This is a genomic window from Massilia orientalis (genome assembly GCF_030411975.2).
In the GTDB taxonomy this organism is placed as follows: domain Bacteria; phylum Pseudomonadota; class Gammaproteobacteria; order Burkholderiales; family Burkholderiaceae_D; genus Telluria; species Telluria orientalis.
In genome coordinates, this window is sequence record NZ_JASNRB020000013.1 from 161,763 (window position 1) to 219,433 (window position 57,671).

Sequence of the window (57,671 nt, forward strand, 5' to 3'; positions counted from 1 at the left end):
TCATGTCGTCCAGCGTGCGCAGGCCTTCGACGATCGCTTCACGCTCCGCTTCCGATGCCATGAACTGGGAATCCAGCACGTTACCCTCGATTCGGTTGCCGTCGGCATCGACATGGGTCATGCGCACCACAGTGTCGTACATCGCGCGGAGCGTCAGCTTGAGGGTCTGCGGGCGGATCCTGTAGGTGCCGTCGGCATTCTTCACCGTGTCCGGATCATCGAGCGCTTCCTTGATGCGCTGCTCGAAGGTCTGCTCCAGGAATATGATCGGCTTCTTCCCTTCCTGGATTTTCGCTACCGCGCGCTCGCCAGCATAACGGGCCTGCAGAGCGACGTTGAGGGTGCGCTGGGTGGTAAATAGCAGACTGCCGAAGCTGGTGGTCTGCGTCTTGACGCCGTCGATCATGCGCTTGATCCGGCGCATCTCGCCCTGCAGGCGGCGCAGAGCGTCGCCGTCCTCGCCCAGCATGCCGATGTCGGCCGAAAGCTTGGTCACCATCTCGGCGGTGAGGTCCAAGTCCTCGATACGAAGGTCCAGCAGGTTCGTCAGCGTGCCCTCGATCGGGTGTGCGCCGTCGAGCAACGCCTCGGCCGCATCGACCGCCAACGACTGCGCGTCGATGACGTGGGCCGCATGCCCAGCTGCGAGAAATTCTTCATTTTCCGGCTCCGCCTGGTTGGCGATCGCCTCTTCGTTGGCTAGCTGCACGGCGTAGGTATTGGCCACCAGCGCCGCGGCATGGCGAGCTGCTTCGTTGATGGTGTCGTCGTTACCGCCATCCGCCTCGCCGTCCGGAGCGTTGGCATCTTGGGCGGCGCGGGCGCGCAAGGCCTCGATAGCCTGGCGGGACGACAGATTCGCGCGTTCGAGGGTTGCGGCGATGAAGCGCTGCGCGGTGTCCAGCTTCTGCACCTGGGCGCGGGTGAGGCGGCGCCCCACCTGGTCCGTCACGCCACACAGGCGCTGGAGGCCCTGCAAGATGACCGCGACCTGATCGGAGATCTTCTCGTTGCCCGCCAGGCGCGCGTCATCGACAGCCATCGTGATGTCCAGCTGGGATGCGTCGCGCTCGCGGCGGATGAACAGGCCGTCTTCGGCTAGCATCGCCGTGAACACTTCCTGGATGCTCTCGCCGCCGGCCTGCATCGCTTCGGACACCATCGACGTGTCGATCGATGCGGGCAGCATGCGGCTGTAAAAGCTCATCTGGCGCGCGTCCTTCAGCCAGGTTGCCGACGAATAGACGACCGCTTTCGCGTTAGCGGCTACCGAAGTGCACACAGAGCCCAGCTGGGAGGTATCGCCGGCGGCGATGTGCGCTTCGTCGAAGATCACGATGCATTTCGGCGCGATAGACTTGATCCACTCGCTCTTGTCCGAGTCCTCACCCTTGCTGAATTGCGAGTAGGTGCAGAAAACCAAGTTCGGGTTGTCGAAGCCTTCGAGTCCGAATTGGAAGTTCTCGGTGAATTTCTTGCGCGAGACGCCGCTGGCGATCTTGTCCAGGTTCTCTGAGAACTGGTCGACCACCTGAGCGGAGTGGTTCAGCACCATCGGGCGCAGCTGGGTGTGCAGGCCAGTTTTCTTTAGGTCGCGATAGAAGTCCGAGAACAGGCTATCCTGCTTGGTCACGAAGATGACAGCCAGTCCGCGCTGCCACGCATACGAAACGGCCGTCGCGATGGTGGCGCCCTTGCCGGCGCCAGTCTGGTCGCCCAGCACGAAGCCCTTGTCGCGGTCCAGTGCGCTGACCATCAGGGCCGAGGCATCGACCTGCTCTGGCGCCAGGTAGGCGAACTGCTCGTCGGTGAAGCCGATCGCGTTACGCACGTATTCGTCGATGTTGCCGCTGCGGTCCTGAAGGTTCTGCAGCGCCTTGTAGGTCGGGCCGGCCAGGTTGCGGGGGATCATCAGCTGGATGTCGCCGTTCTTCGAGAAAGCGTCGTACGGCAGCTGGTAGCTGTTTTCGGCGTTCTCGTTGGCGCGCAGGGCCGCTTCTTCCTCCGCCGTCATCTTGTGTCCGGCCGACTCGTGCACGCGCACCAGCACATCGTTGGTGAAGGTGCGCAGCGCATCCCAGTCGTACATCGTGTCCTGGCGGCGCGGCACCCAGTCTTCGCCGCGCAGCTCGCGCTCCTTGGCGCTGAACTTGCGGCCGACGGTGACCATCAACAGGCCGGACTGCAGGTTCATCTTGCGACGCATGACCGGCGACAGCAGACCGATACCGAGGACGTCGTAATCCGCTTGCAAAGCGCGCAGCAAGCCGTTGACACGCTCCTTCTCGGCCTGGCGGTCGACCTCGACAGCACTGGAGTACTCCGGGAAGGTCAGGATGGTCAGGCCGTTAGCGTGGCGGCGCGCCATCGCGGCGCGCATCTCCGCAAAGGATTCGGCCGTGACGTCGTCGCGGCTGATCAGCGACTGGCGGTGCGGCGGCACGGATTCAGCGAACGAGCGCTCGACGAAGCTGACCGAGGTGGGCACGAAGGCGCGCAGGCGCGCTTCGCTCGATTCAGGGTCGACAGGATCGGTCAGGGTCACATACGACGCGCCCAGCAGCGAGGCGACGGTACCATCGTTCAGCTGCGGAATGTAGATGGGGATCTGCCCTTCGCCACCGAAAGCCCGGACCAGCTCTTGGGCAGCGACCGCCGCCGGCAGCGGGATCGCGCCGGCGCCCTTCTGCGGGCCGGCGTATGAAGGCGAGTTCTCGTACAGCAGCTGCGCCTCGCGGTAGGCAGCGTCGCCGGCCAACTCGTGGCGCTCGAGGACACGATTGGCCATCTCCACCTCGATGGTCTGGGCGACTTCCTCGACCTTCAGGCGATCGAGCGAGGCGCCGCGTCCGTACAGCACGTCCACGAAGCGGTTGACGTCGGCAACGTCGGCATGCGAGCCAGCCATCAGACCAGCGATAAAGCCGCGCACGCAGCTCACCAGGTTGGTTTCGTCAGCGCGCAGCAGGAAGGCCGCCGGCATGGCACCCTCCTCGACACGCTGCCCTTCCGCATCGACCAGGAACCGACTGCCTTCCGGACGCTCGAACACGCGGTTACCCATCAGGTTCATCCCGATCGGCGCGGCGACGCGCATGGCGGCCGTGATCGCGATCTCCTGCGGCGAGAGCTTGGCGCCACCCTGCAGGCGCAGGCGCACGTCCTGCGCGCTGCCGATCTGCACTTGGCGCGCCAGTGGGAAGACAGTCCGGAATTCGGAGAGCATGGGGGTCTTCGTCGGCGAGAACGGACGAATCAGGAACGGCTTGCCAGTGGGGACGGGCTTGAAGTTCAGTGGAGCGCGCTGGCATGCCTCCCACTCGGGCGAGCCCATCGTGAGGCCCACGAGAATCAACAGGTTCTCCTTGAAGCCTTCTTCCTTGATGAAGCGCAGCTTCACTGCTTCCGTACCGAGATCGAACCAACTTGGCATATCTACTCCTGTTTGTGAATTCTGGGTTGCGTCTGACCGATGGCTCTACGGTAAATGAACTCGTGAGGCGTGGTTGCGCCGTGGTGTGTAAAAACAAAAAAGCCCCGCACGGTGGCGGGGCTTCTTGCAGCTCCCCCTTTTGCGGGGACCGGCTGCTCAGGCGTTTTGGGCAAAGGCCGCGGCATCAGCCTCGCCACCGTCGTCGGTACCGAGGATGTCCGAGGCGCTCAGCTGGGCGTCGTCAGCGGTGGATGCCGGGGCCGGCTGGGCTTGTGGTGCAACTGGCGCCGGCTGCGAGGTCGTGGCCGCCTTCACCTTTTCGTTCACAGCATGCGCCAGGGCGATCGTGAATTCGTGCTGCGCGCTGAAGTCGGTAACCGTGCTCAGCACCTTGCCGGAAGTCGGGTGCTTCACCTCGATCTTCTCGCCACGCGGAATCACGACGTCGCCTTCGCCGTATTTGTTGGTCAGCTTCTGGTCGCCCTGGTAACCCACCAGGCGCACTTCATCTTTCTGGCGGATGACTTCGTTCTGATCCTTATCCTTGCCTTTGCTGCCGGCCGGGAACAGGTAGTTTTTCAGGGTGATCGGCTGGGTCAGGTCAGCCGCGTTGATGGCGCCCAGCACCTGCAGCGCGCCGCTGCCCATGCTGAACTTCACCACGGCGTCCTTGCCGTCCGGGCTGCGCAGCGACACCAGAATCTTGTGCTCCTTCTCGCCCGGTTTCTGGTACACGTCCTCTTCTTTGACGAGGATACGGCGCACGTAGGCCGAGAGCAGGTCCGGGTATTCTTCCTTGTAGACGGTGCGGCCGGTAGTGGTCGTATGCTCGCGGAAGGTGCCCTCCGCATTCTGGGCATTGTGGTCGATGACGAACAGGCCGACTTTGCCGTTGTAGTTGACGAAGGTGGTGCTGCTGTTACCGCGGCCGGAGATGGTACCGAACATGATGTGTCCCTTTTCAGAAAATTGGCCCAGATCTGGTAGACAACGTCTGGGCCTTCGACGATGCCATTCGCTAAAAAACCAGTACTTCCTTAACTGCTTCAGCTGGTCGCCCATTGCGATCGCTGATGGACCCATCATAGAAATTTCGGTCAGGCGTGGTTGCAAAAAAGGCCTTGCACTCACCGGCGCGACGAATTAGGCCGTGCGGAGCGCTTGCACGGGCACCAGGAGCATTCGGCCTGCTGCGGCCGCCTGCACACGGCGGCGCACGGCTGCACCGAGCTCTGCCTGGAACTGGTTCTCGTAGCCGAAGCTCGGGGCCGCGAGGAGAGCGTACACGCCCATCGGAACCGCAACGATCGCCACCAGGCTGCGTACGATAGGACCGAATGCGGAAATGATCTCGGTGGACGGGGTGGTTCGCACGGCATCGATGACGGCAACCGCGCTGTGTGGGTCGAACGCGACTACCGCAATCCCCAGCCAGAACAGCGTCACGGGCACGGCAAAAAGAAATTTTCCGCCGGCGCGGCTGCACACCTCGGCAAAATTCCGTGCTTGAGCAAGGTAAAGGCGCCAGTCGTCGAGGACGGCCGTTTCGAGCGCCGCGTAATGCGCGTCGGCGAGCGTTCCGACTAGAACGTCGTTGACCACAACTTCCCAGTGCAGGGCGGCCGGGTTGTCGATGCGAGCCTGCAAGGCGGCTCGCTGGCGCTGGTGCCCGGTCATCGTCAAGAATGCGACAACGCAGCCCAGCGCACCGGCAGCCAGATCGCTAACCATCGCGCCGGTGATACACGCGACCAGGACGCCGGACACGACGGCAACGGCAATATCGATACGGGCGATCTTGGGGATGCTTTTCACGGATGAGGTCCTTTCGAAGTGACGCAGCGGCGATCTTGCCTCTGCTCAATTTTTAGCATCCCCGATGGAGGGCGCATGGATGCTGGGTTTGGATAAAAAAATGCCCGACTTATCCACATTTCTGTGCATAACATCGGGCGTCATTCAGGCGGCCTGCAGCTCGCGGGAGAACTCGTGGTACTTCTCGGCCAGTTCTTTCGCAATGATCGAAGTGACGGTCGTCGATTTGTCGCCCACGCGCTCGGTACCCATCATGCGGTTGCGCTGCTCGATATAGGAGCCTGCAGAACCCTTCGGGAACTCGCGCGCCAGGAACTTCACAGCTTCGGTCTCGCCAATCAGAAGCTCGAGCTCGTTGCGCAGCGGGGCGTCGGTGTCATCGGTCGTATAGCACCAGGTTTCGATCGGGCCCACTTCGTTGTCGAACACCGCCGTGACCAGGCCATCGCGCAGACGGAACCACGACCAGATGCGGCCTTGGCGATCCAGTCCATTGCGGAGGATGTCGAGGTCGGTATTCGACAGGTTCAGCTTCTCGTGCGCATACAGGTTCTGCGCCTCCGACTGCTGGCCGGCGACCATCAGCGTCGTCATGCCGTCTAGGATCTCTTGCGGATAGTCGGTGACGTACTGCGTCACGAAGTTCAGGTACACCTTGAACTTTCGAGTCTCGCGCGTCTCTTTGATGTTTAGGTTCAGGAGCCCCTGCACCGCATTCACGTTGTGCCATTCCTCGTAGGTGAGGACTTTAGGGGTCTGCTGGATCTCGCGCACGCGGCGCAATTGGTAGTCCTTGTACTCAGGACGTACCAGTGTTTCCATCTCATCGACGTCAAGGAAGAAGTTGCGGGCGCCAAGGTGGCGAGCATACAGGTACATCATCCCGGCAAATTCCTTGCCGCTGGACGAGGAGCCGCCCAGCACGTTCTGCAGGTCGGCCACGATGATGCGCGCGTTATCGACATTTACGCGGGTGACGCCCGACAGGACGGCGAATTCGTTCGTCGCATTCAGCAGCGCGCGCGACGCACGCTCAATCAGCGGCTCGTCGCGTACTCGCGCGGTGCCGTACACCTGTCGCACGCGGTCGCTCTGCAGCACCTTCGTCATGTCTTCCATGCGTGGTACGGCGTAGCGCTGCGCGATCCGGGCCGACTCGATACGTCCGGCGGCGAACAGCGCATCGACCACGCGGTAGACCGTCGGCGGCCGGACGTCGTCCATCTGGAAACCTATCTCATCCAGCTCGCGGCTGATCTCATCGCTATTCGCCCGTTGCCAGATCCGCGCGTCAGTGGAATCTGGTGCGTACATCCGGTACGCTTCGTTGATCATCGCCTTGATGAATGCACCAGTCTCGTCACCCAGACCCTTGAAGATGATCTCGTACACGGCCACCTGGAAGTCCATCTCGCCGCCCGTCGGCCGGGTGCAGCCAAGCTGGAGGTCGTGCGGGTTCGCGCAGTACATCGCGTCGTTGATGACCTTGAAATACAGCAGCTGATCGTGCAGCGAGCGAGGCAGCACAGTACGGAGGTGGCGCAGGAATCCTTTCGCCGAGGCACCCACGTCCGCCACGAGGCCATACGGAAGCTGCTGCGCACCTGGTGAAAGCGACAGGCAGTACATCACGCGGTTCACCAGAAATGACTTTCCGGAGCCCGACGGCGCGGCCCAGCCGGACACGAAGGACGCATGCTTCCGCGAGCCGATCTGGACAGGGTAGATCACGCCATCGCTGGTCTTGAACTGGAGCTGGCCGAATTCCCAGGGCGACGCCGGCCGCATCAACGGTGACATGTAGATCGCATCGGACAGTGGCGCCGGCACTACTGGCGCGCAGCTGGCGCTGGTGTATTCCGGGATAGACGACAGGCGGGCGACGTCCGGTTCACCGGTTTCGTGGCTTGCCTGCATACCGCCCCAGCTCTTCACCGCCAGGTCGAGCTCGAGCAGAGCACTCTCAGCCGTCTCCTGCGACCTGGCCCAGGTCGAGAACGACACGCGCAGCCCGATAATCGGATCGGTAGCCGCGTAGCGCTCTTGATGCTCACGCAGCTCGTCGTAGGCATCACGGATCTGACGATTTGTCGCGTTGAGCGGAGCCAGGAACGAGTTGAGGACTTGGTTCAGCTTGTTGTAATCGAGGCCGTTCGGGAGGATCTCGTAGGAGATGCTCATCGGGATACCGACGGCACGAACCTTTTGCATGAGCGCCGAGAAGATCGTCTGCGATGGGAGGTTTCGCGGCGAGACCGGACCGACCTCCATAACTGCGGTACCGTACCAGGTATGGCCAAGGGTGGCGGTCTCGTAATTATTGATGTGGCCGATCACTTTACGGGTCAGGACCTGCATCCCCAACGACAGCGGCGCGGGCGACGCCTTGTTTGCAGTGGCCGAATAGATGGCGCCCTCCTGCCCCATGAGGCGCGCCGTCCAGCCAGGCTGAAACGGGATCTCGCGGTCGGCAAAGCGACGCACTCGCTCGAAGGCCTCGCGCACCGCGAGAAGCTGCATCGACAGGCCGATCGCGCGGCTGTTGAAATCGTTCAGCAGGCTCTTGACCAGGCCTTCGTGACGCTGCAGGATCGCCGGACTGCGGCTGAGCAGAGCCTGCCCAAATGGGGAGATGACGCCGAGCGGCACGCTCTTCACACCCTTCCCCGCCGCCATGACCTTCTTCACCATGTCCTGGTACTGCTCGGTCGCGCGCTTCATCTCGTCCGGACGCAATGCCTTCATATGCGTGCGCACCGTCAGCAACGTCATCTCTTCGGCCGCACCATTGGCCAATCGCGACGCCAGGTCACGACGATACGATTCTGCGTCGCCGCCCAGGCGCTTGGCCGTGGCGAGCATCGGTGCGATCTTCTGTTCGAACACCTGCGCAGCCGTATTTGGGTCGTGCAGGAAGTACAGTCCAAACGAATACGATCGACCGTTACCGCCTGCCATATAGGCTGCGACTTTGGTCGAGACCAGTTCGGCCATACGGGCCGCGTCGGCCTCCCGCATGTTATTGCGCGCGCCACGGACCAGTAGGAACGACACCAGGGTGCCGTCGGCCATCTCCAGCGAGTACGGCTCAGCGAACGGCCCGGTATCGCCGCCATCCGCACCGCCGTGCGTACCCTTGGGGAGATGGCTGTCCTGCAGCATCTCGCTGATGAATGCGCCTTGATCGAGGCGCTGGGAGGGTACGACAGCGCCGCGCCATTGGCAGTGGACCTCTGCGCTACCGCCGCCCAGGGTGTCGTGCGCCGCCTCGGCGAATGAAAGCAGTATGTTCGTCATGTTCTGTTCGAGTTTAAGATGGAGGGCGGTTAGGCAGCTCGTGCTGGCCTCTGCTGCTCTGCAGCGTCCAGTTCCGCGCGGCGGTCGTCCGCCATCTGCTTCAAACCGGGCAGCACGTCAGGCTGCTTGAGGATCGCGACAATGTTCGGATCCCGCTTCGCGGCCGCGGTAATGATCTCCATGAGGCGCCCGATCCGGGCCACCGGCGTCATGTGGAAGATGCTGTCCATTTCCGCAGTGAGCTCGAGCGGCAACCGCCACACGATCTGGCTGAGCGCCCGATCCAGCGGGTCAATGGGAATGATCGGGGCTGACATAGCCAAACTCCTGTAATAATGCGTTCCAGCGTGGATTCGTGAAGTCCATCGCGATCGCCGCCTTCTCTAAATCGACCAACTTCTCGCGATCAACGTTGACAATCACCGAGCCGTTGCCATATCCGGACACAGGGAATCCGGCCTGCTGCATGCGAAGCGCGGCCTCGAAGCAGATCGCGCGGTCGTGTGCCCGCAGCCAGGTGCTGTGTAGATCATATTCGTTCCCGCCTGTCACCTTCGACCATTTGGACGACATCAGCGCTTGGCAGTGAATGTAAGAGACGATTCCGGACGCGGGCAGCGCCTTGACAAGCCGGTCCTGCACCAGCCCCTGCGGCAACTGGCAGCCGGTCGGCAAGGGCAAGCATGTCGATGACACCAAGTACGATTGCACGTGCACGCGGGCATAGCGGCTGATCCAGCGATACTCGACGTCGGTCATCCAGGTGCGCTTGGCGCGCTGCCTCGAAGCGCCGACCCCGTACGCAATGAGCTCCGCCAGCTCGGCCGGCACGCCATCAAACTCCACCACCGCCTGGATCAGCGTTGGCGGGAACGTACCAGCCATTACGGCATCATGGTCGAAGCCAACGTCCGATAGCGCATGCGACCAGCCAGCATCCGGGACCGGATTGCTCAGCAACCACTCGGCGTACGCCATGCGGTTAAAGCGCAGACGCACACGAACACTGTTGTCCATGAACGGGGTGTATTTCGACGACCAGCTCTGGTACGCGGCCGCCAGCTTCTGCAATAGCATGTCCTTCGACGGCGCCGCCGGCGGCAGCGCCTTGCTGATCGTTGCAACCAGGGTGTCGTCCTGCAGGTTGCGCATGACGTCGTCCAGCCCGTAGACCTCGACGGCCATGCGTACGGCGTGCTGCACGTAGATCACGAGCGCTTTGCCGCCTTCAACCGCGTGATACCCGTCGATACGAATGCCGAAGTCCTGTGCGATCTCCGACAGCTTCAGCCCCAGGTAACCAGTGCGACGCACGTGGTGCAGCTGTGCCTGGCCTCGGTTGCGGAAATCTTGAAAATCGCCCGAAGAGATCCACATGGCGTCGTTCGGCAGGTCATACAGCCCGCGAACACGAAACGGCTCACGGCCAGGCAGGAATGCCCACCCCTCCCCAAGTGTGTTCCGGTTGTCGTGCAGGATGATACCGATCATGAGCTTCTCGGCCACCTCTCGCGGTGTAGGCTTCGGCTCGGCCAGTGTCGCGCTGCGGTGCCTTACATTCGCCTCAAACATCTGATCCTTGTACTTCGGTGCGTTGGTGTTATTGGGCTGCGATGCGTCTTGCGAAGATCGAGGGCCAGGACGAGATCGGTAACGACGCGAACTCCTCGCCGAATTTCTTCGCCTGCTTCACAATCACGCCAAGGGCAAAGACCACGCGCAGACCTTTCAGCGGTTCCGCGCGGGCCGCATACACGGGCGCAGATACTTCCTTCAAGGCGATCGCGAAATGCGCCGCCTTCGACGAACCCCACACAGTCTCGATGTAGTGCTGGTATTCGGTAAGGCTTGCATGGAGCACTTTCGCGTCAGCCTTCTCCTCTTCCGATGCCTCAGGACTGGCAAGCACGTGGCCAATCGTGCGCATCAGGTGGGAGAGGTCCGCCTGCTGCAGGTCCGGCAGATACGCCAGCTGCGAAACACTTCCCGCGAGCTCGGACTCGTCGGCACGCAGCAGCCTGCTCGCCAGCTCGCCGATATGATTCACCGGATGGCAAAACACGCATTCCGGCAAAAAGTTCTCATCCGTATTGTTCGCGTGGTTACAGTCCTTGTGGTGAACCTCCAGGCCGCCGCTCGATTTCACGCCGCAGGCCTGGCAGGTGTGCTGTGCGCGCTGCAGAACCGCCGGTCTCTTCGCACGGTAAGCGGCGTCCGCCGCCTCCGCTTGAGGATCGTGGTCGCGGAACGTGTTTCGGCTGACGCCTGGAATGAGCTCGACCATCACGAATTACTGCATGTTGCTGACGTTGTTCGACGCGGAGGTGCCGATGAAGGTCTGGGTGAAGAGATCCGTGGTCACGGTAAAGCCGACGAGGAGCGCGCCGGCCGCGATCTTGAGGCCAATCATCCCCCACGTGATCTCATCTCCGCCACGCGCCTTCGACTTCTTGATGATTTCGGTGATACCCCAGCCGAGTGCACCGACGCCAGCTAAGAAGAAGGCGTAGATCGCAAGTGACTTGATCAGCGGCAGTTTGCTGGTGATGTATGCGACGCGGTCGAAGAAGTCATCAGCATGGGCCGGCGACGCCACCATCAGACCCATTGCGACGAGTGGCAGTGCCAGTTTCAGAGCTTTTTTCGAGAGTTTCATTTTGGGATTTCCCTTGTGCTTAAGTGATTAGAACGACATACCCGGTGTATAACCGAATTCCTATTACGTGGTTGCAACCTCAAATGAGTGGCGCCACGAATCGCCATAAATTGACGCCAAACGCTCCCGCGACGATGAAGACCGCCGCCGTCCAACCTGGATCCTCGACTTGCGACGAGCCCCCGTCGTTTGCTTTCACGATCAAGCGAGTGCCCTTGATGATGGCCAGGACGCCAAGAGTCGCCAGCCACGCGAGAACGCACTGGAATATCATCTTCGGCACGCTGTCGCCACCACCCGGCATCACCGACATCGAGTTCGTCGACGGCATGGCCAGTCCAGTCCATGTCAGCACCTGCATGTTGATGTAGGCATTTGCGTTAATGAAGAAGGTGCCGACGATGAACCTCGCAGACACGGAGCCCCAGCCATATGTGCGGCGCGGGTCGCTCCACCGTGCCATCCGATATGCCGCGTTGCCGACCAGGTACCAGCCCAACGCGAGCGAGCACAGGGCAATCGCAAACTCCCTGGTAACCTTTGCGCCCATGTAGAGCGAGGACAGCAATGCATTGAGGTCCATGTGCGGAATTCCGAGCGGTTATTGATATCGAACGCCGTTGATCTCGACGACGGGATTGCCGGCAGCGTCAACGGCGACCGTCTGGACCGTGCCCAGCCCTGGGATCGAGTCTCCGGCGGCGACTCGGCTCTTGATTCCGCCGAAGTCCACCAGCGCGGTCGTCACACCGTGGTGCGTTGACACACCGACGACGCGCACCGTGTCATTGGTCAGCGCCACCGGCTTTTTGGTTTCCACGATCGGCTGCACGACCGGCAGAACTTTTTCGCTTGCTACGTGCTTCGCACGGACCGCGGCCTCTTTTGCACTGCGGACGCGATCTTGAGCTTCTGCGCGCTCGTATCGGGCAAGCCGGCGCTCCAGTACAGCAACACGAGATGCCAGCTGCTCGGGCGTCGCGCTTGACGTATCGGCCTTCGCGGCCGAGTGCCCCTTGCCGTGCGAATTCGAAGACAACGCGCTTTGCGCGGCCTGCGTCGGCGCTGCGGACGCCGCTGCGGCTGGCGCTGCAGCTGGTGCCGGTGCCGGCGCCACAGCTGCCGCAAGTGGTACAGACGCTGCCGCCGCCACTGCTACGGCCGTTGCTGCCGCGGGTGCTGCGGCCGTTGCTGCCGCGGGCGCTGCTGCAGGTGCTGCCGCGGGTGCTGCTGCAGGCGCGGCAGGTGCGGCCCCCTGCACCGCCGCTTCGGGCGCGGCCGGCGACGCTGCAGCTGGCGCCGAAGTGCCGCTCATCACGGTTGCGCCGCCCGCGGCATCTGCGCCCATCATCTGACCTTGATTGGCCGGAACTGGAACCGGAAATTGCGGCTTCGGCGAAGCGTTGACCTTGGGTTGCCCCGGATCGAGTACGAGCACCAGGGCCAGGAAAGCTGCCAAGAAGCCGCCAGCGCCGATCCCGACTTTCTTCCACGTCGACATTTTCTTCTTCACCTTCGTCTTGCCGATGGTGACCGATGCCGCCGCCGCAGGCTTCTGGGCAGCGGGCTCAGCTGGCATTGCCGTACCCAAAGGGTCCATTTGATCCCCGAAGCCGGGTTCGGCGGTCTCGTAAAAGCCTGTGCTAGTCATGTGGTGCCCTTTCTTATTTGCCGGTCTGGCGAGCTTGGCCAGAGATGTCGGATTGATAGATCGATTCTTCGAATACGATGCCGATCTGCGTGCGGGCCGCGAGTGTCAGATGACCATCCTGCGGACCGGTCGCAAGCGCGCGCGATACCTGGTTGGCGCCAGACGAATACATGGCGTTGCGCGCCTGCTCGGCGGTCGGGGGCGGCGTCTGCTGGCCGCCAGTGACGACACCACTAGCACCAGGAACCGGGATGGCGATCACGGTCGTGCCGACTTGTGCGCGCGCGCCCGCGTAGGCCTTGACGCCTTCTGACACCACGGGGAACACGTACCGCTGCATGTACCGACCGTCATAATCGCCGCGCACCAAGTCGCCCGGCTCCTCGCTGTCGACGGCGTACGCAGTAACCTTGATCGCGTGGCCATTGAACGACGCACTGGTGAAGTCAACCTGAAAGCCCTGGTCACCGATCCGCTTTGCTGCGCCGATCAAGACGGCGCCGGTCAGGGGACCGCTCGTGATGCGCGCTCGCAGCTTGCCTGGGGTATCCGAGTCAGTTGCGCTGATCATCTCGGCGGCGTACATCTCCCCGTATGCCTTCACGACCATGAGGTCGTTTGCAGGACGCTGAATGGCACCCGAACTGTTTCCTTGCTGAGCCGACTGATTGCCAGCCGCGGCATTGCCGCTCTTCACCTCACGCACGTACATCGAGGATCCACGCTGGGTGCCGCTGTCGGAGCCCATGCCCCACGCTGTCATCATGCGTAGCATTTGCGATTCCAGCCCCTTCGTCTTCGCCTCACTCGGACCCGGCGGCTGCTGGGGAGCGGCTTGCGATGCCTGCTGCTGCGGCTGCGACTGTTGCGCATGCTGATCGAGACGGACCTCACCCTGCTGCGTCAACGGCGCGCTGGCCTGTTGAGGCGCCGAAATCTGGACCGAAGTGGCGCCCGCGCCGACTTGCGCGCCGACAGCACTCTGGCCACCGCTCAAAGCTGCGCCGATTCGCGCGTTTTCCTGGGCTTTCAGCGCATCACGATCGGCCTGGCTCAACATCCCGGCCCCTACCGGCTGCTCGGATGGGGCCTGCACAATCGATGACGCCTTTTTCTCCTCCTGATTTCTACCGCCAGCAAATAGCAGGACCAGCAGCAGGAGGGCCGTGCCGACGACACCGACGATGATCAGCATGTTTCGCTTGCCCTTCGGGTCCCAGCGCGGTTTCGTTGGCGCCGGGGCAGTGCCGCCGCCGATGGCATTGCTGGATATGGGAATTGCACCGTGCAAGTCGTTATCGTTCGGTTCCATCATATTTCCTTTACTTGTTCTTAGCGGGCGGCGCTCGCAACTGGCGGGATGTAGGGCAGCTCCATGACAGCGTTCACTTCGCGGCCATCGACACCCATGCGGACGAGCGAGGTGTACGGCAGCTTGTAGACTGCGGTTCCATCGACGGCTGCCTGACGCTTGAACCAGCCGGGGCTGAAGATCGTGTGCGGGGTGCGGACGTACAGGTGGCCCCGCCACATCCATGCGAAAGTCGAGGCGACTTGGCTCACCTTCACGTCCACCGCACCCTCAGGAGGAATCCCCATCAAGAAACCCTGCATTTCACCCACCTGGGTGCCACCGTCGGCTTCGAGGCGGTCACCCGGTAGCACGTTCTTCGCCGCGGTCAGCACCGGCACAACAACCTGGATTACGCTGTCCACGGTCTTGGCCTCGCTACCAACACGTACTTGCATGAGAATGGGGTTGGGCACGCCGACAAGGCGGACCATCATGTTGCCCGTGCCGCTGATCGCTTGTGCGGTGACCTCCACGGTCGACGAGCCGCGCTGGCTCACTTCATCGGTCTGGAGAACACCTACACTGAAGGCATTCCCGAACGTCTTGGCGCCATCAACGACCAACGGCGTGCCGGAGCGATCGACAAACGTGAGCAATGCTCCGAGGTTGAGCGCAACATCGATCGTTCCTGGCTTGGAATTGGGCTCGAAGCTGATCGGCATGATGCGGCTTCCGCGCACCGTATATGGCCCGCCCGGCACCTCGGCCATCGCCCGAGCACTTTCGACCATCGCTTTCGCGAACTGGCGGATCTCATCGGGGCTCAAGGGAGACACACGCTCGGTGGCCTCGGCGACGTCTTCGTCTTTAGCGGGCAACTTGGGATTCGGGAGCTCGCGGCCGGCCACGTGGCCGCCGCCTTTGGCCGCGCCGGTTGATGGCGCCCCGGCCGGCCCGATGTTGCCCGATGGGCCGTTCGCCACGGAGTTGGTCGCTGGTGGCTCTGCCTTCTGCCAACTTTGCTGTGCCTGCTCTCGCGTCGGGAAGTTTTCAATGACAGCACCTTTGCGTTGCGCCGGAGCCGACTGATCCACTGGTTTTGGCGTCACGTTTTGTGCGCATACAACAGAACAAAGGCAGGCGGAAAAAGCCACAACTGATGCTTTTAACTTCATGGGATTCTTTCAGTAGAAACTGCGACCGGCCACGAGGTTGATACTCTGGCGGAATGCGAAGATGGAGTACAGGTATTGGCGGACGAAGCCGTTCGGCGAATTGCGCAGGGCGTCGATGAGATCCTGGCGCGGGCAGATATAGGGATCGATGTCCTCGATCCATTCCGCAAACTGCGGGTGCTCCAGTAATACGCGCTCGTGCTCGATCTGGCACAGCTCGATCACCTTGGCTTCATCCCCGGCCAGCAGCGCCTCGAGCTCGGCGTCGCTCAGCACCTTGGTTTCAATATTCATCCGTGATACTTCCTTTCTTCTACTGCAAGACTGGTCGGCCTACGGCTGCCAGGGGACCAGGACGACGTTTTGAAGACGCATCCCTTCGATATGCGAATCGTACGACACTCGCACAACATCGGTCTGGAATGCATACGATACAGGGCGCGAGGTAGTGTTGGCCTTGCCGCCACGATACCCGATATCGATCACGCCCTGGATGTGGAAGACGTTACGAGCGCTCGCGCCGCTCCCCATGACACCGCGAGCGTTGATGAAGGGTTGGATGACGAAGCTGCTCGCCAAGTTCACATCATCCTTTTTCATCTTCTCCAGGAAGGGCTCCATGACCTTGCGCACGGATTCGCTGCCACCGCCAGTGAAGCATTCGCCGATGGCGCGCTCAACGGTTGTCTGATAGTTGTGGAAGGCGTGATTGAAGAGGGAATTCATGCAGTCACCCGCCATTCGCGTGATGCGCGCGTCGGGCGGGTCGCCTTTCGTCAGCGGCATGACTGGGTAAGCGCGGCCCGCGGCGTCCAGAGCAATGCGCTCTCGCTCGGGCTTGTGGGTCATGCCGACGATGCCGGCAATGATCCCGATGGTTCCTGCGAGAGCCGCAATGACGATACCACCGGCGAGTTTGCCGTTCAGTGCACGTAGACGCGTGACTTCGGCGTGCAGGTCGATCCCAAACAGATCTGCCGCTTCCTGCTGAGTAGACATTATTGCTTTGCTCCTGATGCCTGGGCAGGCACCTTGATTACGGTAAGCGGATGCTCGCGGCCGGCCGGGTCCATACCAACGGCATTTGCTGCAGGCCACACCCACACGCCAACAGCGAGGAAGACGATACCCACCGCAAACCAGATACTCGAGATCACGGCCGATGTCGTCAAAACAGCGTTCAGCGACCTCTGACGAAGGTAGTCTTCGTAGTCGTTTTCGACGATGCTGTCGACACTGTTTTGATGAACATCTGACACTGAAACTCCGCAAAAAATGGACATTTTATTGTCCTTAGGCAAGATGATTTCACAAACGGTAACCTCGGTCAATCGCATGAAGTTAGGTATCAGGAGGCACCTAACACTGGTCGAACCGGCACTTTTCGCGTTTCTATCCGTATAGCAGCGTTTTTGTGCCATACTAATAAAACGTAACATCCAAAAAAAATTTTATGAACGAGAACACCTTTGTTGCTGTTGGCCGAATCGAGCGGATCATGACCTGCGGTCGCGGCCTCAACCTGGTCATCGGCGGTACCGGGCCGATGAAAGGCCTGGTGTCTGTGCAGCTGCGCGACCCGGCCCTTATTAAACTCGTGACGACCCAAGGGTCGGGCTTTGCGGCCGGCGACGTCGTCAGTGTGGGCGGGAAGCTTGAGTACGACCCGGAAACCCATCAAAACGTGGCGATCGCCGCAACCGACCGCGTCTCGCGCATCGCCCGCGGCGCCAATGCGAGCGTGGCGCCGGCGCCTGCAGCTGCCGGCGCCAGCTTTTTCGGCCATTGCGAGCGGGCCGGGCTACGTGCCGGCGCAGCCCTTGACATTCCCGCTCCATCATCTGTCCTGAGCTTCTCGACTCACATGGCCGGTGATTTGGTGGGCCTGGGCGACGTCCTTCTCTGAAAATGGGCTACCGAAAACATGACGTCGACTATAAATTCAATTCCGCTGCCAGACTCACACGAGAGTGGGGCGCCCTGCCCCGCCCCGGCATCCGACCAGGCACGGGCCGCAGGATTCAATAAGCGCGAGTTCGCCAAGCTGATGTCCGCGCGGTTCGGTGTGACGCAAGAAAAGGGAATGCTGTTCTTCGATGAGATCGGTCAGCGGATGGCCGAAAGCTTGACTGCCGGAGAAACCGTATTCCTGTTCGGCCAGGGCACGCTCAAGGTCGTGAAAAAGCGTGGCGCCTCTGCAGATATGAGGATCAGGTTCCGCCCCACGACACGTTCCGAAAAGGCGTCCACGGTCGCAATCGAGGGCCTCCCTGGGATTGCCGCCGGTGTCATCGGCGACGTAGTACCCATCAACAGCTTCTCGGCGGGCGAGCGCGCGCTGCAAGCCGGCAGGGCCTGTACAGCAGAAGGGCCGGGCGGAAAGCTGGTGGTCTACCGGGACGACATCGGGCAGTACCGCTGCGTGCTGATGACCGCCGGTGCCGCCCCCGACGAGGCTATCGTGCCAACCAAGAAAGCGGCGAGAGACTGGCTGCGGCACGGTTTCACGCTGACGCGCGGCTGACTCAACGAACTAGTGGAGCCCGAATGTTCGAACGCGATTACGAGACCGCCGCACCGGCCGTGCTCGACGAAGACCAGAGTGCTGTCCTGCGCCGCGAGATAGGCGGTATGCTTTCGGCCCTGCGCTACCTGGCCGAACTGTGCGAGCCCGGCAAGCCGGTTCAGCGCCAACTCATTCACAGCATCCTATACACGTCCGAGTCGCGCCTGGCCCAGCTGAGCACGATAACTGGTGTCGAGACCGACTCGGCCGCGGAGCGCGAACGCAGGTACCTCGAAATTCGAAGGGCCAACATACGCGTGCACGAGCTCGAGCGTCAGCTCGGCGGTGCCGTCACGGCGGAGCAAACGAAGCAAGCAGTTGCATACCTCATCAGCAAACTGAATCGCTGGTGGCGCCACGAAGGCCTTGGGGTGGTACGCGAGGCAGCTCTTGACACTTGGGGTGGACTGACCGTGACATTGTCGTGTTCGTTGTTTGGTACGACACGATCAACGGATTCCAGCACGCCTGTTACGGACAAATCCGATCGCGCCGCCTGGCTCAAATCCCTCGAGGCTCGAGGCTTCCTGCTCGCCGCGGGCCGCGGCAATATTGGACATCTGGCGGCCTGCGAAGCCAGCCGCGATGCACTCGTACGGCTGGTCAGGAAAGCGCTGCCTTCCGCTCATTTCCAGAATATCAAAACGACGATCGGCGCGAAGCAGGTCGCAGTGATGTCGGAGGCCCGCATCTACATCCACAACCTCGAAGACGTCGAGGCGCTGCGAGACGCAGCAGAGGAGGAGGGCCAGCATGGTGAATGAACTTGACCAACCGATGGTGTCGCCACAGCAGATCCAGGCTGCGATGCGCGACATGCGCGATCGCGTGCGCGCATGGTGGAAGCGTGACGGACTCGGACATACGTCTGCGGTCAGCATGTCCGAGGAAGGCAGCATGGAGGTCGAGCTCAGCTGCTCGCTCTACTTCGAGATGGAAGAGAGGATGCATTTGCAGGATCCCGCGCTGCCTGAAGCCGAGCGGCGCGCGCGGGTGCAGAGCTACTTCGAAAGCCGAGGCTTCGTTCTCCACTCCACGCCTGGTGACGACATCGCCGTGCGTGATTGCGACGAAAGCAGCCAGGCGCTGCGCAAGATCATAAAAGACGCCTTCCCTTCGTCGATCGTGCGCTCCATTGAAAGCCGCGGCACGCGCGATGGTGCCTTCGTTCTGCAATCGGCCCAGGTCATCATCCGAGACCTGGCGGACGTGTTTTCGCTGCCGGCCGCGCAACCTGACGCTTGAAGCTGCAGGCGACAGAGCGTCGATGCAAAAGAAATCCCCGGTCGGGCCGGGGATTCGGTGCTAATGACGCCGATCAGCGCGGGGCATCGGGCTCGGGTTCGAGGTCGAAGTCATCGCCAGGTGCTGGAAGGCTGACCGTGATCTGTTCGATCTGCTCGAAGCCGGCGCTGGCCAGTTGCTTCGGGATGTCCTCGTAGTTACCGGCACTCGCCACCGCTGCTTGCACCGCCGCACGGACATCCAACTCACTCATGCCGGCCGGCGCGCCGAGCGACAGCGTCGACTGGCCGTCACCGCTATCGAGGTGAACGATCGTCGTGGCGTGGGCATTACGCTCGCGCTCCTTTTCCTCCTGCTCGACCAGCTGCGCGAACGCCTGGCAGAACAGGAGCGGGTAATTCGCCATCGCTTCTTTTGCGCTCGGCGCGCCGCCCAAGGCAGCCGCCTGCGACATCTTCTCCAGGACCTTGTTCAGGTCATAGGATTGCACTTCCTCGCCGGAGGTGCCTGGCGCCGCCACTTTGTTCCACTTCCATGCGGTTACCGCGCCGCCGTCGACCGCAGCGCGCAGCGCGTCGCCCACGGCGTCCAGGGCGGCTTCGCTCACCACCACGGTTCCATCGGCCGGGCCACTGGGTTTGACGGAGCGGCGCAGGGCCGCGAATGCGTCGACCAACTGGGTGGTCGACGGCGCCGATGCCGACGATTTCGCACTGTCGCTGGCGTTGGTAGGTTCCAGTACCTGGGCGCTCACCATCGCGATATCCAGGCCGTCGAGAGCAGTGTCCAGCGGCTGCCCCTCGCGGCGCAGGCGCGCGACCTCATGCGCGCGCTGTACGATCTCCTGGAGTTGCTCCTGGCTCAGCTCGACAAAGGAGGCGCTGACGGTCCCCTGGTTATCAAAACGGTTTACTTCGATGCGCATACGTCGTTCCTTTTTCAGTTGAATGCTTGTTCTGGGATGTCTGCTCTGGGCGCGATCTCGTAGGGGTCGTCGCGGTGGCGCTGGCGAGCGTCCGTGGCGTCATGCACGTCCACTGCCACTGCTGCCTGCTCGCCGGCCAGCTGTCCTTCCTTGTGCGCGCGGACGATCTTGGCCAGAAAGTCGGTAGGCGAGACGCCGCTACCGCGGATCCAGCTGCAGACCGACTTGACCAGCTCCTGCGCCTTCGGGAACACCTTCGACAGGATTCGGCTCGCGCCGGCCTTCGCTTCGACGCTTTGCGCCAGGCTTTCCATGCGCGACAACGGCATCTGGCCTTTGCGCCACAGCGCGTATGCATGTGCGGCCGCCTCCTCCCAGTTCGCCATCGCCTGCTTGGCCGCGTCGAATTCGCCATGCGAGAGCAACAGGCGAACGGTGCGCACCAGCAGCGGGGCGCCGTACGCGAACTGGCGCTGCACGTCCTCGCGTTCGCGCGCACTGAAGTGGTGGTCCAGCACCAGGTGGAAACCCTCGTGATCCAGTGCCGCGACTGGGTCCTCGGCATTGAATGCGATCCGCGCCGTGCGACCCACCAGCTCCGCGGCAGGACGGCCATCTTCATGGGCCGACATCACTTCGCGGACAATCGAGACGCGCATGTGCACGTCCTCGCCCAAACTGGTGTCGGCGCGCAGCTGAAGCGCCTTTTCCAGCTGGACCGCGCGCACCGGGTCAAAGGTCGCCTGCTCGACGACACGGGCGTACGAGTACACGGGCGCGCCAGCAGAAAACTTTTCACGCATGAGCGGCGTCACCGGCATCACGGCCAGACGGCGGGGGGTATCCTTCAGCACGAAGTCGGCCAGGCGTAGCTCAGATTGAAAAGGCTTGGCGAGTTTCTTGGCCAAGCTCGGCACAATTTTCATGTAAAACTCGTCCAGTCCGGCCGCACCATATGCGTTCCCGCCGTTGGCCATCGAGGCACCGCTGATCCAGGTGAGCTGATCACACCCCTGCTCCACCGCCAGCAGCATCGCACGACGCAGCAGGAATGCGGTCCAGTGCTCGGTTTCGGTCACCAGCGGCGCGCGTTTATAGTCGCCCTTCCAGTCGTATGCACGTCCTTTTTGCGCCCAGTCGCTCTGGAACTCGTGGACAAAGAGGGTCCGGGTACCGTCCACCACTTTTACCGACCAGCGCATGTGGGCGAAGTCGGCGCGCGCGTCCGGGCACATGTTCTGCAGATCCGACGAGAAGTGCGTGCGCAGCGTGATGCCCGAGGCCACTTCGTCCTGCTGCGCGATGAGGGCCGAGCGGCGCTTGTCGAGGCGGAACACGGCGTCGGGATCCTCGCCCAATTTATCGAAGTCGAAGTTGAGCGCCGCAATACGGTCATCCAGATCGGCGATGCGGTCGGCGAGATCTTCGTCGACGGTCGGAAAGTAGAACAGGCTTTCGTTGTAATCCTCGCCTGGACCAGCGAAGGAGTACGACCGGTACTTGACGTCGCTACCGGTCAGTCGGGCTTCCTTGATCGATGGGAGGCGATACGAAACCAGGTCGGCCAGCTCCTCGCGGGTCACCTGGCGCTTGCCCTGATCCTGCAGCCACTCGGCAACACCGGAGTCTTCGATCTCGGATTGCTTGATGCCCTTCTGGGAGAACCCGTTGATCACGTGGATCCACTGCTGCGCTTGCAGCTTTCCCTGCTTGTATGCCGCGATTTCCTGCGGCAGTCGCCAGGAGAACATCGGCTGGGCGCCGCCTGTGAGTTGGAATACTTTCTTTGCCATGTGGATGCACCGGTGTGGTTGAGTCTGATGCTCGCATGGTGGCATAAGGCGCCATCCGCTTCAGTGCAACCACGCCTTGCCCGGCCGCTGGCCAAGCTGGTGCAACCACGCCGAACCTCGCTCGTATCATGGGTGACAGCAGCTTTGGAAATGAGGTTCGCACAGGGCTCGGAATTATACTGTACGTTTATACAGTATAATTCCTGATCGGTATAAAACGGCGAAAAATACATCGGTATAGTGCATTGGAGGGCGGAATATACGCTTTTCCGGCCAAAACTACATCACTATAATGCAACGGGGAAATAACCCTATCTCGACCATGTCCAAACCATCTCCTCTGTTCAGCAAGACCCAGCTGCTCCGATCGAAAGAAGTCCTCGACAACAAAACCGTAGCGGCAAAGCTCGGCATCACTGAACGCTCGGCGTCGAACCTGCTCCAGCGTTGGGCGAACGAGGGAACAGTCTCTCGCACCGCGCCGGGCTGCTACATGAGCGTCCTGGCAGAGTCCGACAAAGACAGGCTCATCTTCGCAAGCCTGAAAAAATGTCTGGGGCCGAGCATCATTCTGGTCGGCGCGTCGGCGCTCAAGCGCGTGGGCTGGTGCGACACCGAGATCCTTCACGTCGCTGTACCCCTGCGGCCTTCGCGCTCGGTACCTCGCGTTCGCGACACGGTGATCTATCCCGTTGGTGCAAAGGTGTGGCTCCAGCTCGCGAAGCAGTCGATCCAGATGGACCTGCACAATCCCCCGTTATTGCATCCGCTGAGCCAGATGCTCTGGTGGATGGATCAGAATTGCCCGATCGAGATGCCGGCGCCAGACCGGATGAACTGGAGAGCGATCGCCGCCGAGCCCGATGTACAGAAGGCGATGCACCAGCACTGGCCAGAACATCTTCCGGCTGATTTCGACGTCAAGACCTTCTACGAGTTTCTGCACATGGATCGTCTCACTGGACGGATCGGCGGCCGGGCTGAACCGCTAGATGGCCAGGAACCAAGCGGCCGCGGCGAGGCCATAACTCCCGGCTGACGATATGAAAAAGCACCAGGGCGGCAGCTGCCAGCCTGGTGCTTTTGACGGTGCGGGTTTTAAAGGTGCACGATCAACACTACGAGGAGCCCGAGATAGATCCGTTGCTGCTCAGGCTACGACTCGACAACCGTGCCGACGCGCTCGAGCTGGGCCAGCTGCGCTGCGCCCAGGTTCGATTTCAACTCGAGGTGAACGACCCGGCCCGTTGCGGCCTCCAGCTGGCTGGCGGCGGTATGCATGGCCATTATCGCGGTCGGCTCACTATCGAGGAATACTCGAACCTGCCCGCTTTCTTCAAGGATAGTTCCGGCGCCTAGATTATTCGATGCGAGTATGTACTGCACGCTCTTGAGGTTTATACTAACTATACTGTCCATCATTATTCCTTATTCAGCATTATCGGCGCCGGACTAATCTACTAAAAAATCTTCCTTTTTAGCTCCTGCCTCCAGGAGCGGTTGCATCCACAGCGGCGGCTTACCTCGGCCAGACCACGTGTGCTGTCCATCAGGCGAGCGATACTTCGGCTTCACCTGGGATCGGCCGTCTGGGGCTGCGGCCTCGATATTCGACGTTGCACGCGGTGCAGCTGGAATCGCACCCGCCAACTGTGGTCCGGTCTTTTTACGAGCGGTTTGCGATACTGTCGGGACTCTTGCGAATCCCATCTCCTCAGGAGTCAGGTCATACATCTTGATCTTCTCCCTGACCTCGGCGAGCGCCTTTTCGCGGCTCTGCTGACGAAGCTGGGCGACACGCTGCTGCGCCCGCTTCAGTTCTTCCATCGCGCTCAACAGTTCGTTGTCGTCCGACGCCGCGCTTGCCGTACCTTCGGTCACAATTAACCCCATAGTTTATTCTTGCCACCAGTATATTTATTATTATAATGGCCTGTCAAATAATAACTACAGAAATAATCACTTATAATAAATTCACGCGCGCGGCGCCGAGTTCTCGTGCTCGACCTGGCCTTCTGTGTCCTGCTGGAAGATGACGCACGCGATGAGGGCTTCCGCCGCGCTCGGGAAGGACTGGGGCGAAACAACCCCATCGCGAGATGCCCATCGGTAGGCAATGAAGCCCGGCTCACGTATCACGCCCCACCCTGCCTGATCGAGCTCGTCCGCGATCGGAGCCAGCAGACCATTCGCCTCACAACAGTCCCTCCAAGCATCCTCTCGTGAGGGAAACGTCGATACCGATTGCGCTCCCCCAGCACCGACACTGGACGCCATCCAAAAATAGCTGTCGGCGGGGTCGCCATTCTCAACGGCGTCCCACACGTGCACGCCGTAACCTGCTGCCAGCGCGAGTTGCTTCAAGACGTCGCCTGGCGCGATCATCGTGTCAGGATCCAATCGGAGAGGCCGCCTCAGCCGCCGTTCGAATCGCGCTGATGTCTGCGGCAATCTGCGACTCGGCCGGTTTCGAGCGGGACTGGTAGCGCACCGTGCGGATGCCCGCGGCGCCTGTGAAACCGTCTCGAATCGCATCCCGGCCAGCGACGTGCGTCCTGTCGTCGAGTTCGATGATCGCGACAATCGCCCACTGCGGATCGAAGATGGTGTAGTCGACGACCTTCTGCGAAATCCGGCGGAAGTCGACCAGGCGGGCCTGCCTATTCGTCGACGTAGGCTCGATCAGCGCATGCATGGCAACCTGCGGGAACACATGCATGCCTGGAAGCGCGCGGCTGATTCGACCGAAAAATTCGATCTCATTTTGCGTCATCACCGGACGCTTCCGGTACGCACCTTGACGCGGCCGCGCCGGAACCAGGACGAAGGTTACGATCGCCAGCGCGACGAAAATGATCAACGAGGCAAGAAAGAGCTTCATTTGGACAGTGCGGCAAAGTGCCTTGAGTGCATGCCCCTGCATTTTTGAGGCATGCACGGTTGGAGAGATCAGTCGAAGAAGAGCTCGACCTTGTGCTCCTTCGACAGCTTGTAGCCGGCGTTAAAGCCCTTGCCGGTGCGCGTGCTCAGGAAGCCCCCACACACAGGGGTTTTGCGCTTTGCCAGGAGATAGTCGGCTTCTTCATCGGTCATCTGGCGGCCGGAGATCGTCCGATAGAAGAAGTAGTCACCTTTCTCGCAGCTGAAGGTGTCCTTGAGCGCGCGTATCGTGCTTTTGCACTTCGGGCAGGTCTGCTTCAGCGCCGGCGCCGCCGCCAAGGTCGCTGCGTCGGCCTGTTCACGGGGAGCGAACACGAACTCAACCTTCCAGTCGTCCGTCAGCTTCAACATGGCCGAGAACGGTTTCTGCGTTTTCGAGCTTACGAACCCTTCCAACGTATCAGTGAGCCGATGCTGCAGCAGCTTCGTCACCTCGTCCGGCGTCAGGGTTCGCGTCAGCAGCTGGCGCTTGATGTCGATGCCGCACTGGCGATCGCACGCATAGGAAGAGATTCCACCCTTCACGGCGCCGCCGCACTTGGGGCAGGGAGCAGTCAGCGTGACCACCTCGACGGCTGGCGCCTTGCGACGGATCGCGTCGAGCATGTCGCGGGTCGCCTGCTCGATCTCGTGCATGAAGGCAGCACGCTGGTACTTCCCTTCGCTCATCAGTTGGAGCTTGTGTTCCCACTCGCCAGTCATCGCAGGCGAGGTCAGCGCCGCCACGCCAATCTGGCGCAGGAATGCGATCAGACCCATCCCTTTCGCCGTCGGCACGAGGTACGTCTTGTCGCGCACTACGTACGGCTCTTTTGGCTTGCCGCCCGGCCCGGCCGTGCTCAGCAGGCCTTCGATCGTCGCAGCGCGCGTGGCCGGCGTGCCCAGGCCTTTCTCCGCCATTGCATCGCTGAGCTCGCTGTCTTCCACCAGACGGCCGGCATGTTCCATTGCCGAGAGGAGGGCTGCCTCGGTCATGCGCTTCGGCGCCTTCGTCTGCAGTGCCTTGACCTCGATCGCCTTGGTGCTCACGCGCTCGTGCGGTGCGACTGGAGGCAGAGCAGGCGTCTTGTTGTCGTTGTCGATCAGGGCGCCATATACCGCCTTCCAGCCCTCGATCTGCATGACCCGGCCGCTGGACCGAAACTGCTCCCCCGCCACGGTGGTAATGCGCACGGTCTCGAGATACTCGGCCGACGGATAGAACGCGGCGATGAAGCGGCGCACGACCATGTCGTAGATCGCTTCCTCGGCTTCGGTCAAGCCCTGGGGCTTCACGCCGGTCGGGATGATCGCGAAGTGGTCGGAGATCTTCGTGTTGTCGAATATCCGCTTGTTCGGCCGAACCCAGTCGCTCCGGAGCGCGCGCTGCGCAAACGCCTCGTACCTGGTGCCATTCAGGTCGGCGAGGACCTGCTTGGCCGGCTCAACGTAATCTTCCGGAAGCGCGCTCGCATCGGTACGTGGGTAGGTAGTCACCTTGTGCTGCTCGTAGAGCGACTGTGCGATCTTCAGCGTGTCGGCGGCCGACAGCTTATATTTCTTGTTGGCCTCGCGCTGCAGCGTGGTGAGGTCGAACAGACGGGGCGCGCTCTCGCTCGATGGCTTCGTCTCGTCGCGAACCGACGAAGGGGAAGCCCCGCGGCACTTCGCGACGATCGCATGGGCATCCTCCTTCGTCATGATACGGTACTTGGAGGTTTCGCCGTCCTCGCCGGCGCCGGCGGCGGGGTTGGCGTTGTACCAACGCCCCTGGTAGTCACCGGCAGCCGCGCTGAAGGTGCCGTGCACCTCGAAATAATCGACGGGCTTGAAGTTGCGGATCTTCTCTTCCAGGTCGACCAGGATCGCCAGGGTCGGCGTCTGGACACGGCCAGCGGACATCGACTGGTAGGCGCCCCGAATTATCTGGTGCAGGATCGAGACGCCGCGGGAGCCGTTGATGCCAACCAGCCAGTCTGCTTCGGAGCGGCACCGAGCAGCATCGGCCAGGCGATCATAATCGGATGCCGGCACCATCTGAGTGTAGGCCTGCCGAATTGCGTCGGGCGTCATGGACTTCAGCCACATTCGCTTGGTCGGCTTCCTGCAGCCGGCAGCCTCGTAGATCAGGCGGAAGATCAACTCGCCTTCCCGGCCAGCGTCGCATGCATTCACCACGATGCTCACGTCTGGGCGATTCATGAGACGCTGCAGCAGCTTGAAGCGGGTGAGCGCGCGCGGATCTTCGATTGGACGCACTTCGAACTGTGCAGGGATCACCGGCAACGTTTCGAGCGACTTACCGCTCTTGTCGGCACCCGGCGCCACAACAGTAGCCAGGTGGCCTGCAGCGGACGAGATGACAACATCTGCCCGCTCGAAACCGTCCGCGGTCTTGGTGCAGTTTCCGATCGCCTTGGCGATATCGGCGGCGACGGACGGCTTCTCGGCGATGATGAGGGTTTTGGTCATGGGAGGCCTCTTGTGTGGGGTGGCCACCAGGTGCTGGAGCGCGAGGCGGCAAGGTAGATCTGGGGAACGCGATTTTGTTTGCCGCGCGCCGGCTGGCAAACAAAATCGTGCTGCTGCAGGGCGCCGGCGGGCGCCCTGCTCTCGATCAGCGCACGCTCGGCGCGTCGTCGTCCGGCTCCGGATCGTTGTCGTCACCGACCAGGAAGTCCGGGTTGAGCGCAACGTCGTCAGCGGTCAGGCCCTGGAGGCCCAGCAGGTTCAAGATGTTCGTGTGGGCGGGAGGCACTGCCGGTGTGATGTCGCCCGGCGCCGGGGCCACTTCGCGGACCGGCTGGGTCGAGAGCAGCAGCTCGCGGGTGCGCGATGCGTCGAAGACTTCGATGGTGTCGTTGGTCGATTCCGCCGGCAACGAGGCAAACTGCATGGTGTCTTGGGACAGGCGACCTTCGCGCACGGCATTCGGATCCGTGGTCAGGAAGACAGTGTTGGTTTCGAAGGTGCGCACCGTTTTCTTCTCGACCACGTGCACGCCGGCAGCGGTCAGTTCGTCTGCGATACGACGCAGGTCGGAGCCCGCAGCTTCGCCGAGCAGGGCCTGCATGACACCACGCTGCACCTGGCCGTCTGCATTCGCTGCGCGCTGGCGGGCGACGTCGGAAACGTGACGCAGGTACTGCAAGCCCATAATGGCCTTCTCGTGCTCCTGGTCGACCGAAATGCGTTCGATCGTGACCGACTCGCTCAGTTGCATCGGACCCAGCTCGCGGAACAGCGCGGGGATGCGCTCGTCCAGCTGCAGCACGATGGCGCCATTCTGATTGGCGATCTTGCCGAACATACCGTCCGCGAGCATGACGACGGCGGCGCTGAGTTGTGCCGCTTGCGGAAAGCAGGCACCGCGCGCGGAAACGAGGCGGACGAAATCGCCCGGCATGCAGGCGGCGGCGGAGGTGGGCTGGGAGCGATGGATGGTCATGACGGTCCTTTCGAAAATTATTGGCGGTGTGCCGTGCCGCTACGATAGGATTTTTAGGCAGGCGTGGTTACAAAATCGACGAGCTTCCACCGGCGTCGTACTGCTCGATATCAGCAATCAGCTTCAGCTTGCGGTCGCGTTCGCGGCTGTTGCGCTGCGCGATGCGTGTGATGTGCCGCTCGAGGGCGCGCTGGTCCAGCACCTGACCATCCAAGGTCTCGAATGTGCCACATCTCCATCGCAACCCGACCTTACTGGCCATCGCATCTTTCACCGGCGCGCTATCGCCGGGTTCGTCCGCGTACCTTTGCTTCTCCGAGAATCGACTGACACGTAGCCCACACCGTGGGCAAGTCGCAATGGTGTAAAGCGGCGCCCACAAATCGACGCCGCCGATCGCTTCGCAGCTCTCGACCTTGTACGAGATACGCGGCCCGTCTGAACTTGCGAGGATGTCGATCACGCGCGATTCGATTGACGTCGATCGGCAGGTCACCATCTTGAATAACGGTGGCGCAGGAAGATTGGAGAGGCCGAACGACTTGGCGAGCGTCAGTGGAACGGCTTGGTAATCGAATAGCTCCGGCCGCGCGTTGGCCGCCCTCACTAACTCCGCGACAGGTAGCCGTTGTGAGCGCCCGGTCCTAGAGGTCGTTAGCCACCCCTCCTGAATGTACTGCCGCCAATAGGTGCGGTCGACCCCGGTGACGACTGCCAGCTGCGACAGCGTGAAGCCTACCTTCGAGATCATTGCGAGGAGCTGTTCAAATCTGGCCTTTAACTCGACCGTGTTGGTCCCGACCAGGGCGGCCATTTCAGCAACGCTTGCGTCCCGCGCGGCCGCGGCGAGCAGCCGGTCATAGCGCTCGGGCCGCCACCCATCGTATTCCGGCAAAACCCCATGCTTTCGCAGGAAGGAGCCCATCGTGCTCAGAGAGACGCCATAGCTGGCCGACAGAGCCGTCAACGTCTGGGTGTCGAGGGCCTGGCGCAGCTCCGGTAGGTGTTTTTCAGTCAGCAGGTGGTTACGTGGCATTTACGTGTTGTATACATAAAACGTAACAAGTATAAGCGAAAAAAAAGGCCGATTGCTCAGCCTTGTAACGGATTCTGCAAAGTTGGCATGGCGCTCACTGGACGCCAACAGCGAAGCACCACGCACTAGCAGGCAGGCGCCATTGCCGTCTCCTCGTCAAGCTCGTTCCTTTCGCCGCATGACTCGACCAGGCAAACCCGATTGTGGGCAATCCCGGCGGAAAGCTCGCGCACGATCTCGCCCGCTTCTCCTTCCTCCCACGCGCGATCCGGCGCGCTGCGAGTAGCTTGGGACAGCCACTGCTCTGCCGCGACGACGCTCGTGAAGCGCTCCAGATGATCGCCATACAGGAGAACGACGTTCGCCGCTTTCGTCCAACCGTGTTCGTGAACTTACACGCCAGCGTGGGCTGGCTCTGCCGAAATGTCTGGGTCGTGATCGCGCCACGACTTGGCGAGGCGGCTCATTTCGGCGACGATCTCGGGCGGCACGCGAGCGCCGCTGCAGCAGACCAGGCCCACGCTGGCAAGCACCTTCCTGCGATAGCTGTCCGGATCTCCGCGCCACGCCCTGGCGCCGAAGTCCGCATAGTCCTTCTCGTAGAAATCGCGCTTCATGTAACGGTAGCTGACACGCTTGCCTGCGGGAGGGCCAGCCAGCACCACGTAGTCGGCTTGGCCTCGGTAATTCGACTGAAATCGCAAAGGATTCATTCGACGGCGTTCCTTCATGCGGCGCGGGGCAGCGAGCTTGGTTCAGGCTCGGCGGGTGCCGGCGCCGGCGCAACCTTTTCCGGCGGCTTCGGGAAGAGGTGCTGAGTGTCAGGCTGCTGGCGGAACCACTCGACCATCTCGGTCGTTGGCGCCACTGCCTTCATGGCCCTGGTTAGGGTCACATACATGAGGTTCGCTTCCTGCGAATCGATGCGCGAGGGATGCTGCCACTTGGTGCCGTCGGAAGGATCCTTGAACGAGAAGAAGTCGTTAATGAGGCGGACCACGGGCCATTCGAGACCCTTCGCTTTATGGGCAGTCGTCAGCACGAACGGGGCGTTCTTACTGTCGCGCACCTGCTCACGCTTGAGCGTGTCGATGATGTTGGGGATCTCGTCCTTGTACTGCTCGATCAGCTTGAATACGGAGCCGGCCTCGGCATCACCCGTCACCTCGACATAATCTTCCAGCTCGCCCCAGCTTTTCATCAGCTTGAGCACAGGGTCCTGGAAGCTGCCGCTGCTCTCGCCCTTGTACAGGCGGTACGCCTCTTGGATCGGCGCAATGCGATAGTCTTCGAAGCCCTTCACCCAGTGCAGCTTCTGGCCCTTCATGTGGAGCTCGAATCCCTTGCCGATCAGTCCGGCCACAGTGCGCGCCAGGTAGGCTTGTTGATCGCCGGGGACCACGCGGCCGCCGGCACCCAGCCCGCGGAGAGGGAGCGGCTCTTGCTTCCAGTGCTTCAGGAAAGTGGAAGCGAGTACGCCGATGTTGTGCGCGAAGCGGAACGAGGCAGTCAGGTTATGGGTCTCGTCGACTTTCAGGCCCGACATCGCGTCGACGGCGCCACGGAAACCGTAGATGGCCTGGTGCGGATCACCGATATACAGGCGCGAGCAGTGATTCTGCTGGTCCACCAGGTGGGAAATCAGCGGGTTCGCGTCCTGGCACTCATCAAACAGGATGAAATCGTAATTGAGCATCGGATCGGAGTTCGCCCACTGCTTGATGTAGACGTCCGGTACCGCTTGCGCCTCCTGGTCGTTGAGATCGGTCAGGCGCGCCCAGAATGCCGATGCGTTGTCCATCACTGCGCCAGCGGCCGCGCGTACTATCGGGCAGTTGCGCTCGTCCGGCAGGTGCTTGTCCGACATCACCTTGTCGGCGCTGCACATATAGTTCTTCAGGGTTTCGTTAACTGCCTTCGCGATCGCCCAGTTGGTTCCGAGCAGCTGTGCTGTGGTGCCCGTGCGAAGGGAACCAGTGGGCGGCAGTTTGCACGCTGCCTTGAGTTTGGCGCCGAAGCCGTCCCAGGCCAAGCTATGGCTGGTGCGGGCTTCAGTATTCACGCCCAGGGTACGCAGCCGACTGCTCGCTTCGAGCTGGGTCGGCTTACCGAAAGCCAGATACAGACCACGCGCTTTTGGGCGCGCCGCCGTGTACGCCATTGCCACCTTCGTTTTGCCGGAGCCGGCGCGGGCAACGACAGCGAGATTTTTGCCTTGGGAGACGACCACTCCGCCCTGTTCGCGGGTCAGCGTGGAGAATTGGGGGATCTTACTTACCGAGTGCGTCTGTTTCATACGTGCCTTTCCAGGATGGCTTCGGCTGCCATTCTGGAAGGCTTTCGCGGGCGTGGTTGCACGCCCTACTCTTCTATTCCGTCGGCGCTGTCGATCCTCGCGACGTGTGCAACAAAGCGCTCACGCTCCAGGGAATTCGCGAGCCGCTGCACAACGTCTCGGCGTTCGGCGGTTGTAGCTGGTCCTTGGGCCGCTTGGTGCTCAGGTAGCGGGCCGTGCACCTCGCGATACCGCCGCAGCTGGCGTTCGGTGTCGATCGTCGACCTCAACCAGCGCACTTCGCCGGACAGACCTTCGAGCAGCTTGAGAACACGGTCGTCCCCTGCCCCGCTCGCGAAAACGCCGGGCATCATGGCCAGCATAGCCTCGACTGCAGCATGGGCGACCTCTCGGACCTGGATCTCGTTCAACGCGGGCGCGGGTGCAGCTGATGCTGCGGGAGCCACATCTTGGGCCGGGCGGATCCCAGTTCTTGCGCGTTCGAAGCGTGCTCGAGCAATGCTGCGTGCTGCTTCGACTGCGGTGGCTTTCGAGCCGCGGCCAGCCAGATTGAGAAGTAGCGTCGACGTGGGAGGCAGCCCAGCGTTCTCGAGCACAGCTGCAATGTTCGCGATCTGGTCAGCGGCCGAGGTGCTTTGGTCAACCTCCCCGAGCAACTGGGCGACGCCGGCTGCTTCGATTTCGGTCAGCCAAGGGAAGGACGTGATAAGGGATGGGGTGTAATGGGTCATCGTCGTCGAACCGTAAGGTACACGGAAGATACCATATGGTACAACCAATGTCTCCAGGCCGTGAAACTCGACAAAAAGCCGTGGAACAATCGACATTTCCGCCCGATTTTTGGACCAAAAAAGAGCCTTATCTATTTGAAAGATAAGGCTTTTGTTTTTTCGAGCTCCACTATGATTGTTTCACGCTCAGAAGTGTTCCGCCGCGATCTCATCATTATCGGGCGATGCCAGAAGCTTGAGGAGCGCCGGGTTCCGTTCGAACTCCGCCGCCTTGGCTAGGACATCATGCCCTGGGAGTGCCACCGGGATGCCTGCGTTGCGGACCTTGCGCGGGCCGCTGTACGAGTTGGCGCGGTGCTTCCCGGTGTACCAGTTCTTCCCCATCCAGGGCGAGTGCCCCATCATCGCCGCGGCGACGAAAGCGCCATAGGCCGCCGCGACATTGGCGCGAGCCTGGTGTCGAAGCGAATAGAGGGTGATCCGAATAGGGCTCTTGCCTCGCACGCCTGTCGGCCACAACTCTTTGCATGCCCGGCCGAGCGCGGTTGAGCACCTGCGCGAGTAGTTTTTCGCCGCATCATGCGCGTCAGCTCGCGAAGCGAGGGCTGTCTGGATTTCCTCGTAGTGTTGGCGGACGTGGATCTGGTACACGCCTGGCTCGACCACGATGGTTCGCTCCCAGTCAGGTTCGCCCGCTTTCCTCTTGGCCGTATCCACGACAACCGCGAGCCAGCCGGCCTCGGCCTCACCGAGCGGCACCTCCGACGCCAGGGCCGGCCTGATGACTGCGTTCACCCACTCGGTCGGTCGCAGGCCAGTTGCGATTGTGGCCATCGCGAACGACTGGGAACGGCGCGCCCACTGGTTCCGCTCGGAGTACGCAGTTGCCAGATGTGTGATGATTTTGTCGAATTGCTTTGCCGGGATCGACTTGTCCCGAGAAGCGCGGGCCGCCGGGGGACGGCCCGCGCCAAATGGTTTGGCCGAGACGACGATCAGCGCGGCAAGCGCGCGGATAAGAGTCGGCTGCGGCTGTCCCTTGAGGGCGAAGTGTTGGGCCCGCTCGTCCATCGTGTAGAGAAAGCCCGAGCGGTATAACCGCCATGTTGCGGGGCTTATACTGGCCGAGTGAAGGAATAATCGTCGGATTATATCTACGGGATTGAGTATTCCGTCCTCGGAATTCATTTCGTGGGAATACTTGATCTCGAGCGTGCGCGAGTTCTCGTGGTACGTGGCGACCGAGCTCGGCTTGGGCGGCCCCTTCTTGACGTCGTCCCGACCCTGGCGCCACTCCGCGACGATCTGCTCGGCGGCATCCTGGGGGATGCTCTCTAGGAGAGCTTCTGCATCCAGGGATTTGAAGGCCAATGCCGTGGGGGCGCCGGGTTGCACAGCCGGAGCAGGATTGGTCGAGACCTGGGACTGTGATGCGGGTTTTTGCTGCATTCGAGGTATATTTTTCCGGGCCGGAGGGGCGGTTTTGTGGGGAAATACTGTGTTGTTGCGGGCCTGGGCATGTCGAATTGCCCTGCGTCAACAGTATACTCGTTTTTTATACTCCAGCGTGTCTAAGCTGCCATTAGGTGCCGGGTCGAGCCCCCCCTTCGACCCATAACCTAACCGCGCGTGCCGATGCCTTTCGAGCACGCGGCAGCGTATAACCTTGGCGACATGCTCACCAGGGGAATAAATCAAGATCACACCGACACGAGCGCTGCCCGGCTCGCGGCAAAACCGTAAATTTCACGCGCCAGAAAGTTTCACATATCGAATGCGGTGTACCCATGGCGTCCTAGGACGTAGGCACTTTGCGACCGTGGTGCCGGTGAGACGTTGCCGAAGTTTCGCACAGCAGAATTTTCTCGTGTTTGCAACCACGCCTACCTAACTGAATTTTTCGCGTTCGCTCGACACTATTTATGTATGATCAGCTCGCAACTAAGTGCTTGATCCTACGAGTTAGGTTGTTGTTTTTCATCGGCGCCGTACTTTGGTTAGGTGGGAGTCCCGCCCTAACTGACTTTCTGTTGGGTGAAATCGACCTCCAAACTGAATAACTTTCCTCACGAGCACCTCTATCCGCAAAGTGCCAGCAACTGGCGCCAGCACACCTGCTGACACGGCATTCCCGCAGCCCCACACCCGCAGTCGTTGCCGACTCCAACGCTTTCGCTTCGTCGCCCGGCAGGAAAACGTGCCGGTGACAGCGTGCCTTGCCTGACTGGTATTGACTATTTTTTTATAAGGTCTGCGCTCCACCCGTTTATATCCCTGTAGTTTCAATCTCGGTATATTTTTTATACCTCGAAAATACTACTGCGATCCTCGTTAAATACCGGGTTGCCCAGCTGCACTTCTCCTCCTCAACCATAAATGCATGGAGTGCATTTTCAATGCACTGACAGCCTTAGAAATGCAGTTCATTGCCTTGAAGGCGCTGGGTCGCATGGAGTTTCAGCGCATTTCCCAGCCCCTAAAGGGCCTCGAAGGCACAGGAAATGCACTCAGATGCTGAAAAGGGCGTGGTTGCAAGAGCTTGCAACTTGACAACTTCCGCCAATGCTGTAAAGTGACGCCACGTAGTCATGAAACGTAACAACTGGCGTTTTGCCACTTGCCTTGACGGAGAATTATATGAAACGACAACTGCTTCCTATCGGCCAGGACGATGGTCACGACACGATCAAAACCTGCTTCGGCTATGACGCCGCAACCGGCAAATATCATTACGGCTATCACAAGTCCAAAGCGAGCGCCGGCATTCAGCAGGTCATGTCCGTCGGTAGCCAGCACAGCTCGGCATACGAAACGGAAGGACAGCAGTTCACCGTGGCCGGCGGCCAGGCGCTGCTCAAGACGATGGACACGCGCGTGGTTAACTACCCTACTTCGGACCTGAACCGCGTGCTGGTCAACCATGCGCTCGCAGACGTGGGTCTGGGCGGCCAGGAGCTCTACCTGGTCACTGGCATGCCGGTGGACCAGTATTACAGGGAGAGCGCCCCGAACACCGAGCTGATCGAGCGTAAGATCGAGAGCTTGAGCAAGCCTGTGACCCGCATCGGCGCTGGCGCACCGATGGCCAAGATTGTCCGACAGAAGGTGGTCAGCGAAGCGATCGCCGCCTTTTACGACTCCTACATCAGCCATGACGGAACCCTGAACGATGCGATTGCGCAGATCATCGATCGTCGGCCGGTCGCAGTGATGGACTTCGGCGGCAAGACACTCGACCTGGCTGTCGTCATCGAAAAGGTAAAGGGAGTGTACGGCGAAAAGAGCGGCACCGAGAACATCGGCGTTCTCACGCTGATGACGAAAATCGCCGCCCGCATCAAATCGCAGTTCAACCTGAGCAATGATCCGCCGGCCGCGTACGTCGAGGAGGCCATGCGCACCAAGCAGTATGAATTCTTTGGCGAAATGCACGACGTGTCTGGGATCGTTGAAACGGCCTGCCGCGAGTACCTGGCCGAGGCGCAGTCGTTCTTTGTTTCGAAGGTCGGGGACGGCTCGGATCTGGGTGCGGTCATTTTCGTCGGCGGCGGCGCTGCCCTGATCCGTTCCGCTTTGGGTGACGACGCTTTCGCGGATGTGTTCCGCGGGAGGAGAATCATTGCCGAGGACCCTGAGTACGCGAACGCACGCGGCATGTGGAAGTTCGCCAACTTCATCGTCCGCGAGGAGGACCGCACGATCGAAGTCCCTGCGGTCGACGAGGCCGTGGGCGGTCGCGCCAAGAAGCTCGCAGCTTGAGCCTGGTTAAGCAATGGCACAGTACAACTTTCGATTGTTCCTGAAGCCGACGGCGATTGGCCAGGCCATCATCGATCGGCTCTCACCAGAAGGCGCCGATCGTCAGGCCTTGGCGCGACGCTGGATCGAGCTGGGTTACGCGCTGGAGCAAGCTGGCTTCCGTCTGGACGGCACCACGGTTTTTCAGGGCGCGCGGCCGCTGTCGCTCGAGGCGGCCGTGGCGCTTCCGATTCCATCGCATGGGCTGCAATCGTCGGCGGCAGGAGCTGTGGCGCATGAAGCTCGCGTTGCCGAGGCATCGGTCCCTGCCCACGCGAGTCTGGCGATGTCGACCACCTCGGGTGCCGCGGTAGCTGCTTCTGCGGATGCGGCTGCTGCTGACTCGGCCAAGACGCCGGCAGCGCCGGCCGTAACGCCAGTACCTGCTGTCGTGCCGGCCGCGCCGGTTCCCGGTGCTGGCACATCTCCTGCGCTAAACGCGGTGGCTGACAACCTTCGCAATTTGTCAGCGTGACCCCCTTCCTTTGAAATCGGTGGCGTTTTCGTAACCCATTGATTTCAAAGGAGTCCCAACTTGGGAAAAGCTACTCCCTTCCCTTCATCTCTTTTCCGCTCGCGTTCCCTTTGGTAGCTGCATAACTGGCGTTTTTCTAAGTCGTTGATTTTTAACGATTCCCAAGTTGGGAAAATCTAACGCCCTTTGGCATTAGGTTGACTTGTTCTACCGCGAACAAAGCACTGGCCATCCCTCCGTGGTTCGCCACTGCTGCTCTAGGAAATTCCTGAGCATCTTGTTGCCATCGGAACCGGGCACATGTGCTTCGCAGGTCAGGTAGTGAAACCTCCACGTGTACTTCATCAATGCAACGTATTGGTGAAGCGCGAGACAGCCCGTTCCTTTGTTTCCGCCAGCATGTTCCCTCGCCCTCGCCTTCAAATTTCCATGCTCACCTGAATAGACGATGTAGCCATCGCCCTTCTTTTCCGGGCCAAAGGACACTTTTTGGTCAATCAAAAATTTTGCGTCTTCGATACGTTTGGCGATCTTATAGTGCTTGCTGCCGACGCCTGGAAGAGGGCACGTGGCGAGAGCAACAAGCGGGGCATTCGTTTCGATCGCATACCATCCCGGTTCTGCCGGGATTTCGGCTCGCCAATCTGGCTTATCGAAATCCATTTCAACAACAGTGAAATTTTCCAGGTGGAGTTTCGGTATCGTCATAGTTCACATGTTCCAGAAGTTAAGCAAATGCGCTCGGCGTCGGACCAGCTCGACCGCGAACTGGGGCCGATAGTGTACTCGGCCGAGCGCTCCGCCGGACTTGGCGCCGCACAAAGGCGCCATCAATCTCGACGCGGAAGCAGGCGAGGGCGCTACGAGCGACTACGATACCGAGCGGCCCACGTCAGTCACCGAATTCATCTTCCCAGGCCGTGCTAGGTGGCACCAGGCGCACTGAACCCTCGACACAGGCTCGGGCGAACCGCAGGTTGACGGGTATTGATCCGCTCGGCGAGTGCACCAGCGCCAGCTGGCCAGGACCTCTCGACGCCTGGAACACGCCGAGAACGATGCCGTCCTCGGCGCAGACGTGGTAGCCGTCGTAGCGCCCGTCGAGGCGCTCCAGCGTGTCCTGCGCTGTCTGGTCCAGCTCGGCCGAGACGTGCGCTTCGCTGGTTTGCTTCGCTACCCAGGCGAAGTCGACGTTCTTGCGAAGCATTGCAGCCAGATAGGCGACAACCTCACGACCGCGGAGAGCGGCGATGTTGCTTTCGACTACCTTTACGACGTCGCTCAAGCGCTGTTTGACGCCCTTGGCTTTGGCCATGAGCCAACACACGGCGGTGCGCTTCACACCTAAGCCAAGCAAAGGCAGGAGCTCGACTGGCAGCCTGGTTTCGCGGTCGATTTCATCTTTTTTCGGCGAATCCGTGCACCCGGTTGTTTTCTGAATAGACTGACTCTTTTTGGTACGTTCCTTCTTTATAAGACCGTCTTCCACATTGGAAGACGGTGCCTTGTGGATAACCGGCTGGAGGCCGAGCAGAACCAGGGCTTTCAAGGTGAGAACGATCGGGGAGAGGTAGAAGGTCCCGCAGTGGCGCCTGCGCGTCTGCCTTCGAGTGATGTACCCTTTTTCCTCGAGCATCGCCAGTCCCCGATAGAGCGTGGAGTCTGACTGCAACAGCGCTTCGGCTCGAAGGGTATCTCGACGTGGGAAGATCTCCTTCGTCGGCGTGCGCGCGCGAACGAAAGTCAGAATACCGAAGAGCACACGTCTGGCCGTGAGATTCAGGTCCAGGCAGGTGAGAGGATCAAAAACCTGAGCGCGCGCGGCGATCAGCGTGACGGGGAGGGGCCGTGCAAGCGCGACGGCGCGGCCTGCCATCGAGTGGTAGAGCGTCATAAAACTCCTTTTCGTTGAGAAAAAGAGTCCCCGAGACTTGACAACAACTGTCTCTGCGCTACACTGTGGGCTGATCTCACCAGCTCATTAACCGATTGGCGTCGGTGTGCAGCGGACTCGAGGAGACGGTTGTATGTCTTTCTCAAAGCAAGGCCCAGGTTTGGCGACCTGGGCTTTTGTCTTTTTGGGACCCGTAATGTCCGGTGGCGTGTTTTATCTCACGGCTGTTTCCCCTGTAAGAGAGGCGGACGCGTTACTCAGCGCCTTTCGCGATCTCTGCCTTCATAAATGCCTCGAATTTCGCAGCCCACTCCTCTGGCGACACGGATGGGTCAGTAAGTTCGACCGTTACCCGATTGCCCCTTACAACGAGCTTCGCGAAGTTCTTTTTGCCTTGCTTGACGACAAGTGGTACAGCGGCCGCTGGCTTCGGAGCGGCCGGACGGGCGCCGTTGGCATGCGCGACCGCGTTCTCCTCGGTGAAGCGTATTTTCTTGTCCTCGTCGGCCGCGGCCTCGGCGAGCTTGTTGACAGCCTCGACGACCAGGTCAACACGACCAGCCTTCGAGGCCTTCGCCAAGCCACTTGCCGCAGTCGCGCCCAGGATAAATGGATTCTGGCGAAGGATTTCGTGCGCGCCGGCCGGTAGGTCATCGAATTGCATCAGGCGCGAGATCGTGGACGAGCTCATGCCCGATTCCTTGGAAAGCGCGGTTTGATCGTACCCATGCTGTGCCTGGAGCGCTTTCAGGCCCTCATACTTCTTGTAATCTGGCAGCGCCGGCGCCAAGTTCGCATAAAAGGCGAGGACGTCCGCGATCTCTTTCGGGACGTCGATAACGACCGCAGGAATCTTCGTGCGGCCGAGCTCCTCGTACAAGTCCGTCCGGTTGTAACCGGACAGCAGCTCGAAGCCTTCAGACGTCTCCGGCAGGATGGTCACCGGGTGGATGAGCGGGTTCGCAGCAAGGTTGGCCTTGAGTTCTGCGCGCTCTTCCGGCGTTAGCGGGCGCTGGCGGCCGGGCACACGGATGAGCCTGCCAATGTCGACTTCCATCGGTACGCCGCCCTTGGAGAGGCGCTCGATCGTGGCAAGTGCATCCTGATACTTGCCCTGCAGGTCCATTAACTGGCCTGGTGCGGTGCGTGGCTCCCGAGCTGCCGCCGGAGCCCCAGGGCGGAGCGGCCCCAAGGCGTCGAGGTTGATGCTCGCAGCTCGCTGTGCCTGATCTTTTGTAAGTGACATATGTTCCTCTTATGCTGCTTCGAGTTCTTCAGCCGCCCAGAAACGGCAAGTACGATCATCGATCAGGTCGACCAGCCTGTCGTAGGGCTCACGGATTCTTCGATACGCTTCTGGACTGCCGGCGTAATCCGAAATGTCGTAGACCGTCTTGAATTCGTTGCTTGCCGTGCGCGCGAGATCCGTTTCCGGGATCTCAACTGCGGTGACGTACGAGCCGTAGGTTTTCCTGATGAAGTCGTTGACGATTTGGGCACCTGGCTTATTCGGCATCCGCGAGATAAGTACTTCCACTGAATCGTAGGATTTCGTCTCTCCGTCCTTCGAGAAGCTCTTCATTCCAGTCACGAGTTCAGAGAAAAGCCCCCAAAACTGCACCATTGATGAGTAGGAGAGGATATCTGGGACGATCGGAACGACCATCGAGTCTGCGGCAAAAAGTGCATTGATGGTGAGATACGAGAGGGTCGGAGCCGTGTCAATGACGACGTAGTCGTACTCATCCAGCAGCGGCTCAAGCGCCTCACGCAGGACCTGCCAGAATTTGAAGGTCGCGTCATTCTGGTGTACCTGGGCCGGCAACATGAACTCTGCATTGAAGAGATCGGACGAGGCGGGGATCAGATCGAGATTGTCCCAATACGTTTTCATCGGGGCATACAGCAGATTCGGCTGCAAAGGTTCGCCCGTCTTTTTGTCCCGTTCGATGATCGGTAAGACCGTTTGGTGAGACTCAATTTCGGCGTTCGGGTTGATGCCATACAGGACCGTACTGGAGCCCTGCGGATCCAGATCGATGTAGAGAACGCGTCTGCCACGGCGCATTACAAGACCTTGAGCCAGGTTCATCCCAGTCGTGGTCTTAGTCACCCCACCCTTAAAATTACCTACCGTGAAAATTTTGCCCTTTTGCTTTTTCCGGCGTTTCAAAGGCTTGACGGTGGCCTCTACCCACTGGATCGTTTCCGCAAGAGTGAACTTGCGCATTTTGCCCTTCGACTCCTGCTGCCCTTCGGGTAACTTCCCCGATTTCAGAAGCGTGTTGAATTTGGTCTTGTCGATACCGCAGATGGCCTGGACTTTGTTGCTCGTGAAGATCGGCGGGTGCTTTTTGTGAGGCTCGGGTTGCACCATCGAGTCACGGATCAGCCGGAGCATCGCGGCCGCACGCTCAGCCACATTGAGAAGATCGTCGGCCGTGACTCTCGGCGGGGGAGGGGCAATCGCAAATTCCATTTAGGCTCCAGAAGTTGAGGCACGGAATCAAAGATCCAATGGCCAAGTAAACAACATTCTGGGGAGAATACTACCGATTCGTTCAAAACTCAACAAATCGGTAGTTTTTTGCCGTTGCGATTAAACGGGCTTGAAAGCGTCGCGATCGACCGCGAGGCCGTGCTTTTCAGCGATCTGCTTTCGCAGCCAGGTAGTGAAGGGCACCCTCTCCATCGCGTTCTTGAAGGTACCGGTGTCAGCGTTGTATGTGGTGGCCTTGCCAGCACCTTCGCCCGCGATATACTCGGCCGCGTAGGCTTTCACTTCGATGTCGGTGAGTGCGTTGACGAGATCTCGGATCTTATCGCCGCGAGCCAGGCTTTCTGCCTCGCTCTTCTGCTTTGCTGCAGTTGCTGCCTCGGCCGCAGCACGCTGCGCGGCTGCTCCGTCCTTCAGCTTCTTTTCGAATGCGCTGCCGCTCAGGTCGATGGTCGCGTCGTCCATCAGGCGTCGAACGTAACCCGCCGGACTCGCTTTGATTTGGCCGCCCCGCGCGCGCTGTTCCGTGATGTCTAACGCCGATTTTGCACGCTGCTCGTCGGTCAGCACCCACGCGACGGCGAGCTTTTCGCCGATTCCAAGATCGCGCAGCCGCTTGTAGGTGTCGCTCTCCTTCGCCTCGTCAATCATCCGCTCGTTCTCGCTGAACACAGACTGTTGCGCTTTCTCCTCTACGGAGAACCGAATTCGGGTGACCTTACGGCCTTTTCGCTCGTATTCCTCCTTGATCTTAATGTCGGACAAGGCGTTCACCTCTACCACGGCTTTCTTGATGACGAGCTCGGACAGGCGCCTGAAGTCGTCGTACGTCGGCGCCGTTGCGCCCATGAGCTTGCGGAAGACCTCGAGCGTCATCCACCCGGTTGAGCCCGTACGACGGAACCGTAGGCAGTTCTCGTAGAGGGTAAGTGCATATCCGGAGTTGAACTGCCTCTGGATCCCGACGTTGATGATCGCGTAGACGTCAGGATCGGCCAGCTCCTCCGCCAGGCGCGTCGAGTATTCATATTCGCAGAACCCGTTGACCAGGTCAGCCGAAGCGAGGAGGGCCGTGGCCGTCCATCTGGGCTTTTTTGCTGGCTCGTTTTCTTCCATCAGGTTGAACTCGACCGGCGTCGTAACGATTCGCAGCAGAGCTTTTTTCAGGTGCACCGTGTCGTCACCTTCAGACCATCCCAGCATGGCCATGAGCATTTTGGTGGGAAGGCGATGTTGCCTCGCTGTGGCCAAGGTGTCGAAGGCATTCAACAGCAGGATGTTGACGAGTTTGCGTTCCACCAGTCCCAGCTCGCCGGACGTGTGAATGGCCGCGACGTGCTTCTTCACTTCCTGCTTACCCCGGACCACTTCGCCGCGGCGGGTCGCGGGACTTGCGACGAGTGCAGTGCCTGATGAACCTTCGGCCTGGCGGTTCTCAAGTACTTCGCCAGATGCTGGCGCGGGGTCGCCTGAGGCGACAGCTGCTGCTGCTTTGCGGGGCATTACTACTCCAAATTGTTTCAACCTGATCAAATGCTATCAGGCAAAGCCATAGTTTCGCAATGACAGGTATGGCAATTCGCACCATCGCGCCTGCTGGCACAAAGCGATGTCGCCGTGATCGGCCGAGGCAGATCGTACGCAAAAACTTCGCTACGCGAATCTGCAACCACGCCCATCGCCCACATGGCAGCTACCCCGAAAACTATGGCATTACGCGCGGAAACAACGCGCACAACCGACCTGCGCCCCGAAAACTATGGCAATAGGCCTTCTAAACGGCCGTTTTTTGCAACCACGCCCCGGAAACTATGGCAATAGGCCGCAAAAAGCCAGTCTCGTCTGTCATTCGGGCGGAGCCGTGGCAACCATGTCCCGCTTTAACAAGGGGCAAAAACCGCTGTTTTCCCTCTGTAGCAACCGCATCCCAGAACTACCGCTACCGAGCTTGTCAAGACCTCCCCCTTCAAAAAATGTGAGTTTTTGTGAGATTTTGCAAGGATCCCACATTAATTTTCTTCAACGTTGGCATTTTTTCACCTATTTCATTAACGCTTGGAAATTGTTGTTGAACCGAAATCAATATTGATGGGTCCGCCATGATTCAACGACCCCGAAAACTATGGCAATAGCCCTGTACGCATCGAAAAGCGCCCCGGAAACTATGGCAATACCCCCCGGAAACTATGGCGATACCCCGAAGACTATGGCGGTCGGCCCCGGAAACTATGGCATTTCGCCCCGGAAACTATGGCCATTCTCTCCGCCGACCCGCATCGTTACTCGCTCTTCGTGACGTAAACGGTTTTAAAGGTGTTGTCTTTAAAGTTAACAACAACAAGCCGCCTTCGTCGGCTCGTTGTCGTTTGTTGATTTTTTTGAAGGCAAAAAACCTGAAATCAAAAGCGGCCTACGGCCCAAAGCACCCCCAACCGCGAGCCTCTGTAGACGACTTGGTGCTGACCGCCCAGCTGGCGTGTGGCGCCGCTGCCGGGCGCCGGATCAGCAGGGTGGATTGGAGCTGCACATGCCCGCCGCCGGTATCGGCCGGAGCAAAGCGATCGGCCGTGATGTTTTTTGGCAACCACCTCGTAGTGTCTCCGTCGGGAGAAAATTCTCGAACGGTTACAGACGTTGCCTGCATGCATCCTTTTCTTGCACTGTGCCACATGACAAGGTAATCTATTGCCTTGATTCATTTTATGATTACAGGACAGAACAAATGACCGGCAGCCCTCTTCCGAAAAGCCGCGCAGCGATCGCCGTGATCCTCGCTGCAGTGCTCGTTGGATGTGCGTCACCGCAACCTGTGGAAGAGCCGGATAACACTCCGGGAGTACGAACGTCGATTCTCCAGGCCGCTGAGCGTGCTGAGGCAAAGAAGGCGCAAATGGCCGATGCTGCGACACCAGCAAGCTTGTCCGGTAACACGATGACGGTCATCTGGGAAGGCGACGCATCCGAGATCCTAAAGCGCATCGCCGCAGCCCAGAAGCTGACCTTCAAGCACACTGGCCCGCAGCCGCATTTGGCGCTGCCGGTCTTCATCAAGCTGCGCAACGTGACCTTGGCCCAGGCCCTCACTGCGGTCGGCGAGCAGTGCGGCGGCCGTGCGGATGTCGTCCTGAACGATTCCTCCATCGAGCTCCGCTCAAAGCTGTACTGACATGACTCGAGCTTTCTCTCGCGGCGTACTGTGCGCCACAGTCCTCCTGATGCCGCTGGCGCCGTTGGCTTCTGCAGCGCCGTCGGTACAGTCGAACCTCGACAAAGTGCTCTCCGCTTCGTCCCGCGTCCCGACCATCCCGTCCGGCATCTCGGAAGTGCGCGCCGCGGCGCTCAAGCAACTTGGTGTCGGCTTGGGTATGCGCGCCGGCCTGGCCGATGAGAGCAAGGTCATCACTGCGGAGATCGAGAAGGAAAAAGGTGTCTTGGACACCAAATTCAATTTCGGATCGCTGACCTTTCCGTCGGGAGCATTGCCGCCAGTGATCGAAGAAGCGCAGGACGTCATCGCAATCACCGAATACTCGATGCGCGTGCAGGGGCACGTCTATCGCATCGTGACGCCGGCCACCTTCGGCCAGAACAATTGGCGCAACTACCTGTACCTGGGTTTGACCGACAACGACGACCAACTGGTCGGCGACGCGCAGCGCAGCATCCTTCCCAAGGACGACACCGAGAAGGCGTACTGGGAGTCCATCGTGCGCACCGCGTACGATGAAGGGCGCAAGCAGTCACGCAAGATCTTCGAACTGAACTTGGCGCGCCTGGAGCGTGATTTCAACGGCATGCGGCTGTTCTACACCTTGTACGGCCGCGGCCTCGTGAGCGCGCCGAAATTTGCTGCCGCGACCGACAGCGTGAGCCGTCCAGATCCGAACACAATCATCATCGGAGACTCGGTCTTCCGCATTTCGTCGCAGCCGGAGTTCAATGGCAACAGCGCTGAATGGAAGACGACGAAATGACGCCGAACACGATCGAGGGTCTCCAGCCTTTCGCCCTGCACGCGGGGTTCGGCGAGCGGGAAACCCACACGATGATCACGTCGGCCCTCGACCAGGGCTGTTCGGATTTGAAAATCCAGAGCAACGATTACGTCACGGTCTACTGGCGGCGCCGGTGGTACCCGCTGACGAACCGTCTCCTCGAAGACACGGAGGTGAAGAAGATTCTGTCGATCCTGTGCGGCCCGGCGGCGATCCCAAAGCTCGGTAAGGGCGACGAGGTGGACGAAGACCCGGAGTTCTTCCGCCCCAACGCTGATCGAATCTTGGTGCGTTTGCGTCTTCACGCGATCGCAGCTCGCGTCGGGGGTGAAAAGAACGGTGTCTCAATCACGATCCGTACCATCCCGGAGAATTTGCCCGAGCTGTCGAAACAGGGCCTGCCGGAGGGTGTCGCGGAGGACCTGCTTGTTGACAAAGGCTTGGTCCTCGTCAATGGTGCAACCGGCTCAGGCAAGACGACGCTGATCGCAGCCGTGCTTCACGAGCGCACCAAAGAGACGCCCGCGCCCAGCATCCAGACCTTCGAAGAGCCGATCGAGATCAGCTATGGGAAAGCTGGGCTCGGACGCGGGCCCCTGGTTGCGCAAGCTGCGATCGGAAAGCATCTCCACAGCTGGGGCCGCGCCGCGCCATCCGCGATGCGATCGAAACCTGACATCCTGTTGATGGGCGAGGTGCGTGACGAAGAGACCGCCGACAAAACGGTTGAAATGGCGATCACTGGTCACGGCGTCCTGGCGACGATCCATGCGGACACCCCTAACGAGACCATGTTCCGCCTGGTCGAGATGTTCCCGGCCGAAGTGCGGGCGGCCGCCGCATCGAAAATGCTGGGTGCGCTGCGCATGATCTGCTCACGCAAGATTGTGAAGCTGGATAACGGCGATGTGGTTCCGCTCACGTCGTGGATCTCTTTCGACTCGGACATCAAGGACGCACTGCAGAGCGAAGAGTGGCCGTACCCGCGCTGGGCGCGCTTCGTTCGCAATTACCTCATCGAGCATGGCCAAGATTTCGCCAGCCAGTGCGTGCCGTTCATTCGCAGCGGCGCAATGGGCTTGAAGATGTTCCGCGAAATCACGCAGATGGGCCGTGTTGAGGCGCAGCAGTATTTCGACAAGGCGAGGGGCTGATGGATTGGCGCAACGCGGGTTTCCGCACCAAGATCGGGAAGATTGACGGCTCCGTCATCTTCCCGTTGCTCCTGGCGATCGTTGTTTTCCACTACGTGACCATCTTCTTCCTAGTGCTGTACGCCGGCGTGAGCATGTACATGTCGTTTCGAGGACGGTCGATGAAATGGTTGTGGCGCCGGCTCCGCTTCTGGTTGAGACGGGGCGTGATCTTGGCGCGCACGCAGCGGTATTGGCGATATGTAAGAACCGGACACTATTGAGAGCAAATCAAATGAAAATGAATAAATTGGTACTGGCGATGGCACTCCTCATGGGGGCCGGCTCTTCGTACGCGGGCTTTGTCGATAACCGGGCAGCCGACGGAGTGGTCGACGTGAACTATAAATCTGTTTCCGTCGAAGACTTAGTAGCCGATATCGTGCCGCCGGGGTATCAAACCGAATACACAAAGCCCTTCCAGCGCAGAACCCTGGTGACTATCGCCGGCAAGGGCACTTGGTACGCCCTGCTGACGGAAGCCGTAGCGAAGTCGAACCTATCGGTTTATATCGACCAGGACAAGCGTACGGTCAAAGTCACCGATCGTTTGGCGCCGGCTGAACGGGAGCCCGAGGTCATTGCATCGTCGGTTGCTGCTCCCGTTGTGACGCCCGCCGGTGCTGTCGAGGCCTCGACCCAGCCGTCCGCGGTTGCACGCCAGGCCACGGGACTTTCGTCGGCGGTAGCGGTGAAGCCGGCCGTCCTCAAGGTGCAAGGCCCGGTCGATACGCCGGCGCCGACCGCGTTCACCACGACTAGCTCCGACTATCAGGTATCGGCGGTGCTCCAGCGGTGGGCCAGCCAAGCAAACATGCAGTACGTCTGGGAGCCACGCAACGTCGAGTTCCAGATCAGCGCTGAGAACGACTGGGGCACCGACCTCCGCCAGGCAGTGCGCGGCCTTCTGACGTCGGTTCAAATGAACCAGCGCACCCAGGCTGGTCGGGAACGCGTGCGGGCCTGTATTCACCCGAACAAGCCGAAAAATGTACTTCGCATCATTCGATTCGAAGAGCGCTGCCAAGGAGATATGTGATGCGTGAGTCCATTCCGCTTGCAGTGACGGCGATTGCGGCAGCTGCATTTCTCACCGGCTGCGCAGGCTTTTCGGCGAATAACGACTCGATTCGTGAGCATCGCGATGTTCGCGAAAACGAGGCGTCGAAGGCTGAGGACCGGCTCGCCGCGCAGCGTTACGCGGCCGGCGTTCGCGATCTGGTCGAAGATGCGATCACACCGTACACGGGCAGCCAGCAGATCGCGCCCCAGCGGTGGGCGCAATGGCCGCTGGCGCTGCGCCCTGGAGCGCAACTGAACCTGCGCTTCTCCGACAACGTCGTGGATAGCAACGGCAACTCGAACATTCCGTTGTCCGATTTCGCGCAGAAGATCAATCTGGCAACCGGTATCCCGGTACGCGTCAAGCCCGACGCGCTGCTGGATGAAAACGGAAAGTCTGTGACCGTAATGGTGCCAGCGACTTACAAAGGGGGCGTTGCGCCTCTCTTCGAGCAGCTCGCGGCCCGCTACCGTGTGCACACTCAGTTCGAGAATGGTCAGCTGGAGTTCTTCCGCACGACCACCCGCCGCTTCGTGATCGGTGCAGCTGCCGCTTCTGTCGGTGGCAGCATGGGTATCGATAGCGGTGGCGGAGAAGGGGGCTTCAGTACGACCGCGAGTATGACTTCGAAGTTTCAAGAGATCGATGCGCCCAAGAGCCTTATCCCTGGCATCAAGCAGTGGATGAGCAAGGGCGCGCCCGACCCGACCTACAATCCCGCGACGGGATCTTTGACGGTGACCGACACACCGGAAGCGCTCGACCGGATTGGCGAATACATCGACAGTGAAAAGCGCCTGATGAATCGCGGCGTCATCTTCGACGTTGATGTCATCCGCTACTCGAGCAAGAACGTCGGCACATCAGGCGTCAACTGGCAAGTGGCCTATCAACGGGCCAAGGCGCTGTCCGAGACGACAGTGACCTATAACGCGCCCACGAAGGCACTGGACCTGGCATCCGGCTTGCTGGGCGCCACGCTGATGGGCGGGGCGGACGGACAAAACCGTTTCGCCGGGTCGGCAGCACTTATTGCGGCACTCAACGAAAGCGGCCAGGCCATCGTCGTGAGACATCATGTCCTGGAAACGCAGAACCGTGTCGGCATCATGTACGCAGCGAACAAGACGTTCGACTATGTGAACGAAGTTTCCGCGGCGTCGTCCCTGTCCGGCGTGGCCTCGGGCCAAAAGACAAAAACCGAGAACGTGGGCCGCACGCTCATGTTGGTGCCGGCCATCACCGGAGACAACGACGCGTCGGTCGACATCTCGATTCGCGAATCGGTGAAGAACCCGTTCGGCACCAATACAAGCGGCAAGGGCGATAGCCAGACTACCGTCCAGCTGCTGGACAAGGATACCGAGGTTGCTCGTCAACGCGTCGGCTTGCACAACGGCGAGTCGCGCGTGCTCGCTGCAATTAGCGGCCGCACCAACGAAGGGACTGACCAGAGCCTCGACAAACACCTGTCCGCCATGTTTGGCGGGAATGTCTCCGGCAACCGATCTGAAGACCAGTACTACCTGGTCGTCACGATGCGGTTCAAGGAATAACGGCACGGGACCAGAATGGCGCAGATCATCAATGTTGGTGGCAAGAAGCTGTTAGCTGGGATGCACTGGCTCGACCCTGAGTCGGTGAAGTCGAATACCCAGCAGGGACCGGCCTTCCTGTCCAGGTTCATCAAGCCCAAGAGCGCCGCCGGTGCCCAAATCACCGAGCGCGAACTGGTCGCGGCGCAGAGGGCAAGCTATGCCGCTGGCACCACCCGTAACGCCTGGGGCTACTTGAGCGCGTTCGAGAAGCGTGCAATGAGCAAGGTCTCTCGCTTCGACAAGGTCTATTCCCTGGCCGAGATGTTCAGTGCGGTGCCCGGCCTGGCCGTGTGCTCGATCCTGATCGCACAGATCCCTGGCGAAGATGAATACGTCATGTGCACGTCGATTAACGCTCACCCGGCGCCGGGTGACTTCGACGTAGTCGTTCCCGCCTCGGAGGTCGCAAACACGCTGCTGCGCTGGGACAGCCAATTGCGCGCCGTAACGACCAGCGCGCCGGCAATGTATGGCACGTGGCCTGGCGTCACCAATAGCCTCAGTCTGGATAAGCTGACGTCGATCGCAGCTGCAGTCCGACCCGTGCGGTCGGTGGGCATGGACGTGCGCCAGGTGGCGGTGCTGGCCGTTGTCGTGGGCGGCTCGGTGGCGGCTTATATGGCCTGGGAAGACCACAAGCGCGAGCAAAGCATCAAGGAGGCGCAGGTGCGCGCCCGGCAGCAGGCGCCAGCAGCGGTGTATCAGAAAGCGCTCGACGAGCAGTGGCCTACCCAGCCGTGGGGCAACCTGGCGCGCGTGCGTGCGCTGCAGCAGCACGTTCGAAAGGTGCGCGAGTACGTTGGCGGCTTTAAGATCTCCAGCGCTGTCACTTGCCAAATTCTGACCGGTGTCTGCACTTTCAGCTACAAGAAAGACGGCGACAGCGCGGCCACATTTCAGGATTTTATCGACGACATCGAAGGACAGTTTGTGCCGACGTCTTTCGGCCAGGACGGGAAAACTGTCGAGGTAAGCATGACAGTTAAGAACCTCCCGGCCTCTGCAGCGCCCCGCATGGATGTGCTCGCCGACGAGTCGCAGTCGCCACTTCTTTTCTGGCCACTCATTCAAAAGTTGGTACCGACACAGAAGGTTTCGGGCAGCCAGCAGGTTGACTACAAGGTATTCCCGCAGGGCCTGGGTATCAACGAAGCGGCCGTGCCCACGCTCATTCGGTCGGCCGGGGTCACCGTCACCTATCCGCTGTGGGATCTGGTTCAAATCCCGTCGGCGAAGGGCGTTTTCGCGAACGCTATCAACTGGAAAACGCTGACCGCCGGGAATGGCGCCGTGACATTGGCAGGAGAAATGTATGCAAAAAAAGCAAATCCTTAAATGCGTGCTGGTAGTGGCCGGCTTGGGCCTGGCGCAAGCGGCCAGCGCCCAGGCGGCACCCTCGCCATCGCCCACGGGGGGGCCAGCTGCAGCCGCAGCATCGACAGCAGCTGTCGTCCCAGTGCAGAGCTATACGCTCGGCGATCTGGCCGATATGGCCCGCGACCTCGAGTTTGAGAAGCAGCGCCGCGCACTGCGTGAGGCAAAAGGGGTGGTGGAGGTCAAGGCGCCCGCCCCGGTTCCCCTCCCTGTTAAAAAGAAGGTGAAGGCCCCGCCGAAGCCTATCGAGCCGGAAGGGCTGCAGGTGCGCGCAATTTTTGGCATGCCCCGGAGCGAGACGGTCCGCTTCTTCACCAATAAGGGTCAGTTCGAAGACCACCATGTCGGAGAGACCGTCCAGGGATGGACGATCATCCAGGTCGCCGATGAAGGAGTAGTGCTGCAGAAAGGGAAGGTGATCTATCCCCTGGCTCTCCGAACGCTCCGCATGGCTCCTGAATCAGCAGACGGCGGAGAGTCCGAGCCGCTCGCCAGGAACGCCGTTCAAGCGGGCCCGCTGCCAAGCCCTAAGCTCGTCAGCGGTCAGTGATAGTAAAGGACGACGATGATCTCGCGACTATTCGGTTTCCTTAGTGGACGATCGTCTGTATCCGTGCCGGCAGAGCGGCCGCAGCCTCTGCTTGAGGCTGCGGCGCCGCGGCGCGCGGTAGGAGCCGGAGCGGTCTCGCATCCTCAAATCGCTCCCGGCACCGTGTTCGAATCGACCGACCAGCTGCCGCCCAACTGGTTTGTTTTGAGCGGCAAGCACGCGACCCACGGTCGCCTGGATGTGACAGAAAAGCTTCTGCACACTGTCGCTGTGCTGGCCTATCCGCTTCCAGCCAGCGGTGAAAGGCGCTTTGGCACGCTTCGTCTCTCCGTCGCCGGATGGACGGAGAGCCCGAAGAACATGCGCCATGGCCTCGCGATCAACCGCGAACTGGCCGACCTGGCCGTGGCTAAGAACGTTGTGCTTGACCCGGCCCAGCCTTTCGAAGCGTCCCGCAACCTTATCGCAACGATTAACGGCGTTGACGCGAACGAGCACGCCGGCGAGGCGGTGTCCGCTCACGAAGCCAAAGTATTGCGTCGCGACCAGGAGCTGCGGCAGGCCCAGTCCGAGAACCGTTTCAATGGCATGATCAATGAATTGCTGACGCAAGCGGTGAAATTCGGTACCGCCGACATCCACATTTACGTCCGCTACGACAAGGACAAAAAGACGCAGCGAAATCGATCGCTCATCGAGTTCCGTATCGACGGCGATATCGAAACTGTCGATGACCTGCCGCCAGCGATGAAAGATCCGGCCGAGCTGCGCGGCATGATCGGCTACATGTACAACGAACAGTGCTCGAATCGGTCGGAAACGTCGTTCAACCCAGGTAATTTTCTCGAAGCGACACTGAACGACCGCGTCGTCGGCACGCGCGGTGAAACCATTCGGGGACGCTTTACGACCTTCGACCTGGGTGACGCCCCAGCACCGAACGGCGATCGCCCTTTCAAGCTGGTATTACGCATTATCTACGTCGATCGGGTTGAGATCCCCACTCTCGAAGCGCTTGGATTCTTCCCTGACGTGATCGCGGCAGTGGATCGGTTTACGAGCAACAACAAGCGACTGTTGTCTATTTCGGGTTCGGTCAACATGGGCAAGTCGACGACCCTGCGTTCTGTTTTCGCCAACGTTGGGGGTGCAAAGTACTCGGCCGAAGATCCGATCGAGAATACACACCCGAATACTGCTCAGATCAACGTCTCAGGTGCCGAAGCAATGGAGCGTGCGCTGTTACGCTTCAAACGAGGCGACTTGAACACGCTGCTTATGGGGGAGGTTCGCGATCGGCAGACGCTGGAGATGGCAGTGAACGTCGTCCTGTCCGGCCACCCGGTCTATACCACGACACACTCCGATTCGGCGCTGGCCCAAATCGCCTACTTCCTCTCCTCGAAGATGGGGATGCAGGCGGACCTCCTGGCACACTCGGCCGTGTTGGGCCTGCTTATGCACCAGGTGCTGGTGCGGAAGCTCTGCACGTGCGCGTTGCGCGGAGGCCGGGCAATGGAGACGCTCGGACTGCAGCGCCTGCGACACATCGAGAAAACCTATCACGTCGATGTCGATCGCTTCCACGCTCACAACCCTGACGGCTGCGAGATATGCCGAGCACAGGGACATGCTTCGCGCGTTGGCTACATGGGCCGCAAGATCCTCGCGGAATACTTTGAGCCGGATACCGACGACCGCGTCTTGATCGGTAAGCGGGACTTCCTGGGCCTCGAGAGGCGCTGGCGGGAATCGCATGGCGCCTTTGATGACCTGACCAATACACGTGGTCATACCGCTCTGGAGGTAGGCCTGAAGGCTGCGCTCCAAGGCGGTATAGATCTGCGCTCCATCGAGCGATACTGCGGCCGCTTCGAAGACGCGGTGGTCGTGAATTCTCCGAGCTTCGTCCCTGCGGCCAAGCCGGTGATCGGCAGCGGCGTCATCGCCAACCTACCAGAATCCCAGCGCGCGTGAGCGCGTCGAGCAAGGAATAGCAATGACTTCATTATCCGACGCGATCGCCATCTGGAACGCGCGCCGCCTTTTCAACGCCCAGCGCTCGGCCTTTTATCGCGATTTGGGCGCCTCGCTGGCCGCCGGCGCGCCCTTGAATGGTTTGATCAGCGAGTACACCAAGCAGGATGTGCCCGGTATCAGCCCCATGATGAGCTTGTGGGGCGAGGGCATGCTGGCGCACCCTGGCTCGCTTGCACGCGCCACCACGGGCCTGGTCAGCGAGAGCGACACCATTATCATCTCGGCAGCCGAGATGAACCCAGGGACTGCAGGCAAGCTCTATCAGATGTATGCCTCGAACCTGGCCCAGCGTAAGGCGATGATTCGGGCTGTGATGCTCCCGTTGATGCTCCCCGCGTTCACGTTCGCTGCCTTGGTGGCAGTGCTTTTCTTCTTCAAGCTGGTGATCTACGCCGACATGCTCAAGGCCGTGCCCTTGAAGTACTGGCCGCCATACGGAGCGCTTTCGTACTCGGTTATCGACTTCTCAACGGGACTGGGCGGCGCGCTCGTCGCGGCCGGTGTGGTCGGCCTGTTTGCGTTCGTCGCTTGGAGTCTCAATAACCTCGCTGGGCCATTCCGGGATTGGGCGGACCGGAGGATTCTGCCGTACACCCTTTTTGCACAGATGGAGTTGATCTCGACGGTTACCGCGATCTGCTCGATGATCGATGCCGGCATCTCCGATACGGTTGCGCTCAACAAGGTCACGTCGAACGGCTCGGTGTGGATGTCCTATCAAATGGAAAAAATCAGGTTCCACACCGGTCGAGGGAAAACCGTGCTCACCTCGCTGCGTGACCTGCCGCTGCCAAAAATGCTGGCCGCGCGAATCGTCGTGCTGGCCGGGGAAGAGAAGCTGGCAGACGCGCTTCCCGATCTTGTGATCAAGAGCTGCCAGGATGAAACGGTAAGCATGGTCGAGCGCATGCAGATTCTATCCAAGATCATCACGATGGCTTGCGTTCTCATTCTCATGTGCTTCGTCGCTGTCCTAATGCTCGGCAACATCAGCTTCTCTGAGGCGAGCCAGGCATTTTCAAATGCGACACAAAGGACTCGTTGAGCTGTGTTTCAAACTTGGCGTAGGCGATCATTTTGTTTGCGCCAGGAAACTCCTTGTGCTATTTTATAGCGATTATACGTAACAATGAATTGCGGACCTCTAAGTGCGCAAATCTCATCTCAAAAATCCATTACCAAGAGGATCTGCTCTAAATGATCGCCCCCATCCATATTTCTTCCAATATCCGCACGCGCCAACGCGGCTTTACGCTTTTTGAGTTAGTCGGCGTGCTGGCACTGATCGCCGTCGCCATGTATGGGCTGATCAGGGCGAAACGTGGGGCCGAGGTTAACACCAACGCGCAGACGCTTTACAACAGTGTCGCCACCGTCCAGCAGGAAACGTCGAAGGTCTATCCTGGCCTGTTCACGGGTCTGACCTGCGTTACGCTGGCTAACAACAGCGTGTTCTCCGGCACTTCGTTCCGCGTCGACCGTACGGTGCCGGCGACACCGACCGTGTTTTACAACGCGGAGCCGAATAGCCAGATATCGTGCGCGGCCGCCTCGGTCATCGTTGCCGGCCAGAACGACGGCTACACGCTGACTTTCCCAGGGCTTTCGAACGAGATGTGCAACGCTGTCGTAGACAAGCTAGACCAGACCGCGTGGCTGATGTCGGTCAACGGCACTTCGGTCAAGGCACTGCGCGGCGCGCTCAATACCACTACCAGTGGCACCCAGTGCAACGCTACGGCAACGGCTGACAACCAGACCGTTGTGGCGTCGTTTGCCAGGTCGCTCCCGCCGCAGTAATACCAGTGCAGTAGCAACGAAAGCGATGACGGGCAATGGGCTCGCATCGCTTTCTTGCATTTAAGCCGAGAGAGCTGAAGTGATCAAAAGGTACAGTAAATTGCAGGCCCAGAGAGCAGCGCGCCGGCGCCATGAGGCAGGGTTCGGCATGATCGAAGTCCTCATCATGATCGCCGTGACGGGTGCATTATTGGTGGTCTGGAATCGGGTCCAAGTCGCTCGCCAGATTGATGAAACTGATAAGGCAGTGGCCGCGCATGGCCAGTTGGTTCAATCGGGCGTCAACAAGTACATCAACGACTACCGGCAAACGCTTCTCGCGAGCGCTACGCCAACCATTCCTGGCTTCGCGTCACCCCTCGCTCCCACGCTCCTCGAGCTGCAGGCCAACCCGGTCGGCAACCCGTACCTCCCCTCTGGCTACAATCTCGCGAATCAGTTGGGGATGACCTACACGGTCGCGCTGTCGCTCCTGCCGGCCGGATGTACACCAGGTGTCAACTGCACCGACGTCACCGGACTGGTGACCTCGACACAGGCGCTGATCGATCCGACGACGAACCGGCCTGATGGCCGGCGCGTTGGAGGCCTGGCCAATAAAATCGGCCTGGACGGAGCATCGTCCAAAGTTGGTGCCGGCACGATCCTCACTGGCCCGGCAGGTACCTGGCCGCAGGCGAACCCCCGCGGCAACGTTGAAGGGATTCTGGCCATCCGCGTGGGCTTCGGGTCGGTCGATTACAGCTCACTCGACGCACTTCTTCCTCGTGACGGTACGCGCCCGATGACCGGGCCTTTGCGTTTAGGTGGAAATCCGCTCTTGAACGCATCCACCATTTCGGCCTCAAGCACCATTTCGACCACCGGAGGCAATATCACCACGGATACTGGGTCGATCACGTCGAATTCGGGCTCCGTCACGACGAATAGCGGCTCGATCATGACGAACAGCGGCTCGATCACGACCAGCACTGGAAATATAACGGCCACGGCCGGCAAGGTAACGGCCAAGTACTTCGTGCCGGCGGTACAGGCCACCGGCGGCGCCTGCGCGGATAACAGCGCGATCGCAACCGCGGTCGACGGCACGATCCTGGTGTGTCGCGCTGGTGCCTGGCGCGTCCACGCGGGACCGATCGCGGACAAGGGCACCGCATGCACGCAGCCAGGCGCGCTTGCCACCACATCGACGACCGGCGAGGCCGTAATTTGCCGAGGATCGACGTACATCGCGCTGGCGAACGCGATCGGGAAATACGTTGAAGTCAGCCGTCAAAGCGTTATGGACGGCAACGTCGTTGCCTATCCAACGTGCGAATCGGGCGGTGTCCCGGCCTTCCGGTTTGGCATGGTGCAGACCGCGGTGGACGTCAGCTCCGCGCCGCCCAAGCAGGTCACGAATCTCACGGCCGCAATCGGACCAGGCAGCGCCTGGACAGTGTCGTACAAGCTCCGGGACGACCTTGGCAATCAGACCTCGGCGAACGTCTACAACCTCCAGGCGGTGATGTACCTGGAATGCAAATACCCCTAAAACGGATCACAGGATGCAAATGTCACAGAAATATCTGGGTGGATTGTTAATTGCCGCGTTAGCCAGCTCGTGTATCGCCGCAGCGAATGACGGGCCGGGCGTCGGCCGTGCGCAACAGGGTAAGAGGAAGGACGCCGTGCAGCAGCCGCAGATCACCTGCGCTGTCTCCCCCGAGCTGTGCATGAGCGAGCCAGTCGCGCGTGGATGCGGGGACGGCCGGCATTGGTCTGCCGCGGGAAGTGGAATGGCGCACTGTGTTGACGATGACCGCAGCTGCGCGGACGGTAAGGCTGCGAAGCGCGACGAATACGACAACCTGGTCTGCGCGGATGAGAAGGCGGGTGGAGAGGCGGCTGAGCAAGAAAGCCAAGGCGGCGCAGCTCGCGCCGCGAATCAACAATAAGAAGGGAAGCGAAATGAAGAAAATATTCGTAGGCCTGTGGCTGGCCGTGATTGCGTTCACGGCCAGTGCCCAAGGCAACTGCACCGTGAGCCCAGAATCGTGCATGACGGCGCCGATCGCGAAGGCGTGTCCGGTCGGCAAGCGATGGACCACGGCGGGTAGCGGAATCGCTCACTGCGTTAACGTGGATCCAGTTTGCGCCTCGTCGGAAAAAATTGCTTACGACAGCCTCGGTAATCCGTCCTGCGTGTCGCGTTGCACGGCCAGCGAATACTGGGACGGCAGCATGTGCCGGCCGTGTACAACAACATCGAGTGGCACCGGCTCGTGTCAGTCAGGCTACACTGGCACCGCTTACCGTTCGGTGACGACGAACACCTGTGCTGGTACGACGAGCTACGGGAGCTGGGACTATTCCAGCTGCACGCAGTCGTGCAGTACCTCGTCGACGACGGAGTCCGGCTCTTGCCAGTCCGGCTATAGCGGCACCGCTTATCGCACGGTAACGACGAACTCGTGCTCCGGATCAACCAGCTATGGAAGCTGGGACTATTCAAGTTGCAGCTCGTCGGCTCCTAGCACGCCGGTTACTACCCCGTCGACGCCTTCTTGTGGCCCTTCGACTACTACCGAGAATGGATCCTGCCAGTCTAATTACACCGGAACCGCCTCCCGTTCTGTGACGTCTAACTCGTGCACAGGCTCGACGACCTACGGACCCTGGGACTACTCCGGATGCACCTATAGCCCAGTGATTGAAAAGCCATACGACATGTGCCCGAACGACGGACAGGTCAAGTACTCTTGCACTGCAGCTGGCACCCCCGGAAGCAGCGGAAAATACCAGCAGACCAGATATAAGGACAATGGGCTGAATAACGGAGGCTGTACGACATCCACTATGCAGATCGGGACATGCGGCTACAATCCAGGCTTTTGGTCCAAAGAGTATTGAGTCGAAGTCAGGCCACAATCATGAAGTCTGGCATTCTCTGGCACCCGACGTTTGGGTCTTGGTGACGAAAACATCCATCGCAATCGCGCCATATTTCCTGAGCAAGACCCGATGGGCTAAACCATTGCCTATCGGGTTTTTTGCTTACTTCATTCTGTTTGTCAAGCACGGTTGTCTTAGCCGCGCAACCTAATGCGATCGTTGGACAAGAAAATTGAAAAG

General features: G+C 60.5%; 53 protein-coding genes (1 of these 53 only partly in view). 19 read left to right on the top strand and 34 right to left on the bottom strand.

Features of this window, described 5'->3' with window-relative positions:
• From QPK29_RS21195 to QPK29_RS21265, 15 genes are all read right to left on the bottom strand, one after another.
• On the bottom strand, window positions 1–3,433 hold the 5' portion of the coding sequence (locus tag QPK29_RS21195; protein ID WP_371770983.1) for a strawberry notch-like NTP hydrolase domain-containing protein. It extends 2,564 nt beyond the left edge of the window; only the first 3,433 of its 5,997 coding nucleotides appear in the window; its start codon is at window positions 3,431–3,433; its stop codon lies off the left edge, out of view.
• Between the two features lie 156 nt (window positions 3,434–3,589).
• On the bottom strand, window positions 3,590–4,381 hold the full coding sequence (locus tag QPK29_RS21200) for a hypothetical protein (RefSeq protein ID WP_371770984.1): 792 nt from the start codon (window positions 4,379–4,381) through the stop codon (window positions 3,590–3,592).
• A 195-nt stretch (window positions 4,382–4,576) separates the two neighbouring features.
• A complete protein-coding gene (locus tag QPK29_RS21205; protein WP_371770985.1) occupies window positions 4,577–5,248 on the bottom strand; it encodes a hypothetical protein in 672 nt (223 codons plus the stop codon).
• Window positions 5,249–5,392: 144 nt separating this feature from the next.
• Complete coding sequence (locus QPK29_RS21210; RefSeq protein ID WP_371770986.1) at window positions 5,393–8,545, bottom strand: hypothetical protein; 3,153 nt, start codon at window positions 8,543–8,545, stop codon at window positions 5,393–5,395.
• A gap of 29 nt (window positions 8,546–8,574) precedes the next feature.
• Window positions 8,575–8,862 carry a hypothetical protein gene (locus tag QPK29_RS21215; protein ID WP_371770987.1) on the bottom strand — a complete coding sequence of 96 codons (288 nt, stop codon included), beginning with the start codon at window positions 8,860–8,862 and terminating at the stop codon, window positions 8,575–8,577.
• Window positions 8,837–10,036, bottom strand: coding sequence for a hypothetical protein (locus QPK29_RS21220; protein WP_371770988.1), 1,200 nt, complete (start codon window positions 10,034–10,036; stop codon window positions 8,837–8,839). The genes QPK29_RS21215 and QPK29_RS21220 overlap by 26 nt, the downstream gene beginning before the upstream one ends.
• 109 nt (window positions 10,037–10,145) lie before the next feature.
• Entirely contained in the window at window positions 10,146–10,829 is a 684-nt protein-coding gene (locus tag QPK29_RS21225) for an HNH endonuclease (protein ID WP_400189823.1), read from the bottom strand.
• A gap of 6 nt (window positions 10,830–10,835) precedes the next feature.
• Window positions 10,836–11,201 carry a DUF6750 family protein gene (locus tag QPK29_RS21230; protein ID WP_371770990.1) on the bottom strand — a complete coding sequence of 122 codons (366 nt, stop codon included), beginning with the start codon at window positions 11,199–11,201 and terminating at the stop codon, window positions 10,836–10,838.
• Window positions 11,202–11,280: 79 nt separating this feature from the next.
• Entirely contained in the window at window positions 11,281–11,784 is a 504-nt protein-coding gene (locus QPK29_RS21235; RefSeq protein WP_371770991.1) for a hypothetical protein, read from the bottom strand.
• A gap of 18 nt (window positions 11,785–11,802) precedes the next feature.
• A complete protein-coding gene (locus tag QPK29_RS21240; protein WP_371770992.1) occupies window positions 11,803–12,852 on the bottom strand; it encodes a hypothetical protein in 1,050 nt (349 codons plus the stop codon).
• Window positions 12,853–12,865: 13 nt separating this feature from the next.
• Window positions 12,866–14,164 carry a DotG/IcmE/VirB10 family protein gene (locus QPK29_RS21245; RefSeq protein WP_371770993.1) on the bottom strand — a complete coding sequence of 433 codons (1,299 nt, stop codon included), beginning with the start codon at window positions 14,162–14,164 and terminating at the stop codon, window positions 12,866–12,868.
• 20 nt (window positions 14,165–14,184) lie between these two features.
• The gene (locus QPK29_RS21250) at window positions 14,185–15,321 is read right to left on the bottom strand and encodes a DotH/IcmK family type IV secretion protein (protein ID WP_371770994.1); all 1,137 of its coding nucleotides are present in this window, start codon (window positions 15,319–15,321) and stop codon (window positions 14,185–14,187) included.
• 9 nt (window positions 15,322–15,330) lie between these two features.
• A complete protein-coding gene (locus tag QPK29_RS21255) occupies window positions 15,331–15,615 on the bottom strand; it encodes a hypothetical protein (protein WP_371770995.1) in 285 nt (94 codons plus the stop codon).
• 39 nt (window positions 15,616–15,654) lie between these two features.
• On the bottom strand, window positions 15,655–16,320 hold the full coding sequence (locus QPK29_RS21260; protein WP_371770996.1) for a DotI/IcmL/TraM family protein: 666 nt from the start codon (window positions 16,318–16,320) through the stop codon (window positions 15,655–15,657).
• The gene (locus QPK29_RS21265) at window positions 16,320–16,658 is read right to left on the bottom strand and encodes a hypothetical protein (protein WP_371770997.1); all 339 of its coding nucleotides are present in this window, start codon (window positions 16,656–16,658) and stop codon (window positions 16,320–16,322) included. Before QPK29_RS21265 ends, QPK29_RS21260 begins: the two co-directional genes overlap by 1 nt.
• Before the next feature lie 116 nt (window positions 16,659–16,774).
• Between QPK29_RS21265 and QPK29_RS21270 the strand changes: the two genes are divergently transcribed.
• From QPK29_RS21270 to QPK29_RS21285, 4 genes are all read left to right on the top strand, one after another.
• Window positions 16,775–17,227: a hypothetical protein gene (locus tag QPK29_RS21270; protein ID WP_371770998.1), complete on the top strand. Its 453-nt coding sequence runs from the start codon at window positions 16,775–16,777 to the stop codon at window positions 17,225–17,227.
• A gap of 177 nt (window positions 17,228–17,404) precedes the next feature.
• Window positions 17,405–17,845 carry a hypothetical protein gene (locus QPK29_RS21275; RefSeq protein WP_371770999.1) on the top strand — a complete coding sequence of 147 codons (441 nt, stop codon included), beginning with the start codon at window positions 17,405–17,407 and terminating at the stop codon, window positions 17,843–17,845.
• A gap of 23 nt (window positions 17,846–17,868) precedes the next feature.
• A complete protein-coding gene (locus tag QPK29_RS21280) occupies window positions 17,869–18,651 on the top strand; it encodes a hypothetical protein (RefSeq protein WP_371771000.1) in 783 nt (260 codons plus the stop codon).
• Window positions 18,641–19,132 carry a hypothetical protein gene (locus QPK29_RS21285; RefSeq protein ID WP_371771001.1) on the top strand — a complete coding sequence of 164 codons (492 nt, stop codon included), beginning with the start codon at window positions 18,641–18,643 and terminating at the stop codon, window positions 19,130–19,132. The genes QPK29_RS21280 and QPK29_RS21285 overlap by 11 nt, the downstream gene beginning before the upstream one ends.
• 73 nt (window positions 19,133–19,205) lie before the next feature.
• Here QPK29_RS21285 and QPK29_RS21290 read toward each other — a convergent pair whose 3' ends face one another.
• Window positions 19,206–20,057, bottom strand: a complete 852-nt coding sequence (locus QPK29_RS21290; protein WP_371771002.1) for a hypothetical protein — start codon at window positions 20,055–20,057, stop codon at window positions 19,206–19,208.
• Between the two features lie 14 nt (window positions 20,058–20,071).
• A complete protein-coding gene (locus QPK29_RS21295; protein ID WP_371771003.1) occupies window positions 20,072–21,850 on the bottom strand; it encodes a hypothetical protein in 1,779 nt (592 codons plus the stop codon).
• Window positions 21,851–22,172: 322 nt separating this feature from the next.
• Between QPK29_RS21295 and QPK29_RS21300 the strand changes: the two genes are divergently transcribed.
• Window positions 22,173–22,889 (top strand): hypothetical protein, encoded by a 717-nt coding sequence (locus QPK29_RS21300; protein ID WP_371771004.1) that lies wholly within the window; start codon window positions 22,173–22,175, stop codon window positions 22,887–22,889.
• Between the two features lie 116 nt (window positions 22,890–23,005).
• Here the strand turns inward: QPK29_RS21300 and QPK29_RS21305 are convergent, their stop codons facing one another.
• From QPK29_RS21305 to QPK29_RS21355, 11 genes are all read right to left on the bottom strand, one after another.
• The gene (locus QPK29_RS21305; RefSeq protein ID WP_371771005.1) at window positions 23,006–23,137 is read right to left on the bottom strand and encodes a hypothetical protein; all 132 of its coding nucleotides are present in this window, start codon (window positions 23,135–23,137) and stop codon (window positions 23,006–23,008) included.
• A gap of 165 nt (window positions 23,138–23,302) precedes the next feature.
• A complete protein-coding gene (locus QPK29_RS21310; RefSeq protein WP_371771006.1) occupies window positions 23,303–23,731 on the bottom strand; it encodes an H-NS histone family protein in 429 nt (142 codons plus the stop codon).
• 93 nt (window positions 23,732–23,824) lie between these two features.
• Window positions 23,825–24,214 (bottom strand): hypothetical protein, encoded by a 390-nt coding sequence (locus tag QPK29_RS21315; protein ID WP_371771007.1) that lies wholly within the window; start codon window positions 24,212–24,214, stop codon window positions 23,825–23,827.
• Between the two features lie 25 nt (window positions 24,215–24,239).
• Complete coding sequence (locus QPK29_RS21320; protein WP_371771008.1) at window positions 24,240–24,731, bottom strand: DUF2726 domain-containing protein; 492 nt, start codon at window positions 24,729–24,731, stop codon at window positions 24,240–24,242.
• 68 nt (window positions 24,732–24,799) lie between these two features.
• Window positions 24,800–27,241, bottom strand: coding sequence for a DNA topoisomerase (locus QPK29_RS21325; RefSeq protein WP_371771009.1), 2,442 nt, complete (start codon window positions 27,239–27,241; stop codon window positions 24,800–24,802).
• A 145-nt stretch (window positions 27,242–27,386) separates the two neighbouring features.
• The gene (locus tag QPK29_RS21330) at window positions 27,387–28,217 is read right to left on the bottom strand and encodes a hypothetical protein (protein WP_371771010.1); all 831 of its coding nucleotides are present in this window, start codon (window positions 28,215–28,217) and stop codon (window positions 27,387–27,389) included.
• Window positions 28,218–28,284: 67 nt separating this feature from the next.
• Entirely contained in the window at window positions 28,285–29,253 is a 969-nt protein-coding gene (locus QPK29_RS21335) for a hypothetical protein (RefSeq protein ID WP_371771011.1), read from the bottom strand.
• 392 nt (window positions 29,254–29,645) lie between these two features.
• A complete protein-coding gene (locus tag QPK29_RS21340; protein WP_371771012.1) occupies window positions 29,646–29,966 on the bottom strand; it encodes a hypothetical protein in 321 nt (106 codons plus the stop codon).
• A 14-nt stretch (window positions 29,967–29,980) separates the two neighbouring features.
• The gene (locus tag QPK29_RS21345) at window positions 29,981–31,549 is read right to left on the bottom strand and encodes a UvrD-helicase domain-containing protein (RefSeq protein WP_371771013.1); all 1,569 of its coding nucleotides are present in this window, start codon (window positions 31,547–31,549) and stop codon (window positions 29,981–29,983) included.
• A 65-nt stretch (window positions 31,550–31,614) separates the two neighbouring features.
• Entirely contained in the window at window positions 31,615–32,280 is a 666-nt protein-coding gene (locus tag QPK29_RS21350) for a hypothetical protein (RefSeq protein ID WP_371771014.1), read from the bottom strand.
• A 186-nt stretch (window positions 32,281–32,466) separates the two neighbouring features.
• Window positions 32,467–33,729 carry a hypothetical protein gene (locus QPK29_RS21355; protein WP_371771015.1) on the bottom strand — a complete coding sequence of 421 codons (1,263 nt, stop codon included), beginning with the start codon at window positions 33,727–33,729 and terminating at the stop codon, window positions 32,467–32,469.
• Between the two features lie 1,188 nt (window positions 33,730–34,917).
• Between QPK29_RS21355 and parM the strand changes: the two genes are divergently transcribed.
• Both parM and QPK29_RS21365 read left to right on the top strand, forming a co-directional pair.
• Complete coding sequence (gene parM / locus QPK29_RS21360; protein WP_371771016.1) at window positions 34,918–36,039, top strand: plasmid segregation protein ParM domain-containing protein; 1,122 nt, start codon at window positions 34,918–34,920, stop codon at window positions 36,037–36,039.
• A gap of 13 nt (window positions 36,040–36,052) precedes the next feature.
• Entirely contained in the window at window positions 36,053–36,553 is a 501-nt protein-coding gene (locus QPK29_RS21365) for a hypothetical protein (protein WP_371771017.1), read from the top strand.
• A 207-nt stretch (window positions 36,554–36,760) separates the two neighbouring features.
• Here QPK29_RS21365 and QPK29_RS21370 read toward each other — a convergent pair whose 3' ends face one another.
• The 5 genes from QPK29_RS21370 to QPK29_RS21390 all read right to left on the bottom strand — a co-directional run bounded on the left by QPK29_RS21370 (window position 36,761) and on the right by QPK29_RS21390 (window position 42,447).
• A complete protein-coding gene (locus QPK29_RS21370; protein WP_371771018.1) occupies window positions 36,761–37,261 on the bottom strand; it encodes a hypothetical protein in 501 nt (166 codons plus the stop codon).
• A 184-nt stretch (window positions 37,262–37,445) separates the two neighbouring features.
• Window positions 37,446–38,447, bottom strand: a complete 1,002-nt coding sequence (locus QPK29_RS21375) for a hypothetical protein (protein ID WP_371771019.1) — start codon at window positions 38,445–38,447, stop codon at window positions 37,446–37,448.
• A 253-nt stretch (window positions 38,448–38,700) separates the two neighbouring features.
• A complete protein-coding gene (locus QPK29_RS21380) occupies window positions 38,701–39,573 on the bottom strand; it encodes a ParB/RepB/Spo0J family partition protein (protein ID WP_371771020.1) in 873 nt (290 codons plus the stop codon).
• 129 nt (window positions 39,574–39,702) lie between these two features.
• A complete protein-coding gene (locus QPK29_RS21385; protein WP_371771021.1) occupies window positions 39,703–40,926 on the bottom strand; it encodes a ParA family protein in 1,224 nt (407 codons plus the stop codon).
• A 120-nt stretch (window positions 40,927–41,046) separates the two neighbouring features.
• Entirely contained in the window at window positions 41,047–42,447 is a 1,401-nt protein-coding gene (locus tag QPK29_RS21390) for a replication initiation protein (RefSeq protein WP_371771022.1), read from the bottom strand.
• 1,024 nt (window positions 42,448–43,471) lie between these two features.
• Here QPK29_RS21390 and QPK29_RS21395 point away from each other — a divergent pair.
• The 12 genes from QPK29_RS21395 (at window position 43,472) to QPK29_RS21450 (ending at window position 56,091) form a co-directional block, all read left to right on the top strand.
• Window positions 43,472–44,110: a DotD/TraH family lipoprotein gene (locus QPK29_RS21395; RefSeq protein ID WP_371771023.1), complete on the top strand. Its 639-nt coding sequence runs from the start codon at window positions 43,472–43,474 to the stop codon at window positions 44,108–44,110.
• A gap of 1 nt (window position 44,111) precedes the next feature.
• Window positions 44,112–44,918 carry a type IV secretory system conjugative DNA transfer family protein gene (locus tag QPK29_RS21400; protein WP_371771024.1) on the top strand — a complete coding sequence of 269 codons (807 nt, stop codon included), beginning with the start codon at window positions 44,112–44,114 and terminating at the stop codon, window positions 44,916–44,918.
• Entirely contained in the window at window positions 44,900–46,093 is a 1,194-nt protein-coding gene (locus QPK29_RS21405; RefSeq protein ID WP_371771025.1) for an ATPase, T2SS/T4P/T4SS family, read from the top strand. The genes QPK29_RS21400 and QPK29_RS21405 overlap by 19 nt, the downstream gene beginning before the upstream one ends.
• Window positions 46,093–46,356, top strand: coding sequence for a hypothetical protein (locus tag QPK29_RS21410; protein WP_371771026.1), 264 nt, complete (start codon window positions 46,093–46,095; stop codon window positions 46,354–46,356). Before QPK29_RS21405 ends, QPK29_RS21410 begins: the two co-directional genes overlap by 1 nt.
• Window positions 46,357–46,367: 11 nt before the next feature.
• Window positions 46,368–47,171 carry a TcpQ domain-containing protein gene (locus QPK29_RS21415; protein ID WP_371771027.1) on the top strand — a complete coding sequence of 268 codons (804 nt, stop codon included), beginning with the start codon at window positions 46,368–46,370 and terminating at the stop codon, window positions 47,169–47,171.
• On the top strand, window positions 47,171–48,751 hold the full coding sequence (locus tag QPK29_RS21420; protein ID WP_371771028.1) for a hypothetical protein: 1,581 nt from the start codon (window positions 47,171–47,173) through the stop codon (window positions 48,749–48,751). Before QPK29_RS21415 ends, QPK29_RS21420 begins: the two co-directional genes overlap by 1 nt.
• Before the next feature lie 15 nt (window positions 48,752–48,766).
• Window positions 48,767–50,128, top strand: coding sequence for a hypothetical protein (locus QPK29_RS21425; protein ID WP_371771029.1), 1,362 nt, complete (start codon window positions 48,767–48,769; stop codon window positions 50,126–50,128).
• On the top strand, window positions 50,106–50,717 hold the full coding sequence (locus QPK29_RS21430) for a hypothetical protein (protein ID WP_371771030.1): 612 nt from the start codon (window positions 50,106–50,108) through the stop codon (window positions 50,715–50,717). Before QPK29_RS21425 ends, QPK29_RS21430 begins: the two co-directional genes overlap by 23 nt.
• A 162-nt stretch (window positions 50,718–50,879) precedes the next feature.
• On the top strand, window positions 50,880–52,694 hold the full coding sequence (locus QPK29_RS21435) for an ATPase, T2SS/T4P/T4SS family (protein WP_400189824.1): 1,815 nt from the start codon (window positions 50,880–50,882) through the stop codon (window positions 52,692–52,694).
• Window positions 52,695–52,716: 22 nt separating this feature from the next.
• Complete coding sequence (locus tag QPK29_RS21440) at window positions 52,717–53,802, top strand: type II secretion system F family protein (protein WP_371771032.1); 1,086 nt, start codon at window positions 52,717–52,719, stop codon at window positions 53,800–53,802.
• 152 nt (window positions 53,803–53,954) lie between these two features.
• Complete coding sequence (locus tag QPK29_RS21445; RefSeq protein ID WP_371771033.1) at window positions 53,955–54,557, top strand: pilus assembly FimT family protein; 603 nt, start codon at window positions 53,955–53,957, stop codon at window positions 54,555–54,557.
• 148 nt (window positions 54,558–54,705) lie between these two features.
• On the top strand, window positions 54,706–56,091 hold the full coding sequence (locus QPK29_RS21450; protein ID WP_371771034.1) for a hypothetical protein: 1,386 nt from the start codon (window positions 54,706–54,708) through the stop codon (window positions 56,089–56,091).
• Window positions 56,092–56,149: 58 nt separating this feature from the next.
• Here QPK29_RS21450 and QPK29_RS21455 read toward each other — a convergent pair whose 3' ends face one another.
• Window positions 56,150–56,647, bottom strand: coding sequence for a hypothetical protein (locus QPK29_RS21455; RefSeq protein WP_400189825.1), 498 nt, complete (start codon window positions 56,645–56,647; stop codon window positions 56,150–56,152).
• Window positions 56,648–57,671 lie beyond the last annotated feature (1,024 nt).

Coding starts and splice junctions, on each gene's coding strand:
- QPK29_RS21240 (WP_371770992.1), bottom strand. CDS start 12,852: ATGACTAGCACAGGCTTTTACGAGACCGCCGAACCCGGCTTCGGGGAT.
- parM (WP_371771016.1), top strand. CDS start 34,918: ATGAAACGACAACTGCTTCCTATCGGCCAGGACGATGGTCACGACACG.
- QPK29_RS21425 (WP_371771029.1), top strand. CDS start 48,767: ATGGCGCAGATCATCAATGTTGGTGGCAAGAAGCTGTTAGCTGGGATG.
- QPK29_RS21255 (WP_371770995.1), bottom strand. CDS start 15,615: ATGAATATTGAAACCAAGGTGCTGAGCGACGCCGAGCTCGAGGCGCTG.
- QPK29_RS21340 (WP_371771012.1), bottom strand. CDS start 29,966: ATGAATCCTTTGCGATTTCAGTCGAATTACCGAGGCCAAGCCGACTAC.
- QPK29_RS21370 (WP_371771018.1), bottom strand. CDS start 37,261: ATGACGATACCGAAACTCCACCTGGAAAATTTCACTGTTGTTGAAATG.
- QPK29_RS21220 (WP_371770988.1), bottom strand. CDS start 10,036: ATGATCGGTATCATCCTGCACGACAACCGGAACACACTTGGGGAGGGG.
- QPK29_RS21235 (WP_371770991.1), bottom strand. CDS start 11,784: ATGGACCTCAATGCATTGCTGTCCTCGCTCTACATGGGCGCAAAGGTT.
- QPK29_RS21200 (WP_371770984.1), bottom strand. CDS start 4,381: ATGTTCGGTACCATCTCCGGCCGCGGTAACAGCAGCACCACCTTCGTC.
- QPK29_RS21390 (WP_371771022.1), bottom strand. CDS start 42,447: ATGCCCCGCAAAGCAGCAGCAGCTGTCGCCTCAGGCGACCCCGCGCCA.
- QPK29_RS21405 (WP_371771025.1), top strand. CDS start 44,900: ATGGAAGACGACGAAATGACGCCGAACACGATCGAGGGTCTCCAGCCT.
- QPK29_RS21450 (WP_371771034.1), top strand. CDS start 54,706: ATGATCGAAGTCCTCATCATGATCGCCGTGACGGGTGCATTATTGGTG.
- QPK29_RS21345 (WP_371771013.1), bottom strand. CDS start 31,549: ATGAAACAGACGCACTCGGTAAGTAAGATCCCCCAATTCTCCACGCTG.
- QPK29_RS21285 (WP_371771001.1), top strand. CDS start 18,641: ATGGTGAATGAACTTGACCAACCGATGGTGTCGCCACAGCAGATCCAG.
- QPK29_RS21295 (WP_371771003.1), bottom strand. CDS start 21,850: ATGGCAAAGAAAGTATTCCAACTCACAGGCGGCGCCCAGCCGATGTTC.
- QPK29_RS21270 (WP_371770998.1), top strand. CDS start 16,775: ATGAACGAGAACACCTTTGTTGCTGTTGGCCGAATCGAGCGGATCATG.
- QPK29_RS21350 (WP_371771014.1), bottom strand. CDS start 32,280: ATGACCCATTACACCCCATCCCTTATCACGTCCTTCCCTTGGCTGACC.
- QPK29_RS21275 (WP_371770999.1), top strand. CDS start 17,405: ATGCTGTTCTTCGATGAGATCGGTCAGCGGATGGCCGAAAGCTTGACT.
- QPK29_RS21400 (WP_371771024.1), top strand. CDS start 44,112: ATGACTCGAGCTTTCTCTCGCGGCGTACTGTGCGCCACAGTCCTCCTG.
- QPK29_RS21210 (WP_371770986.1), bottom strand. CDS start 8,545: ATGACGAACATACTGCTTTCATTCGCCGAGGCGGCGCACGACACCCTG.
- QPK29_RS21375 (WP_371771019.1), bottom strand. CDS start 38,447: ATGACGCTCTACCACTCGATGGCAGGCCGCGCCGTCGCGCTTGCACGG.
- QPK29_RS21225 (WP_400189823.1), bottom strand. CDS start 10,829: ATGGTCGAGCTCATTCCAGGCGTCAGCCGAAACACGTTCCGCGACCAC.
- QPK29_RS21280 (WP_371771000.1), top strand. CDS start 17,869: ATGTTCGAACGCGATTACGAGACCGCCGCACCGGCCGTGCTCGACGAA.
- QPK29_RS21410 (WP_371771026.1), top strand. CDS start 46,093: ATGGATTGGCGCAACGCGGGTTTCCGCACCAAGATCGGGAAGATTGAC.
- QPK29_RS21380 (WP_371771020.1), bottom strand. CDS start 39,573: ATGGACCTGCAGGGCAAGTATCAGGATGCACTTGCCACGATCGAGCGC.
- QPK29_RS21290 (WP_371771002.1), bottom strand. CDS start 20,057: ATGCGCATCGAAGTAAACCGTTTTGATAACCAGGGGACCGTCAGCGCC.
- QPK29_RS21335 (WP_371771011.1), bottom strand. CDS start 29,253: ATGCCACGTAACCACCTGCTGACTGAAAAACACCTACCGGAGCTGCGC.
- QPK29_RS21320 (WP_371771008.1), bottom strand. CDS start 24,731: ATGAAGCTCTTTCTTGCCTCGTTGATCATTTTCGTCGCGCTGGCGATC.
- QPK29_RS21355 (WP_371771015.1), bottom strand. CDS start 33,729: ATGCAGCAAAAACCCGCATCACAGTCCCAGGTCTCGACCAATCCTGCT.
- QPK29_RS21215 (WP_371770987.1), bottom strand. CDS start 8,862: ATGTCAGCCCCGATCATTCCCATTGACCCGCTGGATCGGGCGCTCAGC.
- QPK29_RS21245 (WP_371770993.1), bottom strand. CDS start 14,164: ATGGAACCGAACGATAACGACTTGCACGGTGCAATTCCCATATCCAGC.
- QPK29_RS21420 (WP_371771028.1), top strand. CDS start 47,171: ATGCGTGAGTCCATTCCGCTTGCAGTGACGGCGATTGCGGCAGCTGCA.
- QPK29_RS21430 (WP_371771030.1), top strand. CDS start 50,106: ATGCAAAAAAAGCAAATCCTTAAATGCGTGCTGGTAGTGGCCGGCTTG.
- QPK29_RS21440 (WP_371771032.1), top strand. CDS start 52,717: ATGACTTCATTATCCGACGCGATCGCCATCTGGAACGCGCGCCGCCTT.
- QPK29_RS21300 (WP_371771004.1), top strand. CDS start 22,173: ATGTCCAAACCATCTCCTCTGTTCAGCAAGACCCAGCTGCTCCGATCG.
- QPK29_RS21250 (WP_371770994.1), bottom strand. CDS start 15,321: ATGAAGTTAAAAGCATCAGTTGTGGCTTTTTCCGCCTGCCTTTGTTCT.
- QPK29_RS21395 (WP_371771023.1), top strand. CDS start 43,472: ATGCCCGCCGCCGGTATCGGCCGGAGCAAAGCGATCGGCCGTGATGTT.
- QPK29_RS21445 (WP_371771033.1), top strand. CDS start 53,955: ATGATCGCCCCCATCCATATTTCTTCCAATATCCGCACGCGCCAACGC.
- QPK29_RS21260 (WP_371770996.1), bottom strand. CDS start 16,320: ATGTCTACTCAGCAGGAAGCGGCAGATCTGTTTGGGATCGACCTGCAC.
- QPK29_RS21330 (WP_371771010.1), bottom strand. CDS start 28,217: ATGACCATCCATCGCTCCCAGCCCACCTCCGCCGCCGCCTGCATGCCG.
- QPK29_RS21265 (WP_371770997.1), bottom strand. CDS start 16,658: ATGCGATTGACCGAGGTTACCGTTTGTGAAATCATCTTGCCTAAGGAC.
- QPK29_RS21325 (WP_371771009.1), bottom strand. CDS start 27,241: ATGACCAAAACCCTCATCATCGCCGAGAAGCCGTCCGTCGCCGCCGAT.
- QPK29_RS21230 (WP_371770990.1), bottom strand. CDS start 11,201: ATGAAACTCTCGAAAAAAGCTCTGAAACTGGCACTGCCACTCGTCGCA.
- QPK29_RS21365 (WP_371771017.1), top strand. CDS start 36,053: ATGGCACAGTACAACTTTCGATTGTTCCTGAAGCCGACGGCGATTGGC.
- QPK29_RS21385 (WP_371771021.1), bottom strand. CDS start 40,926: ATGGAATTTGCGATTGCCCCTCCCCCGCCGAGAGTCACGGCCGACGAT.
- QPK29_RS21305 (WP_371771005.1), bottom strand. CDS start 23,137: ATGGCCATGCATACCGCCGCCAGCCAGCTGGAGGCCGCAACGGGCCGG.
- QPK29_RS21415 (WP_371771027.1), top strand. CDS start 46,368: ATGAAAATGAATAAATTGGTACTGGCGATGGCACTCCTCATGGGGGCC.